Source organism: Micromonospora sp. NPDC005197 (genome assembly GCF_040608295.1).
Classification (GTDB): Bacteria; Actinomycetota; Actinomycetes; order Mycobacteriales; family Micromonosporaceae; genus Micromonospora.
The window spans coordinates 1-57,399 of sequence record NZ_JBEXHY010000016.1 but is presented as its reverse complement, the minus strand read 5'-3'; the positions used below and the strand labels follow the sequence as shown (position 1 = coordinate 57,399).

General features: G+C 70.4%; 49 protein-coding genes and 2 pseudogenes (1 of these 51 only partly in view). 31 read left to right on the top strand and 20 right to left on the bottom strand.

Annotation, left to right across the window (positions count from 1 at the left end):
• The 7 genes from ABZU46_RS08875 to ABZU46_RS08845 all read left to right on the top strand — a co-directional run.
• Positions 1-4,308 carry the 3' portion of a DEAD/DEAH box helicase gene (locus ABZU46_RS08875; protein WP_354855871.1) on the top strand. It extends 348 nt beyond the left edge of the window, so only the last 4,308 of its 4,656 coding nucleotides appear in the window; the start codon falls outside the window, past its left edge; its stop codon occupies positions 4,306-4,308.
• The gene (locus ABZU46_RS08870) at positions 4,305-5,888 is read left to right on the top strand and encodes an NERD domain-containing protein (protein WP_354855870.1); all 1,584 of its coding nucleotides are present in this window, start codon (positions 4,305-4,307) and stop codon (positions 5,886-5,888) included. Before ABZU46_RS08875 ends, ABZU46_RS08870 begins: the two co-directional genes overlap by 4 nt.
• The gene (locus ABZU46_RS08865) at positions 5,888-9,025 is read left to right on the top strand and encodes a helicase-related protein (RefSeq protein ID WP_354855869.1); all 3,138 of its coding nucleotides are present in this window, start codon (positions 5,888-5,890) and stop codon (positions 9,023-9,025) included. The genes ABZU46_RS08870 and ABZU46_RS08865 overlap by 1 nt, the downstream gene beginning before the upstream one ends.
• Positions 8,953-10,851: a DUF1998 domain-containing protein gene (locus ABZU46_RS08860; RefSeq protein ID WP_354855868.1), complete on the top strand. Its 1,899-nt coding sequence runs from the start codon at positions 8,953-8,955 to the stop codon at positions 10,849-10,851. Before ABZU46_RS08865 ends, ABZU46_RS08860 begins: the two co-directional genes overlap by 73 nt.
• Entirely contained in the window at positions 10,848-12,923 is a 2,076-nt protein-coding gene (locus tag ABZU46_RS08855) for a DEAD/DEAH box helicase (protein ID WP_354855867.1), read from the top strand. The genes ABZU46_RS08860 and ABZU46_RS08855 overlap by 4 nt, the downstream gene beginning before the upstream one ends.
• Positions 12,924-12,962: 39 nt before the next feature.
• Positions 12,963-13,625: a hypothetical protein gene (locus tag ABZU46_RS08850; RefSeq protein WP_354855866.1), complete on the top strand. Its 663-nt coding sequence runs from the start codon at positions 12,963-12,965 to the stop codon at positions 13,623-13,625.
• 126 nt (positions 13,626-13,751) lie between these two features.
• Positions 13,752-14,216, top strand: a complete 465-nt coding sequence (locus ABZU46_RS08845) for a very short patch repair endonuclease (RefSeq protein WP_354855865.1) — start codon at positions 13,752-13,754, stop codon at positions 14,214-14,216.
• A gap of 35 nt (positions 14,217-14,251) precedes the next feature.
• On the opposite strand, the gene ABZU46_RS08840 is transcribed toward ABZU46_RS08845, so the two are convergent.
• The gene (locus ABZU46_RS08840) at positions 14,252-15,337 is read right to left on the bottom strand and encodes a DNA cytosine methyltransferase (RefSeq protein WP_354855864.1); all 1,086 of its coding nucleotides are present in this window, start codon (positions 15,335-15,337) and stop codon (positions 14,252-14,254) included.
• Between the two features lie 363 nt (positions 15,338-15,700).
• On the opposite strand from ABZU46_RS08840, the pseudogene ABZU46_RS08835 reads away from it, so the two are divergent.
• Positions 15,701-16,460, top strand: a pseudogene (locus ABZU46_RS08835) (transposase family protein).
• A 781-nt stretch (positions 16,461-17,241) separates the two neighbouring features.
• Here the strand turns inward: ABZU46_RS08835 and ABZU46_RS08830 are convergent.
• A complete protein-coding gene (locus ABZU46_RS08830; protein WP_354855863.1) occupies positions 17,242-17,463 on the bottom strand; it encodes a hypothetical protein in 222 nt (73 codons plus the stop codon).
• Between the two features lie 1,029 nt (positions 17,464-18,492).
• Here ABZU46_RS08830 and ABZU46_RS08825 point away from each other — a divergent pair.
• On the top strand, positions 18,493-19,116 hold the full coding sequence (locus ABZU46_RS08825; RefSeq protein ID WP_354855862.1) for a hypothetical protein: 624 nt from the start codon (positions 18,493-18,495) through the stop codon (positions 19,114-19,116).
• Positions 19,117-19,121: 5 nt separating this feature from the next.
• On the opposite strand, the gene ABZU46_RS08820 is transcribed toward ABZU46_RS08825, so the two are convergent.
• On the bottom strand, positions 19,122-19,490 hold the full coding sequence (locus ABZU46_RS08820; RefSeq protein ID WP_354855861.1) for a DUF4180 domain-containing protein: 369 nt from the start codon (positions 19,488-19,490) through the stop codon (positions 19,122-19,124).
• Positions 19,483-19,932: a helix-turn-helix domain-containing protein gene (locus tag ABZU46_RS08815; protein ID WP_354855860.1), complete on the bottom strand. Its 450-nt coding sequence runs from the start codon at positions 19,930-19,932 to the stop codon at positions 19,483-19,485. The genes ABZU46_RS08820 and ABZU46_RS08815 overlap by 8 nt, the downstream gene beginning before the upstream one ends.
• Before the next feature lie 103 nt (positions 19,933-20,035).
• Here ABZU46_RS08815 and ABZU46_RS08810 point away from each other — a divergent pair, with 103 nt between their 5' ends.
• Positions 20,036-23,341 carry an AAA family ATPase gene (locus ABZU46_RS08810; protein ID WP_354855859.1) on the top strand — a complete coding sequence of 1,102 codons (3,306 nt, stop codon included), beginning with the start codon at positions 20,036-20,038 and terminating at the stop codon, positions 23,339-23,341.
• Between the two features lie 22 nt (positions 23,342-23,363).
• On the opposite strand, the gene ABZU46_RS08805 is transcribed toward ABZU46_RS08810, so the two are convergent.
• Positions 23,364-24,218, bottom strand: a complete 855-nt coding sequence (locus tag ABZU46_RS08805) for an ABC transporter permease (protein WP_354855858.1) — start codon at positions 24,216-24,218, stop codon at positions 23,364-23,366.
• On the bottom strand, positions 24,215-25,228 hold the full coding sequence (locus ABZU46_RS08800; protein ID WP_354855897.1) for an ATP-binding cassette domain-containing protein: 1,014 nt from the start codon (positions 25,226-25,228) through the stop codon (positions 24,215-24,217). Before ABZU46_RS08800 ends, ABZU46_RS08805 begins: the two co-directional genes overlap by 4 nt.
• Before the next feature lie 173 nt (positions 25,229-25,401).
• Between ABZU46_RS08800 and ABZU46_RS08795 the strand changes: the two genes are divergently transcribed.
• The gene (locus ABZU46_RS08795; RefSeq protein ID WP_354855857.1) at positions 25,402-25,917 is read left to right on the top strand and encodes a GNAT family N-acetyltransferase; all 516 of its coding nucleotides are present in this window, start codon (positions 25,402-25,404) and stop codon (positions 25,915-25,917) included.
• 172 nt (positions 25,918-26,089) lie between these two features.
• Here the strand turns inward: ABZU46_RS08795 and ABZU46_RS08790 are convergent, their stop codons facing one another.
• Positions 26,090-26,842, bottom strand: coding sequence for an SDR family oxidoreductase (locus tag ABZU46_RS08790; protein ID WP_354855856.1), 753 nt, complete (start codon positions 26,840-26,842; stop codon positions 26,090-26,092).
• Between the two features lie 102 nt (positions 26,843-26,944).
• Between ABZU46_RS08790 and ABZU46_RS08785 the strand changes: the two genes are divergently transcribed.
• Positions 26,945-27,787: a helix-turn-helix transcriptional regulator gene (locus ABZU46_RS08785; protein WP_354855855.1), complete on the top strand. Its 843-nt coding sequence runs from the start codon at positions 26,945-26,947 to the stop codon at positions 27,785-27,787.
• Positions 27,788-27,857: 70 nt separating this feature from the next.
• Here the strand turns inward: ABZU46_RS08785 and ABZU46_RS08780 are convergent, their stop codons facing one another.
• Together ABZU46_RS08780 and ABZU46_RS08775 are read right to left on the bottom strand one after the other, a co-directional pair.
• Positions 27,858-28,709, bottom strand: coding sequence for an aldo/keto reductase (locus ABZU46_RS08780; protein ID WP_354855854.1), 852 nt, complete (start codon positions 28,707-28,709; stop codon positions 27,858-27,860).
• 97 nt (positions 28,710-28,806) lie between these two features.
• Positions 28,807-29,766, bottom strand: coding sequence for a LysR family transcriptional regulator (locus ABZU46_RS08775; protein ID WP_354855853.1), 960 nt, complete (start codon positions 29,764-29,766; stop codon positions 28,807-28,809).
• A gap of 52 nt (positions 29,767-29,818) precedes the next feature.
• On the opposite strand from ABZU46_RS08775, the gene ABZU46_RS08770 reads away from it, so the two are divergent.
• Both ABZU46_RS08770 and ABZU46_RS08765 read left to right on the top strand, forming a co-directional pair.
• A complete protein-coding gene (locus tag ABZU46_RS08770; RefSeq protein WP_354855852.1) occupies positions 29,819-30,742 on the top strand; it encodes a serine hydrolase in 924 nt (307 codons plus the stop codon).
• 153 nt (positions 30,743-30,895) lie between these two features.
• Positions 30,896-31,873: an MBL fold metallo-hydrolase gene (locus ABZU46_RS08765; protein WP_354855851.1), complete on the top strand. Its 978-nt coding sequence runs from the start codon at positions 30,896-30,898 to the stop codon at positions 31,871-31,873.
• A 32-nt stretch (positions 31,874-31,905) separates the two neighbouring features.
• On the opposite strand, the gene ABZU46_RS08760 is transcribed toward ABZU46_RS08765, so the two are convergent.
• Positions 31,906-32,445, bottom strand: coding sequence for a DUF1697 domain-containing protein (locus ABZU46_RS08760; RefSeq protein WP_354855850.1), 540 nt, complete (start codon positions 32,443-32,445; stop codon positions 31,906-31,908).
• Between the two features lie 134 nt (positions 32,446-32,579).
• Between ABZU46_RS08760 and ABZU46_RS08755 the strand changes: the two genes are divergently transcribed.
• Positions 32,580-33,341 (top strand): hypothetical protein, encoded by a 762-nt coding sequence (locus tag ABZU46_RS08755; protein WP_354855849.1) that lies wholly within the window; start codon positions 32,580-32,582, stop codon positions 33,339-33,341.
• Here the strand turns inward: ABZU46_RS08755 and ABZU46_RS08750 are convergent, their stop codons facing one another.
• From ABZU46_RS08750 to ABZU46_RS08735, 4 genes are read right to left on the bottom strand one after another with little or no spacing between them, the layout of a single operon-like run.
• Positions 33,342-33,905 (bottom strand): heme-binding protein, encoded by a 564-nt coding sequence (locus tag ABZU46_RS08750; protein WP_354855848.1) that lies wholly within the window; start codon positions 33,903-33,905, stop codon positions 33,342-33,344. It abuts the gene before it with no gap.
• 31 nt (positions 33,906-33,936) lie between these two features.
• Positions 33,937-34,674, bottom strand: a complete 738-nt coding sequence (locus ABZU46_RS08745) for a hypothetical protein (RefSeq protein ID WP_354855847.1) — start codon at positions 34,672-34,674, stop codon at positions 33,937-33,939.
• A gap of 2 nt (positions 34,675-34,676) precedes the next feature.
• Positions 34,677-35,474 carry an ABC transporter permease gene (locus ABZU46_RS08740; RefSeq protein ID WP_354855846.1) on the bottom strand — a complete coding sequence of 266 codons (798 nt, stop codon included), beginning with the start codon at positions 35,472-35,474 and terminating at the stop codon, positions 34,677-34,679.
• Positions 35,471-36,367 carry an ATP-binding cassette domain-containing protein gene (locus ABZU46_RS08735; protein WP_354855845.1) on the bottom strand — a complete coding sequence of 299 codons (897 nt, stop codon included), beginning with the start codon at positions 36,365-36,367 and terminating at the stop codon, positions 35,471-35,473. Before ABZU46_RS08735 ends, ABZU46_RS08740 begins: the two co-directional genes overlap by 4 nt.
• Before the next feature lie 132 nt (positions 36,368-36,499).
• Here ABZU46_RS08735 and ABZU46_RS08730 point away from each other — a divergent pair, with 132 nt between their 5' ends.
• The 3 genes from ABZU46_RS08730 to ABZU46_RS08720 all read left to right on the top strand — a co-directional run bounded on the left by ABZU46_RS08730 (position 36,500) and on the right by ABZU46_RS08720 (position 39,090).
• Complete coding sequence (locus ABZU46_RS08730) at positions 36,500-37,771, top strand: histidine kinase (RefSeq protein WP_354855844.1); 1,272 nt, start codon at positions 36,500-36,502, stop codon at positions 37,769-37,771.
• Positions 37,759-38,472, top strand: a complete 714-nt coding sequence (locus ABZU46_RS08725) for a response regulator transcription factor (RefSeq protein ID WP_354855843.1) — start codon at positions 37,759-37,761, stop codon at positions 38,470-38,472. Before ABZU46_RS08730 ends, ABZU46_RS08725 begins: the two co-directional genes overlap by 13 nt.
• A gap of 126 nt (positions 38,473-38,598) precedes the next feature.
• Entirely contained in the window at positions 38,599-39,090 is a 492-nt protein-coding gene (locus tag ABZU46_RS08720; protein ID WP_354855842.1) for a hypothetical protein, read from the top strand.
• A 100-nt stretch (positions 39,091-39,190) separates the two neighbouring features.
• Here ABZU46_RS08720 and ABZU46_RS08715 read toward each other — a convergent pair whose 3' ends face one another.
• Complete coding sequence (locus ABZU46_RS08715; RefSeq protein WP_354855841.1) at positions 39,191-39,979, bottom strand: D-Ala-D-Ala carboxypeptidase family metallohydrolase; 789 nt, start codon at positions 39,977-39,979, stop codon at positions 39,191-39,193.
• Positions 39,980-40,284: 305 nt separating this feature from the next.
• Here ABZU46_RS08715 and ABZU46_RS08710 point away from each other — a divergent pair, with 305 nt between their 5' ends.
• Both ABZU46_RS08710 and ABZU46_RS08705 read left to right on the top strand, forming a co-directional pair.
• A complete protein-coding gene (locus ABZU46_RS08710) occupies positions 40,285-40,923 on the top strand; it encodes a hypothetical protein (RefSeq protein WP_354855840.1) in 639 nt (212 codons plus the stop codon).
• 96 nt (positions 40,924-41,019) lie between these two features.
• Positions 41,020-41,484 (top strand): PPOX class F420-dependent oxidoreductase, encoded by a 465-nt coding sequence (locus ABZU46_RS08705; RefSeq protein ID WP_354855839.1) that lies wholly within the window; start codon positions 41,020-41,022, stop codon positions 41,482-41,484.
• Between the two features lie 224 nt (positions 41,485-41,708).
• Here the strand turns inward: ABZU46_RS08705 and ABZU46_RS08700 are convergent, their stop codons facing one another.
• Positions 41,709-42,350: an NAD(P)H-binding protein gene (locus ABZU46_RS08700; protein WP_354855838.1), complete on the bottom strand. Its 642-nt coding sequence runs from the start codon at positions 42,348-42,350 to the stop codon at positions 41,709-41,711.
• A 134-nt stretch (positions 42,351-42,484) separates the two neighbouring features.
• On the opposite strand from ABZU46_RS08700, the gene ABZU46_RS08695 reads away from it, so the two are divergent.
• Positions 42,485-43,531: a hypothetical protein gene (locus tag ABZU46_RS08695; protein ID WP_354855837.1), complete on the top strand. Its 1,047-nt coding sequence runs from the start codon at positions 42,485-42,487 to the stop codon at positions 43,529-43,531.
• A 40-nt stretch (positions 43,532-43,571) separates the two neighbouring features.
• On the opposite strand, the gene ABZU46_RS08690 is transcribed toward ABZU46_RS08695, so the two are convergent.
• Complete coding sequence (locus ABZU46_RS08690; protein ID WP_354855836.1) at positions 43,572-44,804, bottom strand: serine hydrolase domain-containing protein; 1,233 nt, start codon at positions 44,802-44,804, stop codon at positions 43,572-43,574.
• 94 nt (positions 44,805-44,898) lie between these two features.
• Between ABZU46_RS08690 and ABZU46_RS08685 the strand changes: the two genes are divergently transcribed.
• The 3 genes from ABZU46_RS08685 (at position 44,899) to ABZU46_RS08675 (ending at position 47,076) form a co-directional block, all read left to right on the top strand.
• Positions 44,899-45,492 carry a pentapeptide repeat-containing protein gene (locus ABZU46_RS08685; RefSeq protein WP_354855835.1) on the top strand — a complete coding sequence of 198 codons (594 nt, stop codon included), beginning with the start codon at positions 44,899-44,901 and terminating at the stop codon, positions 45,490-45,492.
• Positions 45,493-45,681: 189 nt separating this feature from the next.
• On the top strand, positions 45,682-46,647 hold the full coding sequence (locus ABZU46_RS08680) for a hypothetical protein (RefSeq protein WP_354855834.1): 966 nt from the start codon (positions 45,682-45,684) through the stop codon (positions 46,645-46,647).
• A gap of 99 nt (positions 46,648-46,746) precedes the next feature.
• Positions 46,747-47,076, top strand: coding sequence for a hypothetical protein (locus ABZU46_RS08675; protein ID WP_354855833.1), 330 nt, complete (start codon positions 46,747-46,749; stop codon positions 47,074-47,076).
• 35 nt (positions 47,077-47,111) lie between these two features.
• On the opposite strand, the gene dacB is transcribed toward ABZU46_RS08675, so the two are convergent.
• Together dacB and ABZU46_RS08665 are read right to left on the bottom strand one after the other, a co-directional pair.
• A complete protein-coding gene (gene dacB, locus ABZU46_RS08670) occupies positions 47,112-48,695 on the bottom strand; it encodes a D-alanyl-D-alanine carboxypeptidase/D-alanyl-D-alanine-endopeptidase (RefSeq protein ID WP_354855832.1) in 1,584 nt (527 codons plus the stop codon).
• A gap of 51 nt (positions 48,696-48,746) precedes the next feature.
• Positions 48,747-49,478, bottom strand: coding sequence for an aquaporin (locus tag ABZU46_RS08665; protein ID WP_354855831.1), 732 nt, complete (start codon positions 49,476-49,478; stop codon positions 48,747-48,749).
• A 109-nt stretch (positions 49,479-49,587) separates the two neighbouring features.
• On the opposite strand from ABZU46_RS08665, the gene ABZU46_RS08660 reads away from it, so the two are divergent.
• Positions 49,588-50,661: an NAD(P)-binding domain-containing protein gene (locus ABZU46_RS08660; RefSeq protein ID WP_354855830.1), complete on the top strand. Its 1,074-nt coding sequence runs from the start codon at positions 49,588-49,590 to the stop codon at positions 50,659-50,661.
• A gap of 195 nt (positions 50,662-50,856) precedes the next feature.
• The gene (locus tag ABZU46_RS08655; RefSeq protein ID WP_354855829.1) at positions 50,857-51,138 is read left to right on the top strand and encodes an adhesin; all 282 of its coding nucleotides are present in this window, start codon (positions 50,857-50,859) and stop codon (positions 51,136-51,138) included.
• Positions 51,139-51,177: 39 nt separating this feature from the next.
• Here the strand turns inward: ABZU46_RS08655 and ABZU46_RS08650 are convergent, their stop codons facing one another.
• A complete protein-coding gene (locus tag ABZU46_RS08650) occupies positions 51,178-52,248 on the bottom strand; it encodes a hypothetical protein (protein ID WP_354855828.1) in 1,071 nt (356 codons plus the stop codon).
• Positions 52,249-52,339: 91 nt separating this feature from the next.
• Between ABZU46_RS08650 and ABZU46_RS08645 the strand changes: the two genes are divergently transcribed.
• The 5 genes and pseudogenes from ABZU46_RS08645 to ABZU46_RS08625 all read left to right on the top strand — a co-directional run.
• Positions 52,340-53,233 carry a sulfotransferase domain-containing protein gene (locus tag ABZU46_RS08645; RefSeq protein WP_354855827.1) on the top strand — a complete coding sequence of 298 codons (894 nt, stop codon included), beginning with the start codon at positions 52,340-52,342 and terminating at the stop codon, positions 53,231-53,233.
• 242 nt (positions 53,234-53,475) lie between these two features.
• A complete protein-coding gene (locus tag ABZU46_RS08640) occupies positions 53,476-53,868 on the top strand; it encodes a cupin domain-containing protein (protein ID WP_354855826.1) in 393 nt (130 codons plus the stop codon).
• 42 nt (positions 53,869-53,910) lie between these two features.
• The gene (locus tag ABZU46_RS08635) at positions 53,911-55,707 is read left to right on the top strand and encodes a glycoside hydrolase family 15 protein (protein ID WP_354855825.1); all 1,797 of its coding nucleotides are present in this window, start codon (positions 53,911-53,913) and stop codon (positions 55,705-55,707) included.
• 329 nt (positions 55,708-56,036) lie between these two features.
• Positions 56,037-57,236, top strand: a pseudogene (locus ABZU46_RS08630) (pectate lyase); the annotation flags it as partial.
• Positions 57,237-57,292: 56 nt separating this feature from the next.
• A partial coding sequence (locus ABZU46_RS08625; protein ID WP_354855896.1) for an ATP-binding cassette domain-containing protein occupies positions 57,293-57,399 on the top strand: 107 nt, incomplete at its 3' end.

The following is a 57,399-nucleotide window of genomic DNA, read 5'->3' as shown; positions in this document are numbered from 1 at the left end:
CGGTTCGGGCTGGGCTTCAAGTCGGTCCTCGGCGTCAGCCGGAAACCTGCCGTCTTCAGTCGGTCGATCTGCTTCGACTTCGATGCAGCGAGGTCACGAGCTGAGCTCCTCGCCATCGCGCCGGACGCCCCGCGGTTCCCTGTTCTGCGTCTTCCGTCGCTCGTTGACATCGAGCACGAGATGCAGATGGACGAGACTCTGCGGGATCTCGCTTCCTGGGCTCAGACAGTGGTCCGTCTTCCGCTGTCGAGCGACCGCACTCGCCTCGAGCAGGAGATGCGGGACTTTCCCCGCGAGTTCCTGCTCTTCGTGCCTAACGTGTCCGCCCTGCACCTTGTGATCGACGGAGGTGTCGAATCGAGGTTCGAAGTCGAGCACAAATGTGTGGAACTGCCGTCCGGTGACCTGCGTCTTGAAGGCGAAACCGGGCAGCAAGCCGACTGGCGGGTGTGGCACCGTACTCACCGTCCATCGGACGGGGCGTTGGGTGAAGTCGGCGAGGCTGTGCGGCGCGAGGAGGTCCGCATCTCATATGCGGTTGCGTTGGCGGACGCGCAGCAACTCGGGCGGTTCTGGGCCTACTTTCCATTGGCGGATGAGACATCGGCCCGCGGAATCATCAACGCGCCGTGGCGAGTCAATGACGACCGCACCAACCTTCTCACTGGAGTCTTCAACAACGAGCTTCTCGACGTCGCTGCAGAGATGATCGTCGCTGGCCTGCCCACTCTGACAACAGCCGAGGACCCGGCCAGGCACTTCGACTACCTCCCTGCCCGTGGGCGGGAGGCGCATAACGACGCAGATCGTTACTTGACCGAGCGGGTACCGCGCATAGCTGCGCGGACGCGCTGCGTGCCGGACGCGGACGGGCAGCTGCAACTCCCGAGTAGTCTGCGCTTGCCGCATTTCGATCTGCGTCTGGAGCTCCCTACACATCGCGCGTGGCACGAGGCCCCGGGCAGGCCGGCGCAAGTGCCGCATTGGTCCTGCTACCAGACAGCCACACGACGGGCCCGACTGCGCTCGGTCGTTCGAGTGGAAGACATGAAGGTCTCAGACTCGGAGGTCGGGGCAGACGAATGGCTCGTGTTGATCGTGCCGGACGGCACGGACGAGCAGTGCAAATCCGCCCTAAAGATCTTGGGGACCGTTAGGGATGACCTGACTCGCCGAGACATGCAGGGTGCGAGCGTCCTACCGGATACCTCCGGGCGTATGCGGCGACTCGACGAGACGGACCAAGTCTTTTTGCGAGGCCACGTCCTGAGTTCCACCGCCGGTCTCAGCCTGGTCCGCGGATCGTTCTTGGACGGCGCCGGTGTTGAAGACACCTTACGCAACCTTGGATTCCGCGATGTCGATCCAACCCTTGAGCTGAGGAAACTCCTTCAGAAAACAGGAAGGGACTGGGGCGACTACGAATGGACCGCATTCTGGAAGCTCGTCGATGAGGTATCTATCGCCGACGCGCAGCGCCTGCTGGAGGAGCACGTTGCCCTCGGCGGTCGCCTCTGTGTTCGTTGCGCGGATGGGTCCTGGCATGTGGTCGGAAACGTCGTCGTTCCTGCGGTCGTGGAACCCCGCAGGGCCTCGCTCGCCCTGGACACCGAATTTCATGATTTGCATCTGACTATTCTTCGCGCGGTTGGCGTGGATGCTCGGCCGATCGTTACCCGTGCAGCGCTGCATGATCCGATGTACATGGAGTACGTGCGGACCGTGCGAGAGCAGCATCTGCGCGACTTGCCGCCTCTGGGCCGCCCTGACCCCGACCTGCTGCACTTCGATACCGAGGCGGTCGGTCCCCTGCACCTGCTCCGACGCTTCGCCGACACGGATGATCCTGTGTCTCAGGAGGCGTGGACGCGTGAGCTGCTCTATGTGGACGCGCCGGAACGTGCACGCTTGAGGCACCCTAACCACCGCCTCTTCCCTAACGTACGGGAGGTGCAAGCGCCCCATCTTTGGGCAGCAAGGACGTACGGTCTCTTCGCCACGGACTGGGGACCTCGCCGGGCGGAGGAAGCCGTCGGTAGAGGGCTGGCCGGGTACTCGCCTCTACTTCCTGTCGCACACTGGCAGTCGACGGCCAAGCTCTTGCTTCCAAAGACTCTCGTCGACGTACCCGCCGTCGTCTGGCGCGAGTTCCTCACGCGCGCGCCTGCCGAGGCTGACCCATGGGGCCTCGGTCGGTTGCTGACCGAGGCCGCGCGGTGCCTCGTCGGGGAGACGCCCTTGCAGGTACCTGCGCTGTCCGACGCGTCAGGGGTACTAGCGGCGCCGAACGAGGTCCTCCTCGCGCGCACAGAGGAGGAACTCCGTGCGTTGTCGGGACGTCGCTTGCCGTACGTCGCCGTAGCAAAGGACGAGGATGCTGATCTGCTCATCGACAGATGGGGTTGCCGGGAGGCTTCCGCGCAACTTCGCGTTGAGATTGTTGCGGAGATGCCCGGGGAGCCGGTGGTTCTCCTGGACCGGTTCCGGGCCCTGCGCGCCCTCGCCGGCGGGGTTCTGGACGGGTTTGAACTCGTCGAGTGCCAAGGCCTGGCGAGGGAGATAACGGCCGCGGGTGGCATCGATCGGGAGCCTATCGACGTCGCACGAGACGGACACACAGTCTTTTACCTGGCGAGCCTCGAAGACGAAGAGCTTCTGGAGAGGCTCGCAGAAGAGTTCGATCTACACCTCACGACAATGAGCATCGAGCGGATTCTCAGCGACGCGCAGGACGAGCAGATCAGGTCACGCATGGCGACGTGCCGGGTCGAGCGCGATCCCGCAAAGAAGCTCTTGACGCTTGTCGATCCGCGCGTTTTGGAGTCGAAGCTGCCCACCGGCCTGCTTCAAGCCGTCCGGCACCTCGGGGACAACGGAGGCGATTACCAGCTGGCGGAGCTTCTGCTGCACGTGCATGGGTATGACGTCCTGCGCGAACTCCGCCACGAACTGCAGGAAGCGGGGTTCCCGGTCCCGACGCAGTGGGCGAGTTCGGCTCCAGCTATCAGCTTCGTCAGACAACTTGGCTTTCCCGCCGAGTACGCCGGCGAGCGAGGGCAGCGACTTGAAGCTGACCTCACTGTGCCGGGCCCACCCGACTTGAACCCCTTGCACCCCTACCAGGAGAAGTTGGCTGGGGAGATTCGGCAGCTGATCAAGGATCCCGACCGGGCGCTGCTGTTCCTGCCGACGGGGGCCGGGAAGACACGCGTCACGGTTCAGGCCTTGGTGCATGCCTTCGTCGAAGACGGCCTGAATGGACCGGTGCTGTGGATCGCGCAGAGCGAGGAACTCTGCGAGCAGGCAGTCCAAACCTGGAGCGTGGTCTGGAGGCAGTTCGGCGACCGCAGGCCGCTTCGGCTTTCCCGTCTATGGGACCGGAACGAGGTGGCCCCCAGTGACGACGAGGTCATGGTGGTGGTCGCGACCGACGCTAAGCTCGCGATCTGCCGGGACAAGGACGACTACGACTGGCTGAGTCAACCGTCCATGGTTGTGATCGACGAAGCGCATGTGGCAACGGGGAAGGACTACACCGCGACGCTGAAATGGCTGGGGCTGGACCACCGCAGAACAACGCGTCCGCTCCTCGGCCTGACGGCGACTCCGTTCAAAGGCACAGGCGGCGAAGAAGCCAACATACGGCTGGCCGCGCGGTTCAACAGGCGTCTGCTGGACGCACTCGGGGAAGACCCGTATGCGGCACTACAAGCTCAGGGCGTCCTCTCGCGGGTAGAGCACCGCATTCTCGACGGCGCGAACCTAGAGCTCGATGCGCAAGAACGGGATTACGCTCTCAGAACCCGGCAGCTCCCGCAGGGTGCGCTGGATCGATTGGGCAAGGATCAGGCTCGCACACAGCGGTTACTGGAGGACATTGGGTCATTGCCCGACGAGTGGCCCATCCTGGTCTTCACCGCGTCGGTGTTGTCGGCACAGGTCCTCGCCGCGCTGCTTCGTGTGCGCGGCATTGGCTCGGCAGCCGTCAGCGGGGCGACCCGTACCCAGGAGCGGCGCCGTAGCATCGAGGCTTTCCGCGCGGGCGACATCAGAGTTCTGACTAACTGCAATGTGCTCACTCAGGGATTCGACGCGCCGAGTGTCCGGGCTCTGTACATCGCCCGGCCCACCTTCAGCCCGAACGCCTACATTCAGATGGTCGGACGTGGCTTGCGAGGACCAGCGAACGGCGGCAAAGAGGAGTGCTTGGTCGTCAACGTCGCAGACACCTTCGGCCAGTTCGGCGAACGCCTGGCCTACCAGAAGTTCGACTACCTCTGGGAGCGGCAAGGGGGTCGGCGTCGGTGAGGCTGATTCCTGAGGTCGACCGCCTCGGTAGCGTCGGAAGTACTGCGGAGCTTCGCCTTGCGAAGCTGCTCGCACAGGCCGAGTTGTCGGAGCCGGCGACGTGCCTGTACTCGGTGCATCTGCCTGCCCATGAGTACAAGCGGATGTCGGAGGTGGACTTCCTAGCCGTGTGGGACGACACAGTCCTAGTGATCGAGGTCAAGGGTGGCCGGCTGGGGCGACACGGCGGGACGTGGACCGTGACGGATCGGTACGGCGAGGTAACGGAGAAACGCGAAGGGCCGTTCGAGCAAGCACGTTCGGCCATGTTCGCGCTGGAAGCACGGTTGCAGGACCGGATCCCCGCCTTGGACGTCGCGTTCGGTTATCTGGTCGTCACACCGGATCAGGAACTTGGGGATGATCTCGAGTGGGATCCTCAGCAGCACGTGGGTTTCCGGTCGATGACCGTCTCGGGCATCGAGAAGGCCCTCGAGGGATCACGCCGTTTCTGGAAGTTGCGGGCCCGCAGATCAGTCCGCGGGGGAGCGTACCGAGAACTGCTGAGGGTGCTACGTCCCGACTTCGACCGTCTCCCGACCCTGCGAAGCAGCATGGTCAGCCTCGAGAGTGAGTACGTCCGGCTGGCCGATCGGCAGTACGACATGTTGTTGGGCGCCGAGCGCAATCCGCGGGTCCTGTGCATCGGCGGGGCGGGCTCGGGCAAGACTTTGCTGGCGGTCGAGACGGCCCGGCGCGCGGCCCGTCAGGGCTATCGTGTGATGCTTACCTGCCGCTCCGAACCACTCGCGCGGATGCTCAGGGAACAGCTTCGCGACACGGACGTCGTCTGCGTTCCTTTCGATGAGGCACTCGGCGGTGGCACCGTCGATATGCTCGTCGTCGACGAGGCGCAGGACATTCTAAACGTCGAGTCGTTGCTGGAGCTGGATGAACTGGTCGATGGCGGCTGGTCCGGCGGACGATGGCGCGTCTTCTGCGACCCGAATAACCAGGCGAACGTGGACGGGACGTTCGACCGTGTCTGCTTCGACGAGCTGGCAGCACTCTCGTCGGTCGTCGAGCTGCCATTCAACTGCCGGAACACCGCGACCGTCGTTCACCAGACGCAGATGGTTACGGCCGCCGACCTGGGGGTCGCCCGGGCGGGCGAGGGCCCACCCGTGGAATACAAGCGGTGTTCGGACAAGAGTGCCGTTGCAGCTGTGCTCGACGCACAGCTCAAGCGCTTGCGAAAGGACGAGGTCGACCTCGCTGAGGTCGTCGTCGTGACGATGTGTGACAGGGTCTCCGACAGTTCGGCGACGGCTAGCAAGGCCTACCGGACCGGGCGACTCGTCGCGGCGGCGGGAGGCTTCGAAACGACCGCAAACGCCGCGCGTCTGGTCACCGCTGCCGAGATCAAAGGGCTGGAAGCCCTACATGTTTGCGTCGTCGACGTGGACGACGTCCACGACCCGGTGTCCAGGGCACGGTTGTATGTCGCGATGACCCGACCCCGAATCAGCCTCTGGCTCGCGCTGTCGGACCAGGCTTGGCGACAAATTGCGGAGGGCCCGAGCGCTGGAGGAGCAAACTGATGCATGCCTACGACCCCGTCGCAGTTCGGGACGACCTGGTGCAGTACCTCCGAGAGCAATACCTCGGACCGGCGAGCGGAGAGGAGGAAGTCGTTCAAGGGCGGCCCGACCGGATCTATCTCGTAGGCACTCTTTACCCCCGTGGCCGGTCCGCAGAGCGACCTGACGGCAGTGTGTTGGGCGACGATTCGCACGACGAGGAGCTGGACGAGCCCGTCGAGCTCGCCAACGCCTGGCACCCCGCCTCCGCGGCCATCTCGTTCCTCCACGACGCTGTCACTCTGCGATGCACCGTCAAAGCAGCGGTCTACGAGCCGGACGTCACCGACGGTGGCGAAGGTGGCAGGGATCGCTGGCGACGACGAAGGTTGGTTCAGGAACCGGTCGAGATCTCGGCCGATGCAGGTCCGCCGGTCAAGAAACAGAACGTTCTGGAAGATCGGGCCCGACTCGTGTCGGTGTGGAGGCCCGTCGGCGAACGGTGGCTCGTAACCGTCGCACTGGAAAACCGGGCGGAACATGACGAGGCCGACTCCCCGCTGCCTACCGAGCAGTGCCTCTTCCAGGTCAACGTGCGGTGCGAGGCCGTGGGAGGCAGCATTCTGCCCTATCCGAGCAGCCAGGAGCTCAGCACCGACGAGGAAGACGAGGAGCTCCGCCTGCTCTATCGCGCGCGCCGCGCGTACGGCGTCGGCCACGGCTGCTCGGTGAACTGGGACCCCGGGCCCGAAGGCACCGCCACCGCCGTGTCAACGGACATGCTTCCAGCGACCACCGTTCCCGCCGTCAGGGCAAAAGGTCTAAACCTCCCGATTCTTACTCTCGCCCGTCTGGGCGACGAGACCCTGCCGGTCAGACGCCTGTGCACAGAACTGAGCGACTTTGTCCTCGCCTACGAGGAGTGGATCGGGAAACAGGAGACAGAGGCGAAAGCGCTCGAGGAGCGATACCAGCCAGCCGCCGAGCGCTTGCTGGAACGTATGCGGCGCGCCGCTCACCGGATGAGGGAGGGCATCCAGCTGCTGGGCGACGACAAGGACCAACGGCCGTTGCTCGCCTTCAGGCTCGCGAACGCCGCCATGCGCGAGCAGATGCTGCAGAGCGGCCACGTGAGGAAATCGCCGGGCAATCGTGGTGCTCCGCTGCCGGTGCGGCAGCTGCCCGCCACGGAACCCGCCTGGCACCCGTTCCAACTAGGATTCCAGCTGCTGGCTCTTGCTTCGACCGCCCTGACTACGCATGACGACCGGGAAACCGTCGACTTAATCTGGTTTCCTACGGGTGGCGGCAAGACGGAGGCATACCTCGGCCTCGCCGCATTCGAGATGATCCGACGCCGTCTGTATCGGGGGATCCACGGCGGGGGCACGGCCGTCCTAACCCGGTACACTCTGCGGCTGCTGACCGCCCAGCAGTTCCAACGCGCCGCGACGCTGATCTGTGCCTTGGAGCAACTGCGGGAGACGAGGCCGGAGCTTCGAAACACACCGCCGTTCAGCATCGGCCTGTGGGTGGGCGGCGAGACCACGCCCAACAGCTTTGAGGACGCCCACCAGCTCACGACCGAGCTGAGAAAGGCTCAGGAACCGGAGAGCCCGTTCCAAATCCAGTCCTGTCCGTGGTGCGGCACCCCGATCCTGCCGAGCACCAAGCAGCAGGACTCGGGAGCGTACGGCGTTCGGACGACCAAGCACACCTTCGAGCTGTTCTGTCCTCACGGTGAATGCCCCTTCCATGATCTTTTGCCCGTAAGCGTCGTCGACGAGCAGATGTTTCAGGAACCTCCGACGCTGCTCGTCGCGACGGTGGACAAGCTGGCACGTCTCCCCTGGGTCACGGACGCGGGATCGCTGTTCGGTCTCGGTAATGTGCCCTACGACGCGCCCAGCTTGGTGATTCAAGACGAGTTGCATCTGCTGTCCGGCCCGCTGGGCACGACGGTGGCCCTCTACGAAGCCGCCGTTCAGAGCTTGATTGGATGGCAAGGTTCACGCCCCAAGGTCGTCGCATCCACCGCAACGATTCGGGCGGCGGATCACCAGGTGCGTGGGCTCTTCGGCTCGAAGGTTGCTCTTTTCCCGCCCAGCGGCCTCACCGCCGACAACAGCTTCTTCGCCGAGATTGATCATGACGTCCCGGGGAGGCTTTACCTCGGTCTCATGCCGCAGGCGCACACACAAGCCTTCGCGACTGTCCTTACCTGCGTCGCGTTGCTGCAAGGACCGCGCTACCTCGGCCTGGAAGACGACGCGCTGGACGCATACTGGACCGTCGTGGCCTATCACAACAGCCTGCGCGAGCTCGGCCGTACCGTGACCATCGCCCGGGACGACGTCGAGAGCATGCTCCGTGCCCGGGACAACAGAAACCGCCCGTCACGTAGCCTGCGTCGCGACGGGGTTGTCGAGCTCACGAGCAACGTGCCGGCCAACCAGCTTCCCAAGCTTCTGGCGCGACTGGAGCGGACGGTCCAGCACCCCGAGGCGATCGACCTCGTCGCAACGACCAACATGCTGTCGGTCGGTATCGACATCAGCCGGCTGGGACTGATGCTGATGAACGGGCAACCTAAGACCACATCCGAGTACATCCAGGCGACCAGCCGCGTGGGGCGCGCGCACGTGCCCGGACTCGTCGTGACGTTGCTGAGAGCAAGCAAGCCCCGCGACCGCTCGCACTACGAGGCGTTCCGCGCGTACCACCAGGCGCTCTACCGCTACGTGGAGCCGACGAGCGTGACCCCCTGGTCCTTGGCATCACGCCGCAGGTCGCTTCCGGCGGCGCTCGTTCTCCTGGTCAGGCATGGCGCAGGCTTGCGCGCAAACGAAGACGCTGGCGACTTCCGGACCGGTGATCCGCTCGTGAGGGCAGCTGTCGAGAAGCTCTGCGCCATTGCCCGCAAGGCCGACCCTGAAGAAGCGCAAGAGGTCGAAGCAGACGTGCAGCAGCTGGTCAACGATTGGGAACACCGTAGCCGGCGGGCAGAGGAATCGGGCGAGCGGCTGAAGTATGACTCCAAGACCGGCCCGGCACTGCTCAAGGACTTCGGGGAGCAGCGGGACGGATGGGCACTGATGCACTCGATGCGATCGGTCGATCGGCAGGTACGGGTGGTAGCCGTGGGGGAGTCGCTGTGACGAAGCGGGGCAGGTCCAAAATGAGGACGGTCAGACTCAGCCAGGTCGTGTCTCCGTTCGGCGTAGGTGCTGTCTTCGACGTCCTCGGAGAATCCCTGATGGGCGTCGACATCAGCGGATGGGCGTACAACAAGACCACAAAGGTGGAGTCAGGACGGCTCGAGCAAGCTCTTGGCGTAAAGGAGCTGCGCTCGCCGCCGAGCGTCCCGTCTTACCCGTCTAAGCACACTCCAGGCATTCCCTACCAGCGCTTCCCGCGTTGGCTCTTCTGCCAGAATTGCCGACGCATGCGATACATGCGCGGTGCTGAGGAAACCGGCGAGGCGCCGAAGTGCGCGCACTGCGCTGCACACATGGTGCCCATGCGATTCATCGCGGTGTGCGCCAAACGCGGCCACGTGATGGACGTTCCTTGGGACCGATGGGCGCACTCTCAGTCCGAAACCGAGAACCAGAGGCGCTGCCGCAAGCAAGAGCTGCGCTTTGACACGAGGAGCGGTGGATCCGAGGGGCTGTCCAGCCTGGTCGTGCACTGCATGACCTGCAACGCGTCTCGGCACCTCGGCGAGCTGCCGAGCCGGGACTCCCTGAAGAGAATCGGCGTGCGGTGCACCGGAACGCAGCCGTGGCAGCGGGGCAACCTTTCATGCGACGAACGGGTCGAGGTCCTCCAGCGCGGCGCCACAAACGTCACGCTTCCAGAGGCGACTACGGCGTTGGATATCCCGGAACCGACCGCTCCCGCCCGAGACCTCGAGGCTGACATCCGGCAGCACCGCAACTTCGACGACGTTCGTACCGCTCCCGACGGGCCGCGGGCTAGTGTTCTCGTCGATTTGATCGCCGAGGATCTGGGGGTGCCCAAGGACCTCGTGTTGCGCGTGGCGCGAGGTGCCGGTGGTGCGGACTCAGCGGAGGGCTTGCGAGAAACCCGAGCAGGCTTGCTCAACGGTGAGTGGCGGGCATTCATGCAGGCCACCGACGCCAACGGTGAGGCCATCGGGACTCCGAACTTCATCGTGTCTTCCACGGAGCTGGTAGCGGGCGCGCGCAGCGAGGTATACGACTTGCTCGCCGAGCAGGTCCAGGACATCGTGCTGGTACACCGCCTGAGGGAGGTCCGCGTTCTCCACGGGTTCCGGCGGTACGACCTTGCGGCGGACGTCGTTCCGGTCGACCTTGGACCCCGCGGACGCGAGCGCTGGCTGCCAGCGATCGAGTCGTTCGGAGAGGGCATTTTCCTGTCGCTCGACCAGCAGAGGCTCGCCTGCTGGGAGCAGATCGACGCCGTTGCCGACCGCGCGGAACTCCTCGAGCGACGCCGCCGCGACAGCCACATTGGATCGCGATTCCCGGAAGTTTCGCCGAGGTCGGTTCTCCTTCACACGCTTGCACATCTGCTGATCCGTCGTTTGGCCTTCTCCTGCGGCTACTCGGCGGCCTCTCTGCGCGAGCGCATCTACGCCGGCGTCGGGCCGGACCCGGAAGCCGGGTTTTTGATCTACACGGCGGCGGGCGATGCCGAGGGCACACTTGGCGGGCTCGTCCGGCAGGGCGAACATCCCCGTCTTGCGCAAACGCTGCTCGCCGCACTGGAGGAAGCGGCTTGGTGCTCCGCCGACCCAGTATGCCGAGAAAGCCGAGGGCAGGGGCTGAACAGCTTGAACCTCGCTGGCTGCCACGGCTGCTGCCTCGCCGCAGAGACGTCGTGCGAACGATCGAATGTGCTGCTCGACCGGGTCCTGGTGGTAGGTGACGACCAGACACCAGGATTCTTCGGCGATGTAATCGAAGCCCTTCGAGCTGCCTCCGTGGCGCAGATATGAGGGCCGCAGAGGAGCCAGCCCGCGAAGGCCATCGGACGGGCGCACTGGCGAAACGACTGGAGGACCCCCGACAAGTCGAGCTGGCACGCTGGCAGCTCGACGCTGTCGCGACGTGGGCCGGCGGCGGCGATGGACCCGCGTACCGCGGAACGCTGGAAATCTTCACAGGTGGGGGCAAATCCCTGATCGCGCTGGAGTCCATCCGCCGCGCGGCGCTCCTCGAACCGCAACTCCACGTCGCCATCGTCGTCCCGACGCTCGCACTCGCCCGGCAGTGGCACGACGTCGTGCTACGGCACACGGCGCTGGACCCACGGGACGTCGGCCGGCTCGACGGCGAGCACAAGGACGACCTGCAATCCAAGAGAATTCTGATCAGCGTCCTCAATACGGCCGCCGAGCGGCTACCCGAGCTGGCAGCAGCTGCAGCATCCCCGCTCATGCTCATCGTCGACGAGTGCCACCGAGCGGGAGCGCCTCGTTTCTCGCGCGTGCTGGAAACCAAAGCGCCGTTCCGGCTCGGCCTCAGCGCCACCGCAGAGCGCGACGACGTCGATGAGCAGGGCCTGCCGATCCAGTACGACGACCACATACTCGGTGAGAAGCTCGGTCCCCTGGTCTACCGCTTCGATCTCCGTGCCGCCCGGAAAGTCGGATGGCTTCCCGAGTACACCGTGCACCACCACGGGGTCGAGCTGACGTCGGAGGAGCGCCGCCGCTACGAACAGCTAACACGGCGTATCGACGACCTGTCGGAGCGACTCGACGACTTGGGTATGCCGAGTTCATTGGCGCGGCAGGCGTCAGGGCGGCCTGGTGAAATGGGGGCGCTGGCCCGTAGTTATGTAGGGACTGTGGCGCAGCGGAAAGACCTGCTCTACCGAGCGGGCGAGCGTGCACGTGTTGTGGCAGAGGTTCTGTGCAGCTTGGTCGACCGGGCGGACACACCGCGCGCCTTGTTGTTTCACGAGCGCATCGACGAGGCGGTCGACTTGCACCGCCGGCTGACTGACGCCGGCCTTGGATTCCCGATCGGTCTGGAGCACTCCGGACTGCCCGAGGCGCAACGACGGGATGCTCTCGCACGCTTCACACAAGGCTCGACGCCCGTCCTTGTCAGCGTCAAGTCGCTCATCGAGGGCATTGACGTGCCGGACGCCGACGTCGGCATATCCGTCGCTTCGTCATCGAGCGTCAGACAGCGGGTGCAGGCACTCGGTCGGGTCTTGCGAAGGCGTTTCGACGGCGGCAGCAAACACGCCGAGATGCACATCATCTACGTCCACGACACGGTCGACGAGGCCATCTATGCCAAGGAGGACTGGTCCGACCTGACCGGGGAGGCCGTCAACCGGTACCGGCTATGGCGGGGCGGAGCTGTAGCACCGGAGGAACGCCATGGGCCGCCGAGGACGCCCCGACCCACCGAGGACCAATTTTGGGAGGGCCTCGGCCGCAAGGTGCCCCCGGAACCGGTGTTGTGGACGCCCGACCTGCCCGTCTCGGAATGGAGCCTGGATTCGCGCGGCTCCGTCACGACCGTCACCGGCACGTTGGTGGCAAATGCCCAGGATGCGGGTCGGCGGGTCGCTCTGATCAAGAGCGGCGGTGGAAGGTTCCGTATTTCGAGTCGGCACCGATTGATCGTGGTGCCTGATTTTGAGGGCGGGCAGACGCGAGCCTGGCTGGTTGGTCGGCTCGAAGAGCCGTTCCAGCTCGCCGCATCCGTGGACTCGGAGACTCAGTCGTCTGCTCTTGCCGACGAGCCCGAACCCGGAGCCCCATATTCCGGTCCGAACGACCGGAAGGGCGGCAGCTACCACCTCCGACAGAAGGGCGGCGGCCTCATCGAGCGGCGCGTCGCCGGAGGCCGGGAGTGGGCTGCGGTCGACCCGTCCGACGGTCCGGCCGAACTGGTCGACAACGCCGTTCGGCTGCTGCATGCGTGGCGCCGAACGGGGGAGAGCGGCCTCCAGTTCCACCTCAACGCAGCCGGGGACGCCTACTACGTGAGCGGTGGACAAATCCGCTTCCTTGCCCGCGTGCCCGGCGGCTTCGCCTGGCCAGGCTAGCTCGGAATTTCCAACCCCCAACTACAACTGAAGGTGACAGTGACGGTACCTAAGCAACGGCGGCAATACCCCTGGCTCGAGCCGTCGTCGGCCAAGACCGACGCCAAGTACCGGGTAACCGCCGATCGGTATATCCGACTTGTCTATGTAGTGGACAGGCGGGAACGGGCCCTCTTGACCACCGACCAGCACTCGCGACTCGTCGAGATGGTGGCCGAGGTGAAAGGAGAACATGGAGAGCCTCCTTCCGGCGTGTTCTACATTAACGAGTGGCGGCATGTGCTAGTGAAGGCCGGTGGTGGGACCTGGTACGCGGGGCGCTACGACCGGCTTCTGGAGTTTGATCTGGACGGAACGAGGATCTCCCCGGCCGCGCCCGGCCACCTATCTCCAGGCGACCGCTGGGCTGGGCCGCGCGTCGGCGTCAAGTACACGCTGAAGGCGTCCGGAGACGACATCTACTGCCGCCGACAGATCCGGCCTGGGCGGCAGCGCGACGAGTACCTGTCAGACTACCTAGCGTCAGCCAACGAAGTCGTGCGCCGATGGTCCAAGTACAAGAGGGCGGGGGGCAGCATCTACATCAACGAGGCGCGTGAGCTGTTCGCGCCGGTCGGTGCCGACGTCGTCGCGTACACATATCTCGGGCGCGTTCCGCTCGACAGCTGGTTCCCGCAGCCCAACGTCGTCGACGAATACTGAGCCCAGCGATCGTGGTCGGACGCGGCAACGCCCGTGGGAGGGGCGGGCCGACCACGAGGGGGCGGCATAGGCTTGACGGTACAGTTGGTCGCCGGGGTTCCAGGCTGCGGATGAGGCGGGTAGAGCATGGTGTCGGCCGAACAAGCTGCTGCGCCGCCGCTTCCCATGGTGCCCTCGTCGCCTATGGTTTCGGCGCAGATGAGTCGCCTCCCGCGTCGGGACACCGGGCCGGAGGTTCAGCTACGACGGATGTTGTATGCCCAGGGTCTCCGCTATCGGGTGCAGCTGCCCGTACCTGATTGGCGACGCCGGACGATCGACGTCGCCTTCACCCGCGCGAAGGTGGCCGTGTTCGTCGACGGCTGCTTTTGGCACGGCTGCCCGGAACACGGCATGGTTCCACGGAGCAATCAGGCGTGGTGGGCGGCCAAGCTTGAGGCTAATCGACGCCGGGATGCGGAAACGACGGTACACCTCCAAGCCCGCGGCTGGAGGGTGCTTCGTTTCTGGTCCCACGAAGACATCGTCGAGATAGCTGCCGCCATCACACAATCATTGTGCGACCAGCTCGCGAGCGAGATGAATTTATAAGCGTGCGACAGCTGCAGGCCACGCTGCTCGACAGGCTATTCAGCAAAGCTCGGCCGATGGCTGCTATTTCCAAGACCTGGGGTCGACTGCTGCTCCATCTCGATGATCTTTTGGGCGATGCGCTCTGCCAGAAGGCTGGGAACCGCGTTGCCTACTTGAAGGGCCATAGTGTCGGCGGTCCCCCGCAGCCGCGCTGCCGGAGGGAAGGTTTGTAAAAGCATTGCCTCCCTCAAGGAGATGGCGCGATTTTGCTCGGGGTGGGCGAATCGGCCCCTCGTTACGTTAGTGCACCCAGAGGTGAGGGTCGGCGCCACACGATCCCACCACATCCGCCCATAAATGTCGTAATGTCCCCTGTGGTTCTTATGGCACTCCAGCACAAGTTCTTCGGGAAGGTCTAGGCGACTGCCACCTTCAGGAATGTGCTCAAGCCTGCGCCGGGCGAGTTCGCTGTGTCGACGGGCCTTATGGAATGGATCGCCAGGGTCTACCCCGCCGGACCCCAGCCTTCGCAGATGCGAAATGGCGTCCCGTACGGTCGTGTGCGGTTTCTTATCGCCGTCCGTCCCATGGGTGCGCTCGGGCAGCTCGGGGAGGGCGACGCGGCTACCGATGACCAGGACTCGCCGGCGACGCTGGGGCACGCCGTAGTCCGCTGCGTCGACCACCTCCCAAGCAATGCTGTAGCCCAGCTCACCGAGCTTCTGCCGGAAGATCTCGAAGTACTGGGACCAGCGCCCCTCAACCAAGCCGGGAACGTTCTCGAAAGCGATGTGACGTGGTTTGAGAGCCTCAACCAGGCGGAGGTACTCAAAGATCAGTGAGTTGCGACGAAGGTCATCGTCCGTGGTCTTGGTTCCCCGCCGGAGCACGGTGAAGCTTTGACAGGGTGGGCAGCCGAAGAGCAGGGTCAATTCACCAGGCTTGACTCCGGCGGCAGAGAGCTCCTCCACGGAAACGTCGCGGATGTCCTTGACGAGCGGCTGCACTCCTACGTTCAGCGCAAAGGCTGCGGCGGCGTCAGGGTCGATCTCGACTGCGGCGAGCGTCTTAAATCCGGCCTTCTCGAAGCCCATAGATCCGCCGCCGCACCCCGCGAACAGGTCGACCACGGTGTGCATGTGTTTTCTCTCCCCGATGCGTGACGCCTTGTGCCCGAACGCATGATCGGCTGGGGTTAGACAATAGCCGCATCAGGCTGAGTGAGCGCGAGCGGGCGCGCGCGTCCGTCTCCCAGGCGGTCGCAGGCGGTGATGGGCAGGTATCTGAGTGAACAGCCGAGGAGGCCTGACCGTTCGCTCGCAGAGCCTGGACCAACTGGCCGCTCGTGGGCGAGGATCGAGCCTTTTCCAAGCTGATCGTGCAGCTTAGGTGGGTGTGGCAGGGCCTGTGATCGATGGGTGCGAGGCTCCAGGTAGGACAGCTGTCGACCAAGACTCGAAGGCCCGACCGGGAGCCTCGCCGTGCTGTCCTAGCCCGCCACGATTCCGTTGTCCAGCCGCACCCTGAACCACCTCGCCGAACGCATCCGCGGCCACCGTTAGCAGCGCCGATCACGGTGGCGGCGCCTTCACCCCGGTCGGCAGGCGCTGCTGGCTCTGGCCCATCTGCGTAACGGCGACACCTACACCCGACTCGCGGCCGGCTTCGAGATCGGCGTCGCGACCGCCTGGCGCTACGTCCAGGAAGCGATAGCCCTGCTCGGCGCGGCAGCCGACGACCTTGACACCGCGATGCGACGCATCCGGCTGCTGGCATACGCGATCCTGCACGGCACGCTGATCCCGATCGACCGGGTCGCGAGCACAAGCCCTACTACAGCGGCAAGCACAAACGCCACGGTGTGAACGTGCAGGTCATCGCCGATGCCGCCGGCCGCCTCGTGTGGGCATCACCGGCATTGCCCGGCTCGGCACACGACCTGACCGCCGCCCGCCATCCGGCATCATCGATGTCCTGACCAGCGCGGAGGTGATGACCTTCGCCGATAAGGGCTACCAAGGCGCCCGCGGCAGCGTCCGCACCCCGTTCAATCGGCGCCGCTTCCGGCCGAAGCTGTCACGCAGGCAGAAGACCGTGAACCGGGCCCATGCCAAGATCCGCGCCCGCGGTGAACGAGCGATCGCCACGCTCAAGACCTAGAGGATCCTGAACAAGCTGCGCTGCTGCCCACGCCGAGCCACACCGATCATCCAAGCCATCCTCGTCCTGCACCACGTCGAAGCGGACCGCTACGCAGGATGAAAATGGCTCAGTGGAGATCCTCGCCCGCAACTAGGGGATTGGATCGCCGGGCTTCGGCGGTGGCATTGTCTTCGATGTCCACGTCCGAAGGAATCCCGGCGGTTCGGTGCCCGTGCCTCCGTACTCGTGCTCGGTCTCGTCGCGGCCGGTGCGGTGGTCGCCCCGGCGAGCCCGGCATCCGCGGCGGTCCCCGGCCTGGTGCGAATCTCCGCCACCAGCGTCAGCGACTCCGCCGACTTCCACAGCGCCACGGCGACCTGCCCGGTGGGCAAGGTGCTGACCGATACGGGCTACGAGCTGAACGGCGTCACCGGTGAGGGTCTCGTCGACGACCTGCGCCCCAACGGCGGTCCGGCCACCGCGCCGACGGCGGTCACCGTCGGCGCATACGAGACGGAGGCAATCGCGGGCAACTGGTCGGTGACGGCGAACGCTATCTGCGCCAACCCGCTGCCTGGCCTGGTGCGGGCCTCTGCGGTGGCTGCCAGCAACTCCCTCGACTTCCGCAGCGTCGTCGCGACCTGCCCGGTCGGGAAGGTGCTGACCGGCGCGGGCTACGAGCTGAACGGTGTCACCGGTCAGGGTGTCGTTGACGACTCCCGCCCCAACGGCGGCCCCGCGACCGCGCCGATGACCGTCGACTCGGGCGCGTACGAGGAGAACCGTTCGCCGGCAACTGGTCCGACACGCCGTACGCCAACTGCGCGACGGCGTAGGAGTCACTCATCCGGTGTGGCCGCCCCGCGCGTTCGCGGGGCGGCTGCACTGTTGACCGCTCGGCTCAGGAGCCTCCCTGGCGCTGGACCCGCCCCTCGCCGGAGACCTTGGCCCGGCCCAGGTCGCCCTCGGTGCCGGCGGGGCCGGTCGCGGTACGGCGGTGCCGTTTGTCGGGCGAGTGCTCCATGGGCGAGCCCTGGCGGCCCGGAGCGCCGCTGCCCGGATGCCGCCGGCCTCGTGCCGACTCGCCGTCGTTGTCGTGTTTGTTCTGCTTGTGGCTACCCATGCACCGCGCGTACCCGGTCACCCGGCGGCTAGTCACGAGCCACCCGGCGAACGTCAGGCGTTCGGTGTCCGTGAGCTGGGCAGGAGCGGGGTCGACCGTGGCAGTCGCTCGCGTTGCTCCAACGGGAGCCATTCACCCTTGGGGTCGAGCAGTTCGATGAGCTCGACGAGTTCGTTCTGCAGGCGTACCAGCCGCTCATTTCCGCGGGTGGCCTTGGGCTCCCACCTCGTCCACCTCCGCCAAGAGGCGGGTGAACCAGGATGCGAACCTCGGGTCGGTTTCGAGGCGGTCGCAGAAGGCCGCGTATCCCAGCACCTCTGTCACCGGGCCCTCAGGCGACTCCACTCGATGCAGCATGACTTCACCAATGGCCCGCTGGTGCCCCCGGAACACGCGGAACGGGCCGGGCAGTGAGTCGGTCGCCAAGGGATGATGAATCCGCTGGATCGCTGCGAAGAGTTCCTTGGTGCTCTTTACCGACTCGATATCGAGGAAGCGCTATTCCCGGCGGAGGACCTCCAGTCAGGCCAGGTGTTCGGCGAGGACGTACACGGTGTTTGTGGCGGACGTAGAGCTGCTCCTCGCTGTCGCCCGGGTGCAGGTACGTGCGCAGGAAGTTTCGGCTGAGCACGTTGTGCAGCCGAGACTGTAGCGACTCGGCTGACGCCAACAGTGGCACCCGGTAACGCCGGAACAACTCCTCGGCGAGTTCCACCTTGTCGCGGTTGCGCGCCTCGTCCTGCAGGCGGTGGGTGACGACAGCAGTCCGGTATGTCACCGCGACGCTGATCAGCGACACGGCGGCGGACACCACTGCGATGACGATTTCTGGCCCCATGTCGAACAGACTGCCTGGCTCCGCTGCCGGGGGATGCGTTCGACTCGCCGACCCGACCGTTCGGGAGATGCGCGTAGGGCAGGCAGACGGTCGATACCGCGATATGGCGTGAGCGGACGGCGTGCACGAGTGCTCGAACGTAGCGTCCGAACGGCGTAGGTCCCCAACCGCGCGACCTGAGGGAGGTAGCCATGCAGAGGCCGTTACCGGGGGAGCAGGCCCCGATCACCGTCAAGCTGGACCGGTGGCGGGCGGGGTTGCCGCCGGACGCCTGGCCCGACAACTTCCCATCGAGCGGCGAGGTCTGGCGGCGCGACGCCTTCGCGGTGGCCGATGCGTACCGAGCCGGCTCGGCCACCGCCCGGCAACTGCTGACCGCTGTGCTGGTCTGGGGTTACGGACCCATCGGGTACGGGCCGTGGCGCACCGCCAGGTCGCTCGGCGCCGACCCCGATGGCAAACGCCTGGCGTACGCGCTTGAGGAGGTGTCCGCGTCAGCACCCGACGAGGACGCGTTGCGCACCGCGTACCGACGCTTCCGCGACCCCAACCACGCTCGCCTGCCGTGGTTGGGGCCGGGATTGTTTACCAAGGTCCTCTACTTCGCCGGCTACCGGCGAGGGGTTGGCGGCGTGCAGCCGCTGATCCTCGACCGCGTCGTGGCCAGCCGTCTCCCCAGCGAGGCCGGCGTCGGCCGTCGTTCCGGCTGGTTGTCGGAGGAGTGGCTCGCGTACCTGCGCTGGGCGGCCGACCAGGCGCAGGCCAAAGGCGTTGAGCCGGACGCGGTCGAGATGGCCGTCGTCAACGACCACTGAGACGGCTACGACACAGCGCGGAGGCGGGCGTCGAGGGCGTCGAGGTCGGGGACGAACCAGATGTGCCCGGCCTGGTTCGACTCGTGCACCAGAGCCCGTAGCGCCGAGCTGCCGTCCAGGTGCGCCGAGATGTCACCGACGACGGCCAGGCGCAGCCGGTAGTTGACGAACTTCTGCATCACGTCGCCGGCGAAGCGGGTGCCCAGCGAGAAGAAGCGTTCGTCGAGTCGGTTGGCCGGCACCGCGACCACCTGCGCGCCTGCGAAGGCCGCGCCGATCAGGTCCAGCGCGTCCTGTTCGGTGGCGACGGTCGGGCCGGCCGGGTCGCAGATCAGCACCGGCACCCCGGCGCGTTCCTGGATCTCGTCAGGCATCGTGGACCTCCCGGTCGAGTAGGCCGTTGTCGGCATTGAGGACGGCGTCGAGCAGGTGCAGCACCTCGGCGGTGCCGGCGGGATCACCGAGGATGATGATCTTCAGGCGGCGGCGGTCATCGTCGTGCACGGTCTGCACCCGCAGCGGCCGGGCCGGATCGTGCCCGGTATTGACGCTGGCCAGCACGAGCGTGCCGAGCCGGTCGGCGGCGGCCCGGTCGACACCGTCGATCTGCACGATGCTCGACACCTCGGCCTGGCCGGCCACGGTGGCGGCGGGCGGCCGTCCGGTGAGCGCGTCGAGATCGCTGGCGGCGATCCGGTACTGCTTGCCGATCCGCACGGCGTGCAGCCGGCCGGAGCGGATGTAGCCGCGCACCGTCCGCACGTGCAGGCCGAGCCGGTCGGCAACCTGCTCTACCGAGTACATTTCTTCCGTCATCACTCCCTATCTTACCTCAACAGGGAACGATGCGGAATTATGCGACGTCGGCTGTCACATCTCGACGCCCAGCGTCGGTGGGGTCCAGTACCGTCTGGGAACCATGGACGCGCGGGTCGGCGACGCCATCATCGGGCGGGATCACCCCGCGGCTCTGCTGCGCGCCGAGTTGGATCGGGCCGCCACGAGTCACGGCGGTTTCGTCCTGGTCACCGGTGAGCCGGGCATCGGCAAGACAACCCTCGTCACGTCGGTGGCGCGGGAGGCCCGCCGGCGTGGCGCGCTCGTGCTCGGCGCGGCCTGCTGGGATTCCGACAGCGCCCCCGGCTACTGGCCGTGGGTGCAGGTCCTGCGCGCCCTGCGCCGCTCCGCCGACGACTGGGCGCTCGCCCGACCGGACGCCGAGCCGGCCCTCGTCGCCCTGCTCGGCGAGACCGGCGCCGGTGACGTGCCCGGCCTCGCCGCCACCTGGACCGCTCCGGACGAGGGCAGCCACGTCGCCGACCAGGAGGCGTTCGCCCTGTACGACGCGGTGACCGCCGCGCTGGTCGCGGTCTCGGCGCACCGGCCGGTGGTGGTCGTCCTCGACGACCTGCACTGGGCCGACCCGGCCTCGCTGCGGCTGCTGGCGTTCGCCGCCCAGCACACCTGGTTCGAGCGGCTGTTGCTGATCGGCACGTACCGCGACGCGGAGGTCGAGGCGGGCGAGCACCCGTTGCGCCCGCTGCTGATGCCGCTGGTCGCCAAGGCCACCACGATCACCCTCACCGGCCTCGCCCGCGACGAGGTGGCCGCGTTGATGGCGCGTACCGCCGGGCGGGAGCCCGACGCCGACCTGGCCGACGAGGTGCACCGGCGTACCGGTGGCAACCCCTTCTTCGTCGAACAGACCGCCCGGCTGTGGCATGCCGACGGCACGACCGGCACCATCGCGCCCGGCGTACGGGAGGCGGTGCGCCGGCGGCTCGACCAGTTGCCCGCGGCGGTGGTCGAGGCGCTGACCGTCGCCGCCGTGCTCGGCCGTGAGTTCCACCGGGAGGTCCTGGCGGCCAGCGCGGCGGCCCCGGCGGCGCAGGTCGACCGGCTGCTCGACCAGGCGGTGACCGCCCGGCTGGTGGTCGCCCGCAGCGGCGGCCGGTTCGCCTTCGCCCACGACCTGGTCCGAGAGACCCTCTACGACGGGCTCACCGCCGACGACCGGCAGGCTCGCCACGCCGTGGTGGTCCGTGCGGTGGACCCGCCGACGGCCCTGACCGACCGGCTGATCCCGGCCGACCTGGCCCGACACGCCTACCTGGCCGGCGCCGCGCTCGACCGGGCCCGGGTCGTCGAGCTGCTGGTCGCCGCCGGGCGGGACGCGTTCGCCCGGCTCGCCGCCGACGAGGCCGGGGTGCACTTCCGCCGGGCGTTGGAGATCGTCGAGGACCCGGCGCAGCGGGTCCGGCTGCTCGTCGACTTCGGTGAGGTGCAATATCACCACGCCGGTCGGGACGAGGCCGTACGCCTGCTCGCCGAGGCCGCGACGCTGGCCCGCACGCTCGACGACCCGGTGCTGCTGGCCCGCGTCGCGCTCACCGTGCACCGGTCGCGCCAGGTGGACACCATCCGCTCGGTTGACACCGCGAATCTGGTGCGCGAGGCGTACCAGCGGTTGATCGGCGAGCCGTCCGCCACCGCGTCGGTGGCCACGCTGGTGGCCGATCTGATCACCGCGACGGAGACCATCGCCCGTTCCGGCCGCGACGACGAGGCGCTCACCTTCAGCCTGTGGGCCCGCCACGACACCACCTGGGGCCTGGGCACCGCGGCGGCGAGAGCCGCTCTCACCGCCGAGATCAGGGAGGTGGCCCGCCGCTCGGGCGACCGGGAGACCGAGCTGTGGGCCACCTCGCTGCGCTGGGTGGCGTTGCTGGAACTGGGCGACCCCCGCTTCGTCGAGGAGTTCACCGCTTTCGTCACCGTGGGTCAGCAGGGTGAGATGGCCCGTCCCCGGATGGCGGCGGCCGTCGACGGCGGGATCATCGCGGCGTTCCGGGGTGACTTCGCCGAGGCGGACGAGCGGTTCACCGTCATCGCCGACCTGTCCGACCCGGGGCACGCCGAGTTCGCCTTCATGGGCCATCACCTGCGCTGGGCCCGGCTGCTGTTGCAGGGGCGGTTCGACGAGATCGACGCGCTGCTGCGCGAGTGGGCGCCGACCGACTACCCCTACCGGGAGCTGCTGTCGGCCATCACGGCGGCCGAGCGCGGCGATGACGAGACGGCGGTGCGGCTGACCGCTGTCATCGAGGCCGCCGACATCCACTACCCGCGCCCGGTGTCACCGCTGTGGCTGCGCCTGCGGGCGCAGGCCGCCGCCGCGTCCCGCGATCCGCGGCGCTGCCGCGACGCGCGGGCCGCGCTGACCCCGCACCGGGGGCAGTGGGCGGTCGGGCTCTTCGGCTGCGACATCAGTGGGCCCATCGACCACTGGCTCGCCGTGGTCGACGCCGCCGAGGAACGCTGGGACGACGCGATCGCCGGATTCACTGCGGCCCGCGAGGCCGCCGACCGGATGGGCTCCCGACCCTGGTCGCTCATCGCCCGCGCCGGGCTGGTGAACGCCCTGGCCGGCCGCGACCACCCGGGCGACGCCGCGACGCTGGCCGAGCTGCGCGCCACCACCACCCGGGACGCCACCGCCCTCGGCATGCGACAGGTGCTCCTCCGGCTCGCCGTCCCGGAACCGGTCGGCGTCGAGCCGGGCCACGCCGGCCGGGGCGAGGACGCCGGGCCAGGCCGAGTCGGCCTCCCAGGCCGGACCACCGAGGCGGGCCAGGTCGTCGGGCGGCGCCAGGTGACGCCGCCCGACCCGCCGGCCGAGGCGTACGCGTTCCGGCGCGACGGCCCGGTCTGGCAGCTCGCGTACGCCGGAGTCGTGGCGCATCTGCCGGACGCCAAGGGCCTGCACGACCTGCACCTGCTGCTGAGTCGACCGGGCCGCGACGTGCCGGCGGTGGAGCTGCTCGATCCGGCCGCCGGGCCGGAGCTGGTGGCCGCCCGCCGGATGGGCGGCGATCCGGTCCTCGACGACGAGGCGAAGGCCCGCTACCGGCGGCACCTGACCCGCCTCGACGAGGAGATCGACCGGGCCGCCGCACGCGGCGACGAGCGCAGGGTGGCCGCGCTGGACGCCGAGCGCGGCGCGCTGCTCGACGAGCTGCGCGCCGCGGCGGGGCTGGCCGGCCGGAGCCGGCGGCTGGGCGACGAGGCCGAGCGGGCCCGCAAGACGGTCACCGCGCGGATCCGGGACACACTGCGCAAGCTCGACGAACGTCATCCGGCGCTCAGCGGTCACCTGCGTGAGTCCGTCGCGACCGGTAGCACCTGCCGCTACCTGCCGCCCGAGCCACTGCGCTGGCTGCTCTGATCCCGCCGCCGGCCAATACGGGTCAGCGGCGGTTGTACTTGTACATGGTCAACGTGCCGAAGACGAGCACGAAGCCGACGCTCCACGCCAGCAGCCACATCGTGGCGGACGGGTCCGACTCGCCGGCCATCACCGCGCGCACCGAGGCCACCAGCTGCGTCACCGGGTTGACCTTCACGAACGCCTGGAGCCAGCCCGGCATGGTGCTCGGCTCGACGAAGACGTTGCTGAGGAACGTCAGCGGGAACAGCACCATCATGCTGACCCCCATCACCGACTTCTCGCTGCGCAGGATCAGCCCGAAGAACGTCCACACCCACGAGAACGCGAACGAGAAGATCACCAGCAGCCCGATCCCGCTGGCCACCCCGGCGACACCACCGGCGGGTCGGAAGCCGAGCGCCAACCCGACGCCGAGGATGACCAGGGCGGCGAGGACGTAGCGCAGCACGTCGCCGAAGATCATGCCGACCAGGGCGGCCGGCCGCCAGACGGGCAGCGTCCGGAAGCGGTCGAAGATGCCCTTCTCGATGTCGGTGTTGAGGCCGACGCCGGTGTACATGGTGATCATCACGACGCTTGTCACCATGATGCCGGGCAGGAAGAACTGCAGGTAGTCGCGCGGGCTGTCGGCGAGGGCGCCACCGAACAGGTACGTGAACATCAGCACCATGATGATCGGGAAAGCGGTCACGTCGAACAGCTGCTCCGGCACGTGCTTGATCTTCAGCAGGGCCCGCCAACCGAAGGTGAGCGACGCCCCCAGCGCGCTGGGTCGGGACGGTCGCGCGCCCGGCGCGAGGACGGTCGCCAGCGCCTCGGCGGAGGGTACGTAGACCGACGGCGCCCGTTCGGTAGTGGTGGTGGTGTCGCTCATCGGGCTGCCTCCAGCTCGTCGTCGCGCTCGTCGGCCGACACGGCCGGATGATCGGTCAGGGCCAGGAATACCTCGTCCAGGCTCGGTTGGCCGAGGGAGAAGTCGTCGACGACGATGCCGGCGCGGGCCAGGTCACCGAGCGCGCGGGCGGCCTGCGCGCTGGCGTCGAGGTCGGTGCCCGCCTCGCCGACCCGGGCGGTCAACGCGACCGGATCCGCGGGGAGCTGCACCGGCACGTTGAGTGCCTCCCGGAGCACCTTTTCGGCCTGCGGCCGCTGACCGGGGTCGCGTAGTCGCAGGTGGACGGTGCCGGAGCCGACCGACGACTTCAGCTCGCCCGGGGTGCCCTCCGCGATCACCCGGCCGTGGTCGACGACCGCGATCCGCCCGGCGAGCTGGTCGGCCTCGTCGAGGTACTGGGTGGTCAGCAGCACTGTCGTCCCGTGCGACACCACGGCCCGGACGATCTCCCACACCTGGTTGCGGCTGCGCGGGTCGAGACCCGTCGTCGGCTCGTCGAGGAAGAGCAGGTCAGGCGTGTTGAGGATGCTCGCGGCGATGTCGATGCGCCGCCGCATTCCACCGGAGTACTTCTTCACCTGACGGTCGCTCGCCTCGGTCAGACCGAACGCGGCGAGCAGCGCCGCCGCACGCTCGCGGGCGGCCGGCTTGCGCAGGCCGAGCAGGCGGGCGAGGAGCACCAGGTTCTCCGTACCGGTCAGGTCCTCGTCGACGGAGGCGTACTGGCCGGTGAGGCTGACCCGGCTGCGGACCTGGTCAGCCTCGGTGACCACGTCGTGCCCGAACACCCGCGCGGTGCCACCGTCGGGGCGCAGCAGCGTCGCCAGCACCCGGACCGCGGTGGTCTTGCCCGCCCCGTTCGGGCCGAGCAGGCCGTAGACGGTGCCGGCGGGCACCCGCAGATCCATGCCGGCCAGCGCCCGGGTCTCCCCGAACGAGCGGGTGAGCCCTTCGGCCTCGATGGCCAGTCCGGTGGAGCGTCTGTTCATCATCCGTACCTCTCGTCCGATGGCCGGGACGTCGTGGTTGGTGAGAGCAACGACGCCCCCACCACAGGGCGCGAGGTGAGGACCGACCGCCCGCTAGATCGGAACTAGCGGGCGCCGTTCCGGGCCGGAATGTCGGTGGGATCGGCTTGACTGGGGTCGACGAAGGGGACGGAATGGCGCAGGTACGCATCGAGCCGTGGCACGAGGATGATCTCGACCTGCTGCGGCAGCTCAACTCACCGGACACGCGCAGACACACCGGCGGCCCGGAGACCGACGAGCAGGTGCTCGCCCGGCACGACCGGTACGTGCACTTCGCCGAGGGCGGCCAGGGGTGCATGTTCACAGTGGTGCTGCCGGACGGCGCGCGGGCGGGCAGCGTCGGCTACTGGGCCCGCGAGTGGCGCGACCAACCGGTGTACGAGCTGGGCTGGGCGGTGCTGCCCGCGTACCGGAGGCAGGGGCTGGCCACCGCCGCGGTGCGCGCGGCTCTCGACGTGGTCCGCGCCCGATGGGACCGGCGCTACGCGCACGCGTACCCGTCCGTCGACAACCCCGCCTCGAACGCGGTCTGCCGCAAGGCGGGTTTCATTCTGCTGGGCGAGACGGATTTCGAGTACCCACCCGGGCACCTGATGCGTGCCAACGACTGGCAGCTCGACCTGACCGCTCCGCCGACCGACGACTGAGGTCGGCGGGGCTGCCGTCGCAGGTCACCAGGTGGTGTCGAGGCGGTGCCGCTGCTCGGCGGTCAACTCCAGCTCCACAGCGGCCAGGCTCTCCTCGAGCTGGGCCACCGAGGAGGCGCGCCCGAGGACCACAGTGGCGGCTGGAGTGCACTCCAGGTCAAGCGCGCGTCTATCACCAGGGGAGTACGCCGTACCCGCCGCCGGCGTCCATCTGGAAGCCCCAGAGCAGCCCGCTCGGGCCGTCGGCCGGCAGCGTCGCCAGGTGCACGCTCACCTCGGCGCCCTGCTCGGCCGTGCGGAAGCCGTTGTTGCCGCTCAGGTCGGTGGCGCAGTAGCCGGGGTTCGCCGCGTTCACCTTGATCGGGGTGTCCCGCAGCTCCTTGGCGTACATGGCGGTGAGCATGTTCAGCGCCGCCTTCGACGACGGGTACGGCACGGAGGTCAACCCGAACAGCGCGCCGTCCGGGTTGGTCATCACGGCGATCGAGCCGACCTCGCTGGAGACGTTGACGATCCGCGCCGCCGGCGCCCGGCGCAGCAGCGGCAGCAGCGCGTTGGTCACCGTCACCACCCCGAAGACGTTCGTCTCGTACAGCCGGCGCAGCGTCGCCACGGTCGTCTCGCTGGGCAGCCCCCGCGCACCGTCGGCGAGCACGATGCCGGCGTTGTTGACAAGCACGTCCAGTCGGCCGTACTCCGCCTCCACCCGCTTCGCGGCGGCCGTCACCGACTCGGCGTCGGTGACGTCCAGCGGCACGAACACCGCGTCCGCGCCGCCGTCGCGCAGCTCCCGCTCCGCGGCCCGGCCCCGCTCGGCATCGCGCGCGCCCACCAGGACGGTCATCCCGAGACCGCCCAGCTGTCGGGCGGTGGCGAAGCCGATTCCCTTGTTGGCCCCGGTGATCAGGGCGATCGTGTTCGTCATGCCGTCGAGCCTCACCCCGGCGACGGCCCGCGGACAGGGACGGGTCGAGCCTGGGACCGGCGGTACCACCCTGGCTGACCCCGCCCGAGGCATGCTGGGGCAATGACGAGCAGCGGCCTGCGACGTGACGAACTGGCGGCGTTCCTGCGCACCCGCCGCGCCCGCCTGAGCCCCGCCGAGGTCGGCCTCCCCGACGGGACACGTCGGCGCACCCCCGGGCTGCGTCGACAGGAGGTCGCTCAGCTCGCCGGGATGTCGATCGACTACTACATCCGCCTGGAGCAGGGCCGCGGGCCACACCCGTCCCGGCAGGTGCTCGCCGCGATGGCCCGGGCGCTGCTGCTCAGCCGCGACGAGCGGGAGTATCTGTTCCGGATCGCTGGGGAGCACCCGCCCGCGACCGTCGGCCCGAGCCGGGAGGTGACCCCCGGGCTGCGGCACCTGCTCGACGCCATGACCGAAACCCCGGCGTACCTCGTCGACGCCGCGTACCACGTGCTGGCCTGGAACCGTCTGGCCACGTACTTCGTGGGGGATCTCGCGGCCGTGCCGGACGCCGGGCGCAACATGATCCGCTGGACGTTCCGGCAGCCGATGACCGACGCCCACTGGACCGACGCCGACGTACGCCGGTTCGTGCACAGCACGGTGGCGGATCTGCGGGCCGCCTACGGCCGCTATCCGGCGGACCCGGCAATCCGCGAGCTGGTCACCGAACTGCTCGGCACCTCGCCCCGCTTCGCTCGCCTGTGGGCCGAGCACGAGGTCGAGGAGCGCCGTCCCATCGTGAAGCGGGTGGCGCATCCCGAGCTGGGGCCGCTGAAGTTCGAGTGCCGGGTGCTGCTGGTGCCGGAGACCGAGCAGCGGTTGATCGTCTACGTTGCCGAGCCCGGCTCGCCGACCCAGGCGGTGTTCCGTCGACTCGCCGAGCGCGTCGGCTCGTGAACCTTTCGAGAAGGAGCGCGCTGCCGCTCAGTCACGCAGATGACTGAGCGGCAGCGCCGTCATTCGAGCGTCAGCGGGGCACGTAGGCGAAGGTGTCCGGGTTCGGGCCCTGCCGCCCGGCCTCGCCCTTGTTCAGTGCGGTGATCCGCTCCATCGCCGCGTCGTCCAGCTCGAAGTCGAAGATGCGGGTGTTCTCCTCGATCCGCTTCGGCGTGGTCGACTTCGGGAAGATGATGTCGCCGCGCTGCACGTGCCACCGCAGCACGACCTGCGCCGGGGTGCGACCCACCTGCTCGGCGATGTCGACGATGGTCGGGTCGTCCAGCACCTTGCCCTGCGCGATCGGCGACCACGCCTCGGTGGCGATGTCGTGCTCGCGGCCGTAGGCGCGGACCTCGTCGTTGGTGAAGTACGGGTGCGCCTCGATCTGGTTGACCGCCGGCACCACGCTCGCCTCGTCGATCAGCCGCTGCAGGTGCGGCACCTGGAAGTTCGACACGCCGATCGAGCGGGCCCGACCGTCGCGCTGGAACTCCTCCAGCACCTTCCAGGTCGAGACGTAGTCGCCGTCGTACAGCGTCGGCAGCGGCCAGTGGATCAGGAACAGGTCGATGTAGTCCATCTTCAACGCGGCCAGCGTCGAGTCGAACGCCTTGCGGGCGTCGTCCGGGAGGTGGAAGCCGTTGTTCAGCTTGCTGGTCACGTAGACGTCGCCCCGGTCGAGGCCGGACATGCGGATCGCCTCGCCGACCTCGGCCTCGTTGCCGTACATCTCGGCGGTGTCGATGTGCCGGTAGCCCGTCTCCAGGGCCGTGGTCACCGCCGCGACGGTGTCCTTCGGCTCGATCTGGAACACCCCGAAGCCGAGCTGCGGGATGGTGGTGCCGTCGTTCAGGCTGATATCAGGAATCGTGACTGCCACTGCGGCTCCTTCGCGTCTTCGTTACCCATCATCCATACCCGCGCGGGTGGACGATTCACCGTCCAACGCGAGGTGACGAGCGCAACGTGGGCCCGCTTCACCCGGTTGTGTCGAACAACACCGGCCAGGGCCGTGCCGCCGGCACCGAGGGCGGCGTGGGCGGCGCCGGCTCGGCGACGGCCAGCACCTCGGCGGCGAGCTGCCCGACCATCGGGGCCGCCGGATGCGCCGACCGTTGCGGCCAGACCGCCGAGGTGCGCTTCGTCAGCGAGGTGTCGGCGATCGGTCGCCACGCGATCCGGGGTTCCCGGCGGGCCAGCGTCGCCGGCTCCACGGCCACCCCACCGCCGGCCAGCACCAGCCCGAACAGGAATTCCGGGTTGCGCGCCGGCCGCACCCGCTCCGGCCGCCACCCGTGCCGCCGGCACACCGTGAGCAGGTGGTCGTGCCAGCCCGGCGCGGTGGCCCGGGGCGCGGCCACCAGGTCAAGGCCGGCCAGCGCCGCGAGCGGCACCTCCCGGCCGCGGGCCAGCGGCGAGGTCCGCGGCAGCAACACCCCCAGGGGTACGTCCACCGGGGCGCCGAAGCGCAGCCCGTCCGCCTCGACCGGATGGTGCACGAGCCCCACGTCCAACCGCCGCTCGGTGAGCATCCGCACCTGCTCGGCGGTGGTCAGCTCGTGCAACTCCACGTCCAGGCCGGGCGCCCGGCCGGTGAGCTGGTCCAGCAGCGCGCGCAGCGTCACCGCCGGGGTCTCCGGCGGCACACCCGCACGCAGGATGCCCAGTTCGCCCGCGCGGACCTGCCCCATGAGGTTGCGCAGCCGGCCCTCGCCGGCGAGCAGTTCCTCCGCCTCGGCGAGCAGCAGACCGCCGGCGGTGGTGAGCCGCACCTGGCGGCGGGAGCGGTCGAACAGCTCGACCGCGAGTTCCCGTTCCAGCCGCTGGATCGACTGACTCAACGGCGGCTGGGCCATCCCGAGCAGATCCGCCGCCCGCCCGAAGTGCAGCTCGTGGGCGACCACCACGAAGTGCCGCAGGTGCCGGAGCAGGTCCACGGCCCGGACCCTACGCCAGCGGCGGAGCACCGCCACTGGATACCGTGCCCGGGTGGACGTCAGGGAGCGGATCGAGGCCATCTTCGCGGGCGTCGGGGTGACCGCCAGCCTGCACGCCGTGGACCTGGACGCCGTGGACCTGGACGCCGTGGACGCGGTCGACCCGGACGCGGTGGACCGGCAGGTCGGGGTGCGGGCCGACGAGCAGGTGGTGATCGCGTCGATCTTCAAGATCCTGCTGGTGCTGGAGTTCGCCCGGCAGGTCGACGCCGGCCAGCTCGACCCCACCGAACGGGTCCTGGTCACCGCCGCCGACCGGCTCGGCGGGTGGGGGCTGGCCGGCTGCGTCGACGACGCCGAGGTGTCGCTGCGCGACCTCGCGTACTTCGCCATGTCGGTCAGCGACAACACGGCCGCCGACCTGCTGCTGCGCCGGGTCGGCCCGGACCTGCTGCCGATGCTCGCCGCCGAGCTGGGCCTCACCCGCACCCGCGTTCTCGGCGGTCCTCGGGAGCTGGTCGAGATGATGCTCGCCGACGTGGGGGCGCGGACCGAGGCGGAGTTCGCCCGGATCTTCCCGACGCTGCCGGCGGAGCGGGTCCAGGCGATGCGGGTCTTCGACCCCGCGCACACCACCAGCAGCACCGCCCGGGAGATCACCCGGCTGCTCACCCTGATCTGGCGGGACGAGGCCGGGCCGCCGGCGGCCTGCGCGATGGTCCGCGGCTGGATGGCCCGGCAGCTCTTCTGGACCCGGCTGGCCGCCGGCTTCCCGCCCGGCGTCCGGGTCTCCGGCAAGACCGGCACCCTGCCCGGCCTGCACCTGGAGGCCGGCGTCGCCGAATATCCCGACGGCGGCCGGTACGCCATCGCCGTCTTCGCCCGCGCCGACGAGCTGACCCCGCGCCGGATCGACGTGGACCTGGCGATGGGAACGGCCGCCCGCACGGCCGTCGAGGCGCTGCGCGGCGACTGAGTTTCCGGGCGTCCGAGCGCCGAAGGGCAGTCGTTGAGCAGGCACGATATGCCATGCCATATGGGAGCTGACAGCGTTCGATCTTGGACCGGGACGCGGTGGCGCTGGTTGGCTCGTGCCGACCGATCAACCGAGCACGGGGAGTAGATCCGCATGTCCAACCTCGACCGCCGTCGCTTCCTGCGGGACGCCGCAGCCACCACCGCCCTGGTCTCGGCCGGCGGCCTCGCCGCCACCTCGACCACCCCGGCCCAGGCCGCGCCGCCGGCCGCCGCGCCGACGCCCGAACGCCGCCGCACCGGCGCGGTCAGCTTCCGCTGGTGGGGTACGGCCGGCTGGCGCATCGACATCGCCGACCGGACCGTCCTGGTCGACCCGTTCCTCAGCCGGATCGACACCGGGCTGTTCTCCGGCGCGTTCACGACGGACACCCCGTTGACCGTGCGCGCCGACGTGATCGACCCGCGCGTCGAGAAGGCCACGACCATCCTGGTCACGCACACCCACTGGGACCACTACATGGACGTCCCGTACATCGCGGCGCGTACCGGCGCGCGGGTGTTCGGCACGCTCACCGCGTACCACCTGGGGTTGGCCTACGGGGTGCCGTCGACGCAGCTCATCGCCGTGAAGGGCGGGGAGGTGCTCGACTTCGGCGACCACAGCGTCGAGGTGGTCGGCACGCTGCACAGCCGCAACGCGTCGTACTCCGTGGCCTTCCCCGGAGTGCGGGTGAGCCAGCCGGCGCGACCGGCGACCATCGCCGACCTCCCGGAGGGCGACACGCTGGGCTACCTGCTGCGGGTCGAGCGCGGCCCGTCGGTCTACTTCACCGGAGCCAGCGACGTCGCCGAGCGCAACCTGACCGGGCTGGCGCCGGACGTGGCGATGGTGGCCATGCAGAGCGCCACCACCACCGGCGACTACCTGCCCCGGCTGCTGGCCGGTCTGGACTACCCGAAGGTCGTGGTGCCGGTGCACTGGGACAACTTCGAGACGCCGTTGCGGAACCCGCCGGTCGTCGCGCCGGCCGACCGCGACCGGCTCGACGAGATGATCGCGGCGGTGCGTCGGATCTCGCCGCGCAGCCGGGTGCTGGTGCCCGAGTACGAGACCGCGTACCACTTCTGACCGGTCCCGGGCGGGCGCCCGCGCCCGCCCGGTCAGCCGGCGGCCAGCTCCGCCAGGGCGCGCACCGACTTCCAGTTGCGGGTGGTGGCCACCACGCCGAGCTTCTTCTCCAGGTAGGCGTTGGTGAACTTCGTCCGGCCGTAGCCGCCGTCGGGGAAGTGCAGGAAGACCTCCCGACCGGTCACCGTGAACGACACGTTCTCGCCGCCGGGCACGGCGAGCGCGTCCACCGTGGCCTTTGTCGGAGGGGTCGCCAGGAAGGCCACCAGCAGGAGCTTCGGATCGTCCTCGACCTCGGCGTACGGGTTGCCACCCGCCACCGCCGCCAACTCCCGGCCGCTGCGGACCAGCACCGGCACGGTCAGCCCCAGCTCGTCGGCGAGCGCCCGCTCGATGCCGGCGGCCAGCTTCTCCGCGTCGCGCACGGTGCTGCTGAAGGCCACGTTGCCGCTCTGCAGGTACGTCGCGACGTCCTCGTGCCCGAGGTCGGTGACGATCCGGCGCAGGTCGGCCATGGCGAGGCGGGTGGTGCCGACGTTGACTCCGCGCAGCAGCGCGACGTACCGGGTCATGGCTCCTCCTGGGTGCACGGCCGACCGGCTCAGCGTAGGTCGGGCGGCCACGGTCCGCCGGGAGCCACCAGGCCCGTTTCGTGTACGACAAGCGGCGCCCCCCGACAGGCCGCCCTGGCCGCTACCGTCGACGGATGCGATTCGCGCGCCCGGTCGGGCTGCTCCTGAGTGCCGCCGCCGTGCTGCTCTGGGCGGTCGGCATGACGGTGTGGCAACCGTTGACCGAGCCGATCGGCCCGTGGTCGGAGCGGCTGCCGGGCAACAACGCCTACTGGGCACGGGATCTGCGGTTCGTGGCGATCGTCGCGATCGTGCTCGGGCTGCTGCTGGCCGGCCGGGGGCAGCTCCGGTGGAGCGCTCCGGCGGTCGTGCTCGGCGGGCTCTGGATCGCGGCCGACGTGGCGATCGACCGGGCCGACCCGGGCGGCACGGGGTCGACCATCCTGCTCGCCGTCTCCGGTGCGGCGGTGCTCGGGGTGCTGGCGGCCGTCCTCGCGTGGCGGGACCGCGGCAGGCCCCCCACCACCGACCGGCGGGTGTTGACCGGCACGGCCTGCGTGGCAGGGGTGCTGGCGGTGGTGGCCGCCGGCATCGAGTCACCGACCGACCGGGAGCCGGAGCTGACGCCGGCGGCCTTCGCCACCGGCGTACTCCTGGTCGCCCTGACCGTCGTCGTCGCCCTGGCGGCGGCACCGGCCCGCACCCGGGGCCGCTGTCTGCTGGCCGTCGGGCTCGGCGCGGTCGCCGTCGGCGGTGTCGCGCTGGGCCGGACGGTCCCGCCCGGCCCGCGCATCCTGCCGATGATCGCGCTCGGCGGGGTGCTGCTCACCGGCGTCACCCTGCTGGCGTGGGACTGGCCGGGCGGTCGGCCGGTGTGGCGGCGGCACGCGCGCTAGCTACTCCACGACCGGCAGCACGACCTCGTTGCGGCGCAGGAACCACGGCTTCCACGGCGGGTCGAAGCGCACGTACCGGATCGCGCCGGTCGGTTGCAGCCCGGCCGCGGTCACCGACCGGCCGAGCATGGTGGCCCGCTGACTGAACGCCTGCTCCGTCCACCGCCCGGAGAACCGCATCGCCGCCGCCAGGCGTGCCGGAACCTCGCGGATGCGCACCCGGGTGTCCACCGGCTCGGGCAGGGTGGCAGTGGTGAAGGTGGCCGGCATGACGAACTGGATCAGGTACGCGCCCGGCCGCTCACCCTCGATCTGGACCACCGGCACGGTCATGGCGATCTTCTCCGAGTCGCTGGCCGCCGACATCACCGGCCCGGCCGAGCCGATCGGGTGCCGGGCCCGGTTGGCGCCCCCGATGTAGGCGGCCAGCGGCCGGAACGCCTCGATCGGGGCCCGGGTGAACGACGCCTGGATCTGCACCTCGGCCACCAGGTGAGCCGGGTAGCGGCGCAGCTCGAAGCCGGGGTGTCGGGACACCACCCGGTACGGCTGCTGCTCGGTCATCGCGCGCTCCCAGGATCTCCTGGGACAGACGCTACCGCCCCTCCCGCTCCCGCTCGGCCGAAGTCGGTTGTCCCGCACCGGGGACGACGACCCGCCAGTACTGGCGTTTGCCCTCGTCGCGCAGCACCACCCCGAGCCGGCCCAGCTCCCGCCGCAGCTCCCGGGCGTCGTCGCGGCGGTCCCGCTCGATGGCGCGCTCCCGGGCACGCAGCAGCGCGTCCGCGCCGGCGGGCAGACCGGGCAGGTCGGGCACCCACAGCCGGTACGCCAACCGGTGGGGATCGTCGTCCGCCCAGGCCCAGCCGTGCGCGCGGAACGCGGCGGCGAGCCGGGCGGCGGGCAGGTCCGTCGACTCCCGGACCAGTTCCGCCCCGTCGGGGTCGAGCAGCACCAGGTGCTTGTCGGCGACGAAGACGACCCGGGTGTCGGCGCGTGCGACGGTCCGGTTCTGGTCGGCGCGGCGCAGCCGGACCTGCGCCGCGTCGACGCTGACGATCAGCCGTTCGGCGGTGCCGATCCCGGCGAGGACCAGGCCGGCCAGGGCGCCCACGGCGATCGTGCCGGCGGTGGCCTGCGGCTCGGGCAGCCGGTCCAGCCACTCGACGAGGTCGCTGAACGGCACCCAGGGCAGCCGGGCGAGCCAGCCTGTCGTCGCCGCGAGGAGCCATCCGGCCCCCGCGCCGAGCAGCGGGAAACCACCCCACAGGACCGCCAGCTCCAGCGGCCCGCCGCTGACCGTGGTGCGCGGACGGTAGCCGGCCAGGTCCATGGTCAGGACACCTCGCGGCGGAGCGTCCGGACCATGCCGACGGCCAGTGGCAGGACCATCCAGACCAGCAGGGACACCGCCATCCGCCCCCACTGCTCACCGGTGAGCGCGTCGCTGCTGAACAGCGGTTCCATCGTCTTGTTGGTGTCCAGCCAGCCGGATGGGCCGCGCAGGGGCCGGACCATCTCGCCGAGCACCGCCCACAGGGTGGGCAGCAGCAGATACCCCACGATCGCCAGCGGTGGATTGAGCAGCAACAGACCGAAGGCCGCACCCATCAGCACGCTGGCGACCTGGAGGATCGCCGCGTTCAGCAGCAGCGACCAGTCGAACTGCCAGGTGCCCGCGCCGCCGGTGGCGGACGCCACGAGCGTGCCGACGGCGGCGACGGCCAGGCTGGCCAGCACCGAGGCGAGCGCGGTGAGCAGCACGGCGATCAGCTTCGCCCCGATCACCCGCTCACGGCGGGGCACCAGGGCGTACGTGGTGAGGGCGGTGCGTTGCGACCACTCGCTGGTGATCGACAGGATGCCCAGCACCGGCAGCAGCACCGACACCGGCAGCAGCGACGGGACGAAGAAGTCGAGGAACGCCTGGTCGGCGTCCTTGGCGTAGATCAACTGGAGCGTGACGATCACGGCGGTGACCAGGCCGATGGTGATCAGCAGCCAACGGCCGGCCCGGGTGTCGACGAGCTTGCGCAGCTCCACGGCGGTGAGCCGGAGCAGCGACGGACGGCGTACCGCCGGGTGCTGCCGGGGCGCGACGGCGCCGGCGGCGGGTGCGATGGTGGTGGTCATCGGACGGCCTCCTTGGTGGACTCGCCGGCGGTGAGGGTGAGGAACAGCTGTTCGAGGCCACCGCTGCCGGCGGGGCGCAGCTCGGCCAGGGCGACGCCCGCGTCCGCGGCGGCCTGGCCGACCGTCTCGGCGTCGGCCTGCACGAGCAGCCCGTCGGTGCCGTCGGTGGCGCTCAGACCCGCCGCGCCCAGTGCCCGGCGCAGTGCCGCGCCGTCGCGGGCCCGCACGAGCGTGCCGCCGCCGGCGAGCAGTTCGTTCTTGTCGCCCTGGGCCACGATCCGGCCGCCCCCGATCACCACCAGCCGGTCCGCGACCGCCTCCACCTCGCGCAGCAGGTGGGAGGTGAGCAGCACGGTGCCGCCCCGGTCGGCGAAGTCGCGCAGCAGGCCGCGCATCCAGAAGATCCCCTCCGGGTCCAGGCCGTTGGCCGGCTCGTCGAGGATCAACACCCGGGGGTCGCCGAGCAGCGCGTGCGCCAGCCCGAGCCGCTGGCGCATGCCCAACGAGTACGCCCGTACCCGACGCTTCGCCGCCACCGCGTTCAACCCGACCAGGTCGAGCTTCGCGGCGACCTCGCGCCCGTCCAACCCCATGGTGTACGCGGACAGCGTCAACGCCTCGCGGCCGGTGCGCCCGGCGTGCTGGGCGGAGGCGTCCAGCAGCACCCCGACCTCGCGCCCCGGGTTGGGCAGGTCGCGGTAGGGGCGCCCGGAGACGGTGGCCCGGCCGGCCGTCGGCGCGGTGAGCCCGCAGATCATCCGCATGGTGGTCGACTTGCCGGCGCCGTTGGGGCCGAGGAAGCCCGTGACCGTGCCCGGTTCGCACTGGAACGACACGTCGTCCACCGCCGGGTGTGGCCCGTATCGCTTGGTGAGGTTCTCCACGGTGATCATGCCGACGAGCGTGCCCGCGCCACCCGGCCATCCGCTGCGGCCGCCGGTCGGTGCCGTACCGACCTTGGTCGACGCTCCGGTCGATACTTTGGTAGCTGGCTGCCGGTGCCCGTTGCTGCCTAGCATGGGCGCGTGACCAGCCTCGCCGTCCCGGAACACCCCTGGCTGCTGCCGGGGGAGCTGGTCGTGCCGGGCGAACGTGACCGGGCACACCCGCGCCGCACCACCCGCGACTGGGTCGTGGACGGCCTCGCGTTCCTGGCCGGGCTGCTCTGGGTGCTGTTCACCACCGTGGACGCCCTGTCGCCCGCTCCGGAGACGGCGATTCCGCTGCCGCACGACTGGATGGTCGGCGTGGACGCGCTGCTCGGGCTGGCCTGCTGCGGGCTGCTCTGGGTGCGGCGACGGTGGCCGCTCGGGTTGGCGGTGGCCACCCTGCCGCTGAGCGCGTTCTCGCTGGCCGCGGCCGTCCCGCTGCTGATTTTCTACTTCACCGTCGTGGTGCACCGCCGCACCGCCGTCGCGATCGCGCTCACCGGTGCCGGCCTCGTCACCAACCTGGTCTTCAGTTGGACGCGCCCGGACCCGAGCTGGCCGTACTGGGCCACCGTGGCGTGGGGTGCGGTGATCACGATCGCCGTGCTGGCCTGGGGGATGTTCGTCCGGGCCCGGCGACAGTTGATCGTGTCGCTGCGGGAGCGGGCCGAGCGGGCCGAGGCCGAGCAGCAGTTGCGGGTCGCCCAGGCCCGGCACCTCGAACGCACCCGCATCGCCCGGGAGATGCACGACGTGCTGGCCCACCGGATCTCGCTGCTGAGCCTGCACGCGGGCGCGTTGGAGTTCCGCCCCGACGCGCCGGCCGACGAGGTCGCCCGGGCCGCCGGGGTGATCCGGGGCAGCGCCCACGCCGCCCTGCAGGACCTGCGGGAGGTCATCGGTGTGCTCCGCGCCGACGGCGGCAACGTCGGCGACGCCCCCGAGCCGCCGCAGCCCACCCTCGCCGACCTGCCCGCCCTGATCGCGGAGTCGCGCGCGGCCGGGATGCGGGTGAACGTCACCGACACCGTCGTCGCGTCGGCGGCCGTGCCGGCGGCGCTGGGGCGGGCCGCGTACCGGATCGTGCAGGAGGGCCTGACCAACGCGCGCAAGCACGCGGCCGGCGCGGCCGTCACCGTGGACGTGGCCGGTGGTCCGGGCGCCGGGCTGACCGTGGCGATCTCCAACCGGTGGCCGCTGGGCACGCCGGCCGGGGCTGAACCGCCGGGTGCCGGCGGTCTGCCGGGCGCCGGCACCGGGCTGGTCGGCATCACCGAGCGGGTCACCCTGGCCGGAGGCCGGTTGGCGCACGGGCGGGACGAGGCTGGCGACTTCCGGTTGGCCGCCTGGCTGCCGTGGCCGGCGTGACCGGGCCGTCCGGCGGGGCCGGGGAGGCCACCGCGCCGGTGCGGGTGCTGATCGTGGACGACGACGCGCTGGTCCGGGCGGGGCTCTCGATGATCCTCGGCGGCCTGCCGGACCTGCGGGTGGTGGGCGAGGCGGCCGACGGCGGCGAGGTTCCGGCGGCGATCGCCGCGTACGCCCCGGACGTGGTCCTGATGGACATCCGGATGCCCCGGGTCGACGGGCTCACCGCCACCGAGGCGCTCCGCGCGCGACCGAACCCGCCGGAGGTGCTGGTGCTGACCACCTTCGACGCCGACGAGCAGGTGCTGCGGGCGCTGCGCGCCGGCGCGGCCGGTTTCCTGCTCAAGGACACCCCCCCAGCGGACATCGTGCACGCGGTACGCCGGGTGGCCGCGGGGGAGGCGACGCTCTCCCCGACGGTGACCCGCACGCTGATCGACCACGTGACCGCCGCCGCCCCGGGTCTGGCCGGACCGGATCCGCGTCGCGAGCGGGCGCTGCGGCTGCTCGGCGGGCTCAGCGAGCGGGAGCGTCAGGTGGCGGTCGCGCTGGGGCGGGGCCGCACCAACGCGGAGATCGCGGGGGAGTTGTTCATGAGCGTGGCGACGGTGAAGGCGTACGTCTCCCGGCTGCTGACCCGGCTCGATCTCAACAACCGGGTCCAGGTGGCCCTGCTCGTGCACGACGCCGACCTCGTCTGAGCGCCCGTTAGGGGGACGATTAGGGGGCCGGGGGTTGAACTTTCATCCGATGCCGGCCGTACCACTGCCCGAGGATGTCGGTGCGGTGAATCCGCCGTACCGCTGCCGAGCTGCGGGAGGCCTGCCGTGCGTGTTGGTGAGCAGTCGACGGATCCCATCGACCAGGTGCTGGGTGAGGTGCCACTGCCGGCGCCACTGACACCCGAGGATGTCCGGCTCGCGGTCCGGGCGGTGGTCGTGCACACCGCCGAGGAGTGGCCGACCGGGCCGCTGTGTCGCAACGACGGCGCCTCCTACCCGTGCCGACTGCACCGGTGGGGGCGTCGGGTTCTGGAGACACACGGGCTCAACGAGCGGCAGATCGAGGCGTTGATCCAGCACGGCAACCCGTTCGTGCACGTGCCCTTCCCGTTCACCGCGACCGGGCCGTCGTCCGCGCGTCCCACCGGCGCCCGGCCGGCGGCGACCGCCGGCTATCCGGCGCCGGCTCCCGGCCGCGCTGGGCTGCCGGCGCGACACCAGGCCGCGCGGGTCACCCCTGCGGGGGTACGACCTGCCTCTGCCGGCCGGCCGGTGACTCCCCCCGTCACCGCGCCGCGCTGGCCCCGGGCTAGCTGAACGGCGTTACCCCCGCCCGCCCTGTCCGGGGCGACACGACGTCGGCCCGACGCGGAGATTCCCCACCCGCGCCGGGCCGACGTCACACCGGCCGGCTCGTTCAGTCGTTACCGGCGCCGACGCCGCAGTCCGGCGCGGACCAGCTCGTCGTGTTCGAGCTGCGGTCGCTGCTGTTTTCGCGCCGCGAGTCGACGTGCACGTGGTCGTCGTGGTCGGGGTAGCCCGGTCCGTAGATCCCGCTGAAGCCGTTGTCACGGGCGCTCTTGGCCACGCGGCAGAGCGAGGACGTCCGCGAGGTGACGTCGGCGGCGTTGCCGTACAGGTGCTGGCTGTCCGACGCGCCACCGACCTGGTTGTTGCAGGCGCGGCTGCGGAATCCGCTCGACACGTTCAGCGGCTTGTCGCCGAGGCTCTTGCGCAGCGCCTCCAATTTCCACATGGTGCGCAGCGCGTTCTGCTTCGTCTGGTCCGCCGACAGCGGACCGCCGCTCCACCCGCTGCCGCCGCAGCCGTTGTCCAACTCGTTGTAGGTGAAGTGCGCGGGTGTGCAGTCGTCGTCCTGGAGCTGGTACAGCTTGGCGTAGGTCTGCGGCCCCGCGATGCCGTCGGCGCGTAGCCCGTATGCCTGCTGGAACCGCTTGACCGCGGCGGCGGTCTTCGGTCCGTAGCGACCGTCGTTCTCCACGATGTCCCGGTAGCCGGCCCAGCCGGCGACCCGGATCTGCAGCTGACGGACGTCGTCGCCGGAGCGCCCCTGGTACAGGTTGCGGTTCCACGTGTAGCAGCCGTCCGCGTACGCTGCCGGCGCGGCGACCACCGATGCGATCGCTGCCCCGGGCAGTGCCAGGGCGAAAGCGACAGCAACTCGCTTCAAGGTGTTTACGCGCACAGAAGTCCTCCCGATAGGAGAGCGAATGGGGTTGCTTCGGGACATCGACCGGGACGTCCCGTGATTTCCACCCTCGCACTGATCCGTGCGCTACGCGGCGATTAACGGGAATTGTCCTCACGATTCGTTGTTTCTGGGCGTCGGCTGTGAATTCGACTGATTTGCGAAACAGCCGTTTCCCCCTGATCGACCCGGCGGCGCAAGAACCACACCGAACGTCGCATTCGGCCACACCCAGGGTGATGTTCTTCGCCCGTCGGGGGCCGGTAACGTCAGTCCCGGGCGACGGACTGGCGGAGGTGCACGTGGCACGCGGTGGCGTCTTCTGTGTCGAGGGTCAGTGGCACCGCGACCTCAACGAACGCGGTTCCGTGCTGCCCACCCTCGAACTGCTGGAGCGGCTGGGCAAGATCCGCTTCATCCACAAGGACGCGGCCACCCGCGACGAGCTGTTCTACTTCCTGGACCGCTGGCTGCTCAAGCAGTACGCCGACCACCGCGTCGGCTTCTTCGCCATGCACGGCGAGCCGAGCCGGCTCTGCCTCACCGACTGGCAGTCGGTGGAGCTGAACGAGGTGGCCGAGTTGATGGCCGGCCGCTGCGAGGGACGCCGGCTCTATTTCGGCAGCTGTTCGGTCCTACGCGCGTCGGACGCGGTGTTGCGCGAGTTCCTGGAGGTCACCGGGGCCGCCCTGATCTGCGGTTTCACCCGGGACGTCGACTGGGTCGAATCGGCCGCCTTCGAAACCGTCCTGCTCGACGTGCTGGCGAACGGGCAGCGGCACAATGCCGCCGAACTGCGGATGGGCTCCGCGCACTGGGCACCGCTGGCGTCGTACCTCGGCTTTCGGGTGATCTATGCCAACGGCCGGGCCTGGCGCCCGGCCGGCCGGCCCCGCGTGCCCACCCAGGCGGTGCCCCGCGCCGCTGCCGGCCCCCGCTGATCGGCCGCGGCCGACCTGCCGACCTGCCGACCTGCCGCCCTGCCGCCCGGCCGACCTGCCGCCGCTGGTCGGTGGCCACCCTGGTAGGAACGAGTGATGGCGCCCAGCATCGCGAAGAACACCCGGGTCGACCGGGACACCCTGCTCGACTTCCTCCGGCCTCGGCACCGTGTCGTGCTGATGACCACCCGGGCCGACGGCCGCCCGCAGTCCTCCCCGGTCTCCGCCGGCATCGACGGCCAGGGCCGGCTCGTCGTGTCCACCTACCCCGAGCGGGCGAAGGTGACCAACATCCGTCGTGACCCCCGGGTCTCGGCCTGTGTGCTGTCCGACGACTGGAACGGCCCCTGGGTGCAGCTCGACGGCACCGCTGAGGTGCTGGACCTGCCCGAGGCGCTGGAGCCGTTGGTCGAGTACTTCCGCAGCATCTCCGGCGAGCACCCGGACTGGGACGACTACCGGGCGGCCATGGTGCGCCAGGGCAAGTCGCTGATCCGGGTCACCATCGACGCCTGGGGCCCCATCGCCACCGGCGGCTTCCCGGCCCGCCTCGCCGACTGACCGCGCCTACTCAGTATGCGGCGGTGACCGCCACCCCAGGCCCGGCGGCGCTCGAACCCCTGAGCGCGCCCGCACCCGCCGGATGGGTTGGCGTGCTGTAGAGCTGCCCCGAATATGGGGCGGGCGACGACGGCGGCGCGTCCGTCGTGCCCCATATCTGGGGCAGCTCTACAGGGGGCGAGGGGAGGTCGGTTCGGCGGCTCGACAGTCGGTTGCGGCAATCGTCAGTACGCGGCGGTGAACCGCGCGTTGACGTACCGGGGCTGCTCGATCTCGTCGACGATCGCGACCGCCAGGTCCTCGTAGGTGAGCACCGACCGGCCCTGGTCGTCGGTGACCGGCTGGTCGGTGCCGGTGCGGTAATGCCCGGTGCGCTCGCCGGGGTGGAATTCCAGCGGCGGCGGTGAGACGTAGGTCCAGCTCACCCCGTCGGCGGCGGTGCGGTAGTAGTCCAGGGCGTCGGCCTGGCCCAGCGCCGCGTCCCGATACTGCTCCGGGAAGTCCGGCTCGTCGAGGATGCGGGTGCCACGGGGCGTGAGCAGGGTGGACCCGCCGCCCAGGTGGATGATCCGCGGTGCGGCCGGCATCGACCGCAGGGTGGTCACCAGGTTCTCGGCGGCGCTGCGCCACAGCCCGCGCTCGCCGCCGCCGATCGCCACCACCAGCGCGTCCGCCTCCGGGGCCAGATCCCGGACACTGCGCTCGCTGGTGGCGTCGCCGGTGACCGTCCGCACCCCCGCCGGCAGGTACGAGGTGGCCTCCGGGCGGCGGACCGCGGCGATCACCCGGTGCCCACGGTCGGCCGCCTCGGCGGTGACCCGCGACCCGGCGGTGCCGCCCGCGCCAAACACGACGATGGTGCTCACCAGCCCAGGCTAGGGCCGACTCGCCCCGGCGATGCCGTAATGACGAAACCCGCGGGGCGTTCGGGGGAACGTCGGACTGGCGTGGATCGACTACGGTGAGCCGAGCAAGATCCATTGACCTGAACGGGGAATCCATGAAGCACCTCTCCGCCCGTCGCCGGCTGCTCGCCTGGACAATGCCTGCCGCCCTGGCGCTCGCCGTCGTCCCCGCCCTGCCGGCTCAGGCCGCACCGATCAGCACGCCGACCACCGCTGTCACCGGCCCGGTCGACAAGGACCTCAACGGTGACGGCGTACCGGACCTGGTGACCGCCGGCGGCACCACGACGGGCCTCGACTCCGGCGTCTGGGCGGCGCGGGGCCGGATCAACGCGACCACCGGCGTCGGCACCGGCCGGGTGAAGGTCCCGGCGGTGAACATCGGCATCTACGGCAACGGCGTCACCGGCAACGAATCGCCGGCCGACTTCGACGGCGCCCAGATGATCACCGGCAGGTTCTTCGGCACCGCGAACCAGGACTTTCTGGCCTACTACCCGGGTGGCGACAACGCCGGTGGCGGCGTCATCATCAAGGGTGTCGGCGACGGCACGATGGCCAAGCCCTACAACGCCTCGGTCAGTCTCGCGCGCGAATTCCTGGCCGACGACTACGGCAACGCCCCGATCCAGCTCGTCAACGGGTACGTGGCGGACGGCGTCGGCGACGACATCCCCGACCTGCTCGGGATCGTCGGCGACACGACGAACGGCTACCGACTGGCCTACTACCCGAGCGTCTGGGCGGCGGGCCTCTACTTCAGGGTGGCGTTGAACACCACCACCCCGACCGGCGGCAGCGACTGGCAGAACTGGACCCTGGCCAGCACCGAGTTGGCTTCGGGCGTGGCCCTGGTGCTGCGCAACGCCACCACCGGCGACCTGTACCTGTGGCAGGGCGTGACGATGACCGACAACGGCGACGGGACCGGCGCGCTCGCCTACACCCAGTACCGGCTCGCCTCGGGCTGGAACACCGGTGCCGCGATCAGCAGCCTCGTCGCCGCCGACCTGAACGCCGACGGCGTGGTTGATCTGTGGGCGGTGTCCCCGGACGGCAGTGTGCGGGCGTACCTGATCTCGAACCTCTCCGCCACCCGGCCGGCGAAGATCCGCGCGATCCAGGCGCAGCAGCTCGGCTGAGCCGCGGTGCGGGCCCGCCGTGTCGACGGGCCCGCACCGGTCAGTCGACCAGGGCGGCGTAGACGAGCTGGCGCAGCTGGGAGCGCAGCGGGTACGTGCTCGACGGCATGAGCTGGGTGAACAGCAGCGCGGTGATCTCCTCGGCTGGGTCCACCCAGAACGCCGTGCTGGCGACCCCGCCCCAGTAGTACTCGCCGACGCTGCTCGGCACCCGGCTCGGGATCGGGTCCTCGACGACCGCGAAGCCGAGGCCGAAGCCGATCCCGTCGAGGGTGGTCTCGGCGAAGCCGCCGGTGGACAGGGTGCCCAGATCCTGCCCGCCGGGCAGGTGGTTGCGGGTCATGAAACGCACCGTGCGCGGCCCGAGCAGGCGTACGCCGTCCAGCTCGCCGCCGCGCAGCAGCATCTGGGTGAACCGGTGGTAGTCGGCGGCGCTGGAGATCAGGCCACCGCCGCCGGAGAGCAGGCCGGGCTTGTGGTGCGCGAGCGTGCCGAGCCGGTCGTAGCGGACCGCCCGCCCGCTACGCGGATCCGGTGCGTAGAGCGCCGCCAGCCGCTCGGCCTCGTCGCCCTCGACCCACCAGCGGGTGTCCGTCATGCCCAGCGGGCCGAAGATCCGATCGGCGAAGAAGGCGTCCAGGCTCTGCCCGGAGACCACCTCGACCAGCCGGCCGAGCACGTCCGTGGCGACCGAGTAACCCCAGGCGGTGCCGGGCTGGAAGAGCAGAGGCAGCTCGCCGAAGGCCGCGCAGGCGGTGGCCAGGTCGACGTCCGCCGGCGGGTACAGGTCGTAGCCGGCCGCCCGGTAGAGCCCGTCGACCACCGAGGTCTGCATGAAGCCGTACGTCAGGCCGGCGGTGTGGGTGAGTAGGTGCCAGACCCGGATCGGCTCGGTCGCCGGCACGGTGTACGGCTTGAGCGCCGAGCCCTTCGAGTAGACCCGCAGGTCGGCGAACTCGGGCAGCCAGCGGCTGATCTCGTCGGTCAGCTCGAAGCGGCCCTCCTCCCACAGCATCATGGCGGCGACCGAGGTGACGGGCTTGGTCATCGAGTAGATCCGCCAGAGCGTGTCGGCTTCGACCGGGGCGCCCGACTCCCGATCTCGCAGGCCGTACGTCGAGGAGTGCGCCACCTCGCCGCGCCGGGTGACCACCACCTGCCAGCCGGCCAGCCGGCCGTCGTCGACGTACCCGCCGAAGTGCTCGTCGATCCGCGCCAGCCGCGCCGGGTCGAAGCCGATCTGATCGGGGTCCTTGCTCCGCGCCACACTCACGTCGCCGAACCTACTCGCCGGTACGCCCCCGCCGGAAGGGGCCGCCCCCACCGGGCCGTCCCGAGGCGTCGGTGGGCGGCACTAGCCTGGCCGGATGCCGGAGTTGACCGAGGACATGACCTTCCGCCACGAGGACTGGTACGCCGAGGAGCTGACCGACCGCCAGTTCGTGGCGTGCGAGTTCTTCGACGTGGACCTGACCGAGGCGGTCACCCGTGGTGCGGTCTTCACCGGCTGCACGTTCGGCAACGTGCAGTTCAACGCGTCCCGGCACCTCGACTCGGCGTTCACCCGCTGTGTCTTCCGGCGCTGCAACTTCTTCGAGGCCGAGTTCACCGGCTGCAAGCTGGTCGGGAGCAGCTTCGTCCAGTGCGAGCTTCGTCCGTTGCGGGTCGACGGCGGCGACTGGTCGTTCGTCGCGCTGCCCGGCGCGGACCTGCGCGCCGCCTGGCTGAGCGGCGTGCGGATGCGCGAGGCCGACCTCACCGGGGCCAACCTGACCGGCGCCACGGTGACCGGCGTCGACCTCTCCGGGGCACAGCTGCACAACTGCCGCCTCGGCGGCGCCGACCTGCGGCGCAGCGACCTCACCGCGTTGGATCCGACGTCGGTCGAACGGGCCGGCGCCATCGTGGACGCCGAGCAGGCCCTCGTCATTGCGCAGGCGCTCGGCTTCCGGATCGGCTGACGCGGGGTCGCTCCCGGTCGATCGATCGCGGGATCGCCGGCCGTCCCATACCGTCCCGATCCGGACTGGACACGCCAGCCTGTCCCGATTTAGCGTGTCGACCACGCCCGTGCAAACGTGAAGCGACCCACAGTGGACGGTCGATCCCGTCGCGTGCGGTGGTGGCCGGGCGGCGGACTGGAGGGGTCGGTGGCGGACGAGGACCGTACGCGGGCGGATTCGCGGGCCGGGGACGAGTCGACCGGCCGACCGCCGTCGCACCGGCCGCGGAGCGTCGCCCTCGGGCTGAACCACCGGGCGCTGCGCCGGCTCGCCCGCGCCCGACAGCGGCGGCTCTGGGCGCTGGAAGGGCTTGGCGCACTGGTCTGCCTCGTGCTGCTCGTCGCGTACGTCGGCACGCGGTCCGGCCCGGAGTCGGACGATGGTCCGGTCGGTGGCTCGGGTGGCGTGCCCGCCGGAGCCACCCGACCGTCCGCCCTTCCGGCCGCCGACGGGCACGCCACCGATGCCGGGCCGGCGCAGCCCGGTCTGCGCCCCCGGGAGCGGCCGCCCTCGCCCGAGCCGCCACCGTCGACGAGCGCGCCCGCCCCGCCGCCGAAGAAGCCGGGGGCGTCGCCGCTGTCGGTGAGCCGCGCCGAGGTGCCCGCCGAGGTCGACCTCACCGCCGTGGGCACCCGTGACTGGATGCACTGGGGGCTGCGCGGCGGCAACTCGACCGTTCGCAAGCGCGCCGGCTCCGGGGAGATCGTCGACGGTGGTGGGAAGGGCACCCGGGTCGGCTGGGACGGCAATCAGGAGGTCGTCCGCTGGTCCGACGGCGCACCCGAGCGGTCCGATCGCGGCAGTTCCAACGGCGTCTACACCTGTGGCGTGGGCAACGGGTTCACGCTGACGGTCGCCGGCAGCGGGGCGCCGCGCACCGTTCAGCTCTACGCCGGGATCTGGATGGCACGGGGTCGGCTGGACGCCCGGCTGTCCACCGGGGGGCCGGTCAGCACCGTACGCCTGGAGGATCCGTACACCAGCCAGAGCGCCCAGTTCACCATCCGCTTCGAGCTGCCGAAGAACGCCCGGTTGGTGCTGACCTGGACCGTCGAGAAGGTCTTCACCGAGCACTGCGGCAACGTCGGACTCCAGGCCGTCGCGCTGCGCTGAACCGTCCACGTGGCGGGACAGTTTGTCCGTCGCCCTCGGTCGACAGCGACGTAACTTTCTGCTGTCCCCGTCTCACCTTCCACTGTGGAGGCAGCGCAGATGAGCAGCAGTACCGCCCACCGGTTCCGTCCCGCCGTCTTCTCCGGCGCCGATGAGCTGCCCGGCGAGGTGCTCCGCGACATTCCCCTGCCGCCGTACGTGACGGGCGAGGACGCCCAGTTCGCGGTGCGCGCGGTGGTGGTGCACGCGCCCCGGCGCTGGTCCGGCGGGGTGGTCTGCCGCAACGACGCCAGCCCGCACCCGTGCCGGCTGCACCGTTGGGGCACCCGGGTGCTGGCGCTGCGTGGATTGCGGGCCGCCGAGATCGCCGCGCTCGACGAGCGCGGCGACCCCGCGGCGGTGCCCCCCACACCGAACCGCCCGGCCTGACCCCGCAGTCAGGCCGGGCGGTTCCCGGCCCTCGGTCAGCAGGTGATCGGCTTGACCCAGGAGCATTCCACGCCCTCCGGCGTACGCGGCGTCTCCGGCACCGCGGGCGGCGCGACCCGTGCCGCGCTCGCGCCGTCGTCCCGATGGCCGGCCAGCGCCACGGCGATCTGGTCCTCCAGCGGCTTGACCGACGCCGTCAGGTAGTTGTTCAGCAGGATGGAGAACGCCAGCAGGTGGCCGTCCGCGCTCGTGACGTATCCGGACAGCCCGGAGACGCCGGTGAGGCTGCCGGTCTTGGCGTGCACGTTGCCCGCCGCCGGGGTGCCGGCCATGCGGCTGCGCAGCGTGCCGCCGACGAACCGTTCCGGCTGCCCGGCGATGGGCAGCGCGGCGTACCAGGTGGGAAACCAGGGCTCGGCCCGGACGGCTGCCAGGAGGTCGACGAACTCCGCCGCCGGCACCAGATTGCGCCGGGACAGCCCCGAGCCGTCGCGCTGGCGCAGCGTTCCGGTGTCCATCCCGGTGTCGGCGACGTACTCGCTGATCGCGGTGAGACCGGCGGACCAGGTGCCGGCACCGGAGAGCACCCGGCCGATCTCCTTGGTCAGGACCTCGGCGTGCCCGTTGTTGGAGAGCTTGAGGAACGGCGTCATCAGCTCACCGAGGCTCATCGAGTCGTGTCGGGCCACCGGGTGGGCCGTCTCCGGGGTGGGCTGGCCGAGCACCGTCCGGCCGAGCACCCGTACGCCGTGCCGGTGCAGCGCCGCCCGGAAGACGTCGGCCGCGTAGCCGGTGGGCTCCCAGACGGTCACCCAGTCGCTGGCGGGCTCGTCGCCTACGGCGATCTGACCGGTCACCACGATCGTGTTGCCGCCGTGTTCGCGTTCGATGGAGATCGAGGTCTCGCCCTCGCTGACGGTCTCGGCGCGGTTGTCGATGCGGACGTAGCCGGTGGGCGGCGTGGTGCTGACCACCGGCCTGGCGCCGGCCCGGTCGGCCGGCGCGGCGTGCACGATCACGGTGCCCGCGTCGTAGTCGGTGTCCGGCGCGACGGTCAGCGCGGAGACCTGCGCCGCGTAGTAGTAGGGCTCGTCGTCCCAGGTCCAGTCGGGGCCCAGCCGTGTGCGGTCGTAGCGGGTGTCGTCGGCGATCAGGTTGCCGGTCACGACCCGGACGCCGTCGGCGGCGACCTGCGCGGCCAGGGCGTCGTAGTCGGCCGCGAGCATTGTCGGATCACCGCCGCCGCGCAGGTACAGGTTGCCGGAGAGCAGACCGGCGCGGCGCTTGCCGGTGGTGTGGACGTCGGTGCTGAAGTGGTGCCCGGGGCCGAGCAGCTCCAGGGCGGCGGTCGAGGTCAGCAACTTGGTGTTGGAGGCCGGGACCAACCGCCGGTCGCCGTTGCGGTCGTAGAGCGTCTGCCCGGTGCTGGTGTCGACGACGACCACTGACGTCTGTGCGCCGGCCAGCCGACTGTCGGCGAGGATCGTGTCGATGGTGGCGCGCAGTCGGGTCGTCGCGGGGGTGGGCGACTCGGCGGTGGCGCCGGACGCGCCGACGGTGGCCGCGGTGACGGCCAGCGCGAGCAGCGCGACAGCGCGCGGAAAGAGACGACGATGCATGCGTCGATGCTGTCACGAAGATAATCGCCAGAGAAGAGCCTCGGCCGAAGGTTATTGCCGCTCGCGTTTACCCGGTCGGCCGACCGACCTGTCGTGCCCGCCCCAGTAGTGCCGCTGCGCGCCCATCACCAGCGGCGCCACCAGCGCGGCGAGCGCCCCGCCGAGCAGCGGGAAGACGATGAACACCCAGAGCTGGCGCAGCGCGGTGCCGCCCTCGAAGACGGCCGGACCGAAGGCGCGGGCCGGGTTGACCGCGGCGCCGGTCAGCGTCACGCCGACCAGTTGGGTCGCCGCCAGGGCCAGGCCGATGGCCAGCCCCGCGACGCCCGGGTTCTCGCTGCGGCTCGTCACGACCAGGATGACCAGCACGAAGAGGAAGGTCAGCACGATCTCCAGCACGGCCGCGCCGCCCCGGTTGATGTGCGCGCCGTACCCGTTCGAGCCGAGCGCCCCGGTCTGGTCCGCCACGTCACCCCAGCGGGTCAGCGCCCAGAGCAGGAAGCCGGCCACTGTCGCGCCGGCGAACTGGGCGATCCAGTAGGCCACCGCGCCGATCACCGAGATCTTGCCGGACAGCAGCACGCCGAGCGTCACCGCCGGGTTGACGTGACTGCCGGAGAGCGGGCCGATCGTGTAGACGAGGGCCAGCATGACGAACCCGAAGGCCAGCGCGACGACCACCACGCCGCCCTGGACCCGGGCGGCGACGGCCGCGCCCACGCCGAAGAAGACCAGCAGCAGGGTGCCGAGGAACTCGGCAGCGGCGCGACGGGCATCATCCATTCACTCAGCGTATGGACAATTCGGGCGAACCGATGGGGGAATCGGCGCTGTGAGCAGGGCGACGACCCGCGGTGGGCACAGCGCAGCCGGACATCGCGTTACACAACGCGTGAACACCCACTCCGTCGACGTCGTGGTGATCGGCGCCGGTCAGGCGGGCCTGAGCGCCGCTCACCACCTGCGCCGCACCGGTTTCGCTCCCGGCGACGGCTTCGTCGTCCTCGATGGTGACGACGGCCCGGGTGGGGCCTGGCGGCACCGCTGGCCGACCCTGCGCCTGGAGCGTGTGCACGGCTTCCACGACCTGCCCGGGATGCCCTTCCCTCCCGCCGACCCCCAGCGCCCGGCCGCCGAAGCGGTCAGCGCCTACTTCGCCGCGTACGAGCGGGCCTTCGACCTGCCGGTCCGCCGGCCGGTGCGGATCCGTGCCGTGCGTTCCCGCCCGGACGGCCGACTCGACGTCGACGCCGGCCACGACAGGTGGACCGCGCGGGCCCTGATCAACGCGACCGGCACGTGGACCAGGCCCTTCTGGCCGTACTACCCGGGTCGCTCGTCGTTCGGCGGGCGACAGCTGCACACCGCCGACTACCAGGGGCCGGCGGAGTTCACCGGCCGCCGGGTGGTGGTGGTCGGAGGCGGCACCTCCGCGGTGCAGCTCCTCGCGGAGATCTCGACCGTCGCGGCCAGCACGACCTGGGTGACCCGCCGGCCACCGCAGTTCAGCGACGGCGAGTTCGGCCCGGAGCTGGGCCGGGCCGCCGTGGCCCGGGTGGACGCGGCGGTACGGGCCGGACGCCCGCCGGGCAGCGTCGTGGGTGTGACCGGACTGCCGGTCACCCCCGAGATCCGCCGGCTGCGCGAGCGTGGTGTGCTCGATCGGCTACCCGTCTTCGACCGCATCACACCCGACGGGGTGGCCTGGGCCGACGGGCGTTTCGTCCCCGCCGACATCATCCTGTGGTGCACCGGTTTCCGCGCCGCGCTGGACCACCTGGCACCGCTCGGGCTGCGCGCTGCGGGCGGCGGAATCGTCATGGACGGCACCCGCGTGGTCGCCGACGACCGGGTCCACCTGATCGGCTACGGCCCCTCGGCGAGCACCATCGGCGCCAACCGGGCGGGCCGCGCGGCAGTCAACGAGATCCGCTCGTTGCTCGCCCCCGCCCCCGTGCTCGACTGATCCGGCTCTATTTGACGGATCGCCCGGCAGCGGGCACCGTGGGCAGGGACGGGGCCCGTCAGCTGCCCCGATTCGATGCGACGGCGATGACCGTCCGTCCCTCCCGTCGCCTCCCACGCGTGCTCGTACGCGGGCCAACTGTCCGGTCTGCGCGACAACCGACCGCGAGCCGAGAATCCACGAGGAGTTCCGCCAATGCTCACCATGACCGACAACGCCGTGCTCGTCATCCGTGACCTCGCCAACCAGCAGGACGTGGCCGAGGACGGTGGTGTGCGGATCGCCGCCGACGCCGACGCCGGATCGCTCACCGTGGAACTGGTGCCCGAGCCGGAGCAGGGCGACCACGTCGTCGACAACCAGGGCGCCCGGATCTTCCTCGATCCGGACGCCGCCGAGCTGCTCGGCGACGCCTCGGTGGACGCCACCGTCGACGACGAGGGAATCATCCAGTTCGGTTTCACCGAGCGGCAGTAGCAGGTAAACCGGGCTGCGGTAGCACGTTCACGGCGGTTCTCACCGCAGCGATCGCCCTCGCTGCGGCGGGCCCGGCCGAGGGTTCCGCCCGGGCCCTGCGGCGTCGTCCGGTCGCACCAACGTGGCGAGCACGTGCGCCAGGTGGTGCGACGTGCTCCACGCCGTCCAGTTGGCGATCGACCCGGCGCCGGCGCCCCGACGGGCGCGGCGCAGCAACTCGTGGTCGCCCCAGGAGAACGCCGCTCCGGCGCTCGACCAGTGCGGCGCCGCCACCAGCGTGCGGCACAGGTCGGCGAAGCGGTCGTCGCCCCGGCCGCCACGGCGCGACCAGCGGTAGACCCACCAGCCGTCGTCGGCGGTGTACCGCACGGTGGGCGTCCGGTCGCCGGGGTCGCCGGGGTCGGAGCGCGCCGGACCGACGCCGTAGTCGCCGTAGTCCACCCCGACGTCGGCCAGCCGCTGCCAGAGCTGCCAGTCCCAGCGCTCCAGCCGGACCGGCTCGTCGGTGGGCAGCCGGGACAGCGTCGGCGGCATACCGCCGGCTGCCACCGTCGCCGAGCGCCAGGCGTGGCGGCGGGCCCAGTCCAGCAGCCGGCGTACCCGCGGCTCGGCCACCCGCACGTCCGCCGGGCAGCAGACGTCGCCCGCGTCCACCAGCAGGTCGCACTCTTCCGGCGCGAGGCCGGTGAGCCGCCAGATCCGCTCGACGGCGGTCGTGTCCGCGTCCGGGCCCGCCCGGTCCTGCGCGGCGCGCAGCCGGACCAGCGCCCGCCGCGCGTACGCCCGGGCCGCCGTGCCGTGCGCGACCAGCCGGCGGTCACTCTCCGCGAGCCCGATGACCGGCATCAGCGGTACGCCCCACCGGGCCAGCTCCGTGTCGGCCGAGTCGGGCAGGGCGGTGACGTCGACGGCCGGCAGCAGGCCGGACGGCAGGCGGCGCAGCGCGTCAGTGGTGGAGCGGTCGACGGCGCTGACCTCCAGGATCGGGGCGAGCAGCGGGGCGACCGCGGGGTCGAGGTGGTTCAACGCTTCCAGCTCACCGCGTCGGCGGCTGGCGAGGATGGGGCGGTAGACCGGTTCCGCCGCCCGGCCCCCGTGGGCGGGCACCATACTTCAATCTAGTCAGGCATTCGCATGCGTCCACACGATCCGGGCCGAAAATCTGCTGCCTGGCTGTCGCTTCGGCGACTAAGCTCGCCCGATGTCCGCGTCACCCCACCGTTACCGCTCCGTGGACGAGGACAGCGCCCGCTGGGTCGGGTTCCCGTTCCGCGACGGCGACATCGTGATCAGCACCCGGTCCAAGAGCGGCACCACCTGGATGCAGATGATCTGCGCGCTGCTGGTGCTCGGCACCGCGGAGCTGCCGGCGCCGCTGCCCGAGCTGTCGCCCTGGCTGGACTGGCTGGGCGAGCCGCGCGACGCGGTGTACCAGCGGCTGGCCTCCCAACCGCACCGCCGGTTCATCAAGACGCACACCCCGCTGGACGGGGTGCCGCTCGACCCTCGGGTGCACTACGTGGTGGTGGCGCGGCATCCGCTGGACATGGCGGTGTCCCTCTATCACCAGTCCGCCAACCTGAACCGGGTCCGGATGGCCGAGCTGACCGGCCAGCCCGTGCCGGCGGGACCGCCCCGGGCCCGCCCGTCGGTGCGGCAGTGGTTGCCGAGCTGGGTCGACCACGAGGTGGACCCGCGCGCCGAGCTGGACTCGCTGCCCGGGGTTCTCTGGCACCTGAGCGACGCCTGGGCCCGCCGACACGAGCCGAACGTTCTGCTGGTGCACTACGACGACCTCCAGGCCGACCTGGGTGCCCAGATGCGCCGGCTGGCCGACCGGTGGGGGGTCGCGGTGTCCGCCGAGCGCTGGCCGGCGCTGGTCGAGGCGGCCACGTTCGGCCGGATGCGGGAACGCGCTGACCAGCTCGCCCCGGACATGCTGGGGGTGCTGCGGGACCGCCGGGCGTTCTTCCGCCAGGGTGGCTCGGGGCAGGGGCGCAGCCTGCTGGACGCGGCCGGTCTGGCCCGCTACGAGGAACGGGCGAGGGCCCTGGCCCCGCCCGACCTGCTCGCCTGGCTGCACCGCGACGCCTGAGGGTGCGCAGACGAGCGCGCGGCGCCGCCTCGACCGTGGTCGGAACGTCGCCGCGCTCTGGCCGTCTCCCACCACCGCAGCCGTTCGGCGGTACGCCAGCGGGGACCTGGCTCGACCGGCCGCTCGCGCCGGTCAGCGTTGTCGATCCCCGGTCGGGGCGGATCCAAACCTGCCGACCGTGGGGGATTTCACCATCTGCCAGTCCCGGCGTGACGCGCGACCGAACGGGGTATGAGCGGGCCATGGAGCATTTCACGATCGCGACCGTCGCCGAGAAGAGCCCGGACTTCCGGCGGGTGCTGTGGACCGGCGAGCACACCCAGCTGGTGATCATGACCATTCCGCCGGGCGGGGAGATCGGCGAGGAGGTGCACGAGGGGATCGACCAGATCCTGACCTTCGTCAGCGGGACGGGCGAGGCCCGGGTCGCCGGTGCGAAGCGGGAGGTCGTCGCGGGCGACCTGGTCGTCGTGCCGTCCGGGACGAAGCACAACTTCGTCAACACCGGCCCGAACCCGCTGGTGCTCTACACCGTCTACGGCCCTCCGGAGCACGCCGACCAGGCCGTGCACCACACCAAGGAGGAGGCCGACAAGGCCGAGGCAGCCGGCGAGGACGAGCCGCCGACGTCGTGACGGCGGCGGCCTGAACCGGGCCGATCCGGGTACGCGCGGCGGGTGACGCAGCCGGCGATCTCCGACTACGGGTTCCTCTCGGACTCCCGTTCCGGCGCGCTGGTGGGGATCGACGGCTCGATCGACTGGTGGTGCCCGCACCGGTTCGACGGCGCCTCGGTCTTCGGGCGGCTGCTCGACCCGCGCGCCGGGCACTTCCGGTTGGCGCCGGTCGGCGCCGGTGGCCCCGGCTTTCGGGTGGAGCGCTCGTACCGGCCGGACACGCTTGTGTTGCGCAGGGTGCACCACACGCCGCAGGGCAGCGTGGCGGTCACCGACGCGCTCGCCGCCGAGACCGGCGCGCGCGCCCACGATGTGGGGATGAACTCGCCAGCCGTGCTCATCCGGGTGGTCGAGGGCCTGTCCGGGCGGGTCCGGATGGAGCTGGACTTCGCGCCCCGTCCGGAGTATGGGCTGCTCACCCCGTACCTGCACGAGCAGCCGGGCGGCGGGGTGCGGGCCGACGCCGGCCCGGTGGTGCTGGTGCTGCGCGCCGGCGACCTGCCGCTGCGGGCGGGCCGGGACCGGGTCACCGAGGAGTTCGAGGTCTCCGCCGGTCAGGTGATCGGGATGGACGTGGCCTTCGGAGAGGCGTACGGAGCCCCGCCGCCCCGGATGGACCCGCTGGTCGCCCTCGCCGAGACGACGCGGGCGTGGGAGGCGTACCGGGAGACGCACCGGTACGACGGCCGGTACCCCGAGCTGGTCCGGCACAGCGCGATAGTGCTGACCGGTCTGACGTACGCCCGCAGCGGCGCGGTGGCCGCGGCGCTGACCAGCTCGTTGCCGGAGCAGATCGGCGGCGACCGCAACTACGACTACCGCTACTCCTGGTTGCGGGACTTCTCACTGACCATGCGCGCGCTCTGGGTGGCGGCCTGCCCGGACGAGGCGTCGCGGTTGTTCGCCTGGGCGGCCCGGTCGATCGGCCGGTTCGGCGACGAACCGGTTCCGGTCCTCTTCGGGTTGGAGGGCGAACGTGACCTCTCCGAGCACCACTGCGATCACCTGCGCGGATACCGCGACAGCCGCCCGGTGCGGGTCGGCAACGACGCCTGGCGGCAGCGGCAGCTCGACGTACCGGGTGAGGTGCTGTCGGCGGTGTGGAGGCTGCGCGACTACCTCGGCGCCCCCTTCGAGGAGGAGCTGCGGGAGATGGTGCTCGGGCTGACCGAGCAGGTGGCCGCGACGTGGCACCTGCCGGACCGGGGGATGTGGGAGACCCGGGACGAGGAGCGGCACTACCTCTCCTCAAAGGTCTCCTGCTGGCTGGCCATGGATCGGGCAGTGGGGCTCGCCGACCGGCTCGGTGAACGGGCCGACCCACGGCGCTGGGCCGGCGTCCGGGACGAGATCCGCGCGGCGGTGCTGCGCGAGGGCTGGAACGACCGGATCGGGGCGTTCACCGGTGCGTTCGGGTCGCCGGAGCTGGACGCCTCGGTGCTCACTCTGCCGATGGCGTACTTCCTGCCGGCGACCGATCCCCGGATGCGGTCGACCATCACGATTGTGGAGCGGGAGCTGGGCACCGACGACGGGCTGCTCCGGCGGTGGACGACCGACCCGGCCGGGTTCCTGCTGTGCTCGTTCTGGCTGGTGGAGTGCCTGGTGATGGCGGGTGAGACGCGTCGGGCCGAGGAGCTGTTCGAGCGCGTGGTGGGTCACGCCAACGACGTGGGTCTGTTCAGCGAGCAGATCGACCTGACCACAGGTGCGCAGCTCGGCAACACGCCGCAGGCGCTGTCCCACATCGGGCTCATCAACGCGGCCTGGCGGCTGACCGAGCCGAACAGCTTCTGATCGGCCCGCCGGAATCCTGCAACAGACCTGCAAGCGCCAGCCATTGACGCTGATGCGTGCGCAGTCCTAGCCTCGAAGAGACGGGAAAGCCCTTTCCCACGGCTTTCATCCCGCTTCACCCCGCTGTCGGAGCCGGGCATCCGACGGGCACACCGATCCCCGCTTTCGAGGCAGCGCGCCGTGCCGGCACGTCCCCGCGCGGCCAGATCCAGGGATCGCCACCACACGCGTCAAGGAGGACAACCGTGCACAAGAGACGACACCCCGGCCGACGACCACTGGTGCTGGCGGTGGGCGCCGGCGTGACGGCGGCGGCGCTCACCGTCGGCATGACCTCGGCCTTCGCGGCCACCATCTTCACCGACACCTTCAACGACGGCGACGCCTCCGGCTGGTCCAAATCCGGCGGCACCTGGGCGGTCGACGGCTCGGGCGTGCTCAACCAGTCGAACGCCGGCAGCGAGCTGGCCCGGCAGTTCGCCGGTCAGACCAGCTGGACCGACTACTCCGTACAGGCCCGCGTCCGGCCGGCGAGCTTCGGCTCGTCCAGCGCCCTGGTCGGCCTGGCCGCCCGGTCCACCAGCAGCACCAAGATGTACCGACTGGCCCTGCTCGGCTCCGGCCGGGCCGAGTTGCAGGCCGTCAACGGCAGCAGCATCACCGCGATCGGCTCCGCGTCGCTCGGCGTCGCCGCCGGCACCTGGTACACCCTGCGCATCGAGGCGAGCGGCAGCACCATCCGCGGCTTCGTCAACGGCACCCAGATCGCCTCCGGCAGCAACAGCCTGGCCAGCGCGGGCCGGATCGGCCTGGTCACCGCGTACGCCAGCGGCGGCTTCGACGACGTGGTGGTCGACTCGTCCGGCGGCGGCACCCCGACCACGCCACCGGCGACCACCGCACCGCCGAGCACGCCGCCGCCCACCACGTCGGGCCCGACCACCCCACCGCCCGCGGGTTGGCCGACGCCCACCAGCAGCCAGAAGGTGGACGCGACGATCGGAGTCACCGGCACCTTCGACGGCGGGCTCAAGCGCTACTACGGCATCGGCGACGGCGGGCAGAGCGAGAGCCAGGACCCGATGTTCGAGCTGGCCGCAGGCGCCACCCTGCGTAACGTGATCATCGGTGCGCCGGCCGGCGACGGCGTGCACTGCGAGGGCGACTGCACCCTCGTCAACGTCTGGTGGGAGGACGTGGGCGAGGACGCCGCGACCTTCCGCGGCGGCAGCACGTACACCGTCGACGGCGGTGGCGCCCGGTCCGCCAGCGACAAGGTCTTCCAGCACAACGGCCCGGGCACCGTCTACATCAAGAACTTCCGGGTGGAGAACGCCGGGAAGCTCTACCGGGCCTGCGGCAACTGCTCCACGTCGTACCAGCGGCACGTCGTGATCGACAACGTGGTCGTCCGGGACACCGACGCGATCGCCGGCATCAACACCAACTGGGGCGACACCGCCCGGTTCAGCCGGATCACCATCGTCGGCGACACGGACCGGGAGACCTCGATCTGCGTCAAGTACAAGGGCGTACCCAAGGGCAGCGAGCCGACCAAGATCGGCGAGGGCGCCGACGGCGTCAACTGCTTCTACACACCGGCTTCGTCGGCGCCAACGGCGCCGGCAAGACCACCACCATGCGGATCATCCTGGGTGTGCTCGCCCCCGACGCCGGCGAGGTGAGCTGGGG

Coding starts and splice junctions, on each gene's coding strand:
- ABZU46_RS08810 (WP_354855859.1), top strand. CDS start 20,036: ATGGACGCGCGGGTCGGCGACGCCATCATCGGGCGGGATCACCCCGCG.
- ABZU46_RS08750 (WP_354855848.1), bottom strand. CDS start 33,905: ATGACCGAGCAGCAGCCGTACCGGGTGGTGTCCCGACACCCCGGCTTC.
- ABZU46_RS08685 (WP_354855835.1), top strand. CDS start 44,899: ATGCCGGAGTTGACCGAGGACATGACCTTCCGCCACGAGGACTGGTAC.
- ABZU46_RS08655 (WP_354855829.1), top strand. CDS start 50,857: ATGCTCACCATGACCGACAACGCCGTGCTCGTCATCCGTGACCTCGCC.
- ABZU46_RS08805 (WP_354855858.1), bottom strand. CDS start 24,218: ATGAGCGACACCACCACCACTACCGAACGGGCGCCGTCGGTCTACGTA.
- ABZU46_RS08645 (WP_354855827.1), top strand. CDS start 52,340: ATGTCCGCGTCACCCCACCGTTACCGCTCCGTGGACGAGGACAGCGCC.
- ABZU46_RS08675 (WP_354855833.1), top strand. CDS start 46,747: ATGAGCAGCAGTACCGCCCACCGGTTCCGTCCCGCCGTCTTCTCCGGC.
- ABZU46_RS08785 (WP_354855855.1), top strand. CDS start 26,945: ATGACGAGCAGCGGCCTGCGACGTGACGAACTGGCGGCGTTCCTGCGC.
- ABZU46_RS08740 (WP_354855846.1), bottom strand. CDS start 35,474: ATGACCACCACCATCGCACCCGCCGCCGGCGCCGTCGCGCCCCGGCAG.
- ABZU46_RS08640 (WP_354855826.1), top strand. CDS start 53,476: ATGGAGCATTTCACGATCGCGACCGTCGCCGAGAAGAGCCCGGACTTC.
- ABZU46_RS08695 (WP_354855837.1), top strand. CDS start 42,485: ATGAAGCACCTCTCCGCCCGTCGCCGGCTGCTCGCCTGGACAATGCCT.
- ABZU46_RS08820 (WP_354855861.1), bottom strand. CDS start 19,490: ATGCCTGACGAGATCCAGGAACGCGCCGGGGTGCCGGTGCTGATCTGC.
- ABZU46_RS08865 (WP_354855869.1), top strand. CDS start 5,888: ATGCATGCCTACGACCCCGTCGCAGTTCGGGACGACCTGGTGCAGTAC.
- ABZU46_RS08765 (WP_354855851.1), top strand. CDS start 30,896: ATGTCCAACCTCGACCGCCGTCGCTTCCTGCGGGACGCCGCAGCCACC.
- ABZU46_RS08705 (WP_354855839.1), top strand. CDS start 41,020: ATGGCGCCCAGCATCGCGAAGAACACCCGGGTCGACCGGGACACCCTG.
- ABZU46_RS08790 (WP_354855856.1), bottom strand. CDS start 26,842: ATGACGAACACGATCGCCCTGATCACCGGGGCCAACAAGGGAATCGGC.
- ABZU46_RS08745 (WP_354855847.1), bottom strand. CDS start 34,674: ATGGACCTGGCCGGCTACCGTCCGCGCACCACGGTCAGCGGCGGGCCG.
- ABZU46_RS08650 (WP_354855828.1), bottom strand. CDS start 52,248: ATGGTGCCCGCCCACGGGGGCCGGGCGGCGGAACCGGTCTACCGCCCC.
- ABZU46_RS08855 (WP_354855867.1), top strand. CDS start 10,848: ATGAGGGCCGCAGAGGAGCCAGCCCGCGAAGGCCATCGGACGGGCGCA.
- ABZU46_RS08840 (WP_354855864.1), bottom strand. CDS start 15,337: ATGCACACCGTGGTCGACCTGTTCGCGGGGTGCGGCGGCGGATCTATG.
- ABZU46_RS08800 (WP_354855897.1), bottom strand. CDS start 25,228: ATGAACAGACGCTCCACCGGACTGGCCATCGAGGCCGAAGGGCTCACC.
- dacB (WP_354855832.1), bottom strand. CDS start 48,695: ATGCATCGTCGTCTCTTTCCGCGCGCTGTCGCGCTGCTCGCGCTGGCC.
- ABZU46_RS08825 (WP_354855862.1), top strand. CDS start 18,493: ATGCAGAGGCCGTTACCGGGGGAGCAGGCCCCGATCACCGTCAAGCTG.
- ABZU46_RS08665 (WP_354855831.1), bottom strand. CDS start 49,478: ATGGATGATGCCCGTCGCGCCGCTGCCGAGTTCCTCGGCACCCTGCTG.
- ABZU46_RS08795 (WP_354855857.1), top strand. CDS start 25,402: ATGGCGCAGGTACGCATCGAGCCGTGGCACGAGGATGATCTCGACCTG.
- ABZU46_RS08815 (WP_354855860.1), bottom strand. CDS start 19,932: ATGACGGAAGAAATGTACTCGGTAGAGCAGGTTGCCGACCGGCTCGGC.
- ABZU46_RS08860 (WP_354855868.1), top strand. CDS start 8,953: ATGGGCACTGATGCACTCGATGCGATCGGTCGATCGGCAGGTACGGGT.
- ABZU46_RS08755 (WP_354855849.1), top strand. CDS start 32,580: ATGCGATTCGCGCGCCCGGTCGGGCTGCTCCTGAGTGCCGCCGCCGTG.
- ABZU46_RS08845 (WP_354855865.1), top strand. CDS start 13,752: ATGGTGTCGGCCGAACAAGCTGCTGCGCCGCCGCTTCCCATGGTGCCC.
- ABZU46_RS08735 (WP_354855845.1), bottom strand. CDS start 36,367: ATGATCACCGTGGAGAACCTCACCAAGCGATACGGGCCACACCCGGCG.
- ABZU46_RS08830 (WP_354855863.1), bottom strand. CDS start 17,463: ATGGGTAGCCACAAGCAGAACAAACACGACAACGACGGCGAGTCGGCA.
- ABZU46_RS08760 (WP_354855850.1), bottom strand. CDS start 32,445: ATGACCCGGTACGTCGCGCTGCTGCGCGGAGTCAACGTCGGCACCACC.